Source organism: Aliirhizobium wenxiniae, assembly GCF_014201355.1.
GTDB classification, from domain to species: domain Bacteria; phylum Pseudomonadota; class Alphaproteobacteria; order Rhizobiales; family Rhizobiaceae; genus Neorhizobium; species Neorhizobium wenxiniae.
In genome coordinates, this window is sequence record NZ_JACHEG010000001.1 from 1242059 (window position 1) to 1299282 (window position 57224).

The 57224-nt window shown below is 59.1% G+C and carries 51 protein-coding genes, 1 tRNA gene and 1 pseudogene (2 of these 53 running past the window's edge); 20 read left to right on the top strand and 33 right to left on the bottom strand.

Annotation, left to right across the window (positions count from 1 at the left end; translation table 11 throughout):
* Positions 1–531 (bottom strand): annotated as a pseudogene (locus HNQ72_RS06100) (sigma-54-dependent transcriptional regulator); its annotated part reaches 655 nt to the left of the window's first position; the annotation flags it as partial.
* A 203-nt stretch (positions 532–734) separates the two neighbouring features.
* On the opposite strand from HNQ72_RS06100, the gene HNQ72_RS06105 reads away from it, so the two are divergent.
* A complete protein-coding gene (locus HNQ72_RS06105; protein WP_183990473.1) occupies positions 735–2618 on the top strand; it encodes a M3 family oligoendopeptidase in 1884 nt (627 codons plus the stop codon).
* A 50-nt stretch (positions 2619–2668) separates the two neighbouring features.
* Here the strand turns inward: HNQ72_RS06105 and HNQ72_RS06110 are convergent, their stop codons facing one another.
* Positions 2669–3133: an NfeD family protein gene (locus HNQ72_RS06110; protein ID WP_183990475.1), complete on the bottom strand. Its 465-nt coding sequence runs from the start codon at positions 3131–3133 to the stop codon at positions 2669–2671.
* A gap of 4 nt (positions 3134–3137) precedes the next feature.
* Positions 3138–4169 carry an SPFH domain-containing protein gene (locus tag HNQ72_RS06115; protein ID WP_183990477.1) on the bottom strand — a complete coding sequence of 344 codons (1032 nt, stop codon included), beginning with the start codon at positions 4167–4169 and terminating at the stop codon, positions 3138–3140.
* A 138-nt stretch (positions 4170–4307) separates the two neighbouring features.
* Between HNQ72_RS06115 and queC the strand changes: the two genes are divergently transcribed.
* From queC to queE, 3 genes are read left to right on the top strand one after another with little or no spacing between them, the layout of a single operon-like run.
* Positions 4308–5018, top strand: coding sequence for a 7-cyano-7-deazaguanine synthase QueC (gene queC, locus HNQ72_RS06120; RefSeq protein WP_183990486.1), 711 nt, complete (start codon positions 4308–4310; stop codon positions 5016–5018).
* Positions 5018–5374, top strand: a complete 357-nt coding sequence (gene queD / locus HNQ72_RS06125; protein ID WP_183990488.1) for a 6-carboxytetrahydropterin synthase QueD — start codon at positions 5018–5020, stop codon at positions 5372–5374. Before queC ends, queD begins: the two co-directional genes overlap by 1 nt.
* Positions 5371–6105, top strand: a complete 735-nt coding sequence (queE, locus tag HNQ72_RS06130) for a 7-carboxy-7-deazaguanine synthase QueE (RefSeq protein WP_183990490.1) — start codon at positions 5371–5373, stop codon at positions 6103–6105. The genes queD and queE overlap by 4 nt, the downstream gene beginning before the upstream one ends.
* 16 nt (positions 6106–6121) lie before the next feature.
* Here queE and HNQ72_RS06135 read toward each other — a convergent pair whose 3' ends face one another.
* The 9 genes from HNQ72_RS06135 to HNQ72_RS06175 form a co-directional block, all read right to left on the bottom strand.
* Entirely contained in the window at positions 6122–6811 is a 690-nt protein-coding gene (locus tag HNQ72_RS06135) for an SDR family oxidoreductase (protein ID WP_183990492.1), read from the bottom strand.
* 21 nt (positions 6812–6832) lie between these two features.
* On the bottom strand, positions 6833–7867 hold the full coding sequence (gene hemH / locus HNQ72_RS06140; protein WP_183990494.1) for a ferrochelatase: 1035 nt from the start codon (positions 7865–7867) through the stop codon (positions 6833–6835).
* 170 nt (positions 7868–8037) lie between these two features.
* Positions 8038–9987, bottom strand: coding sequence for a 5'-nucleotidase C-terminal domain-containing protein (locus HNQ72_RS06145; protein WP_183991368.1), 1950 nt, complete (start codon positions 9985–9987; stop codon positions 8038–8040).
* Between the two features lie 219 nt (positions 9988–10206).
* The gene (gene omp10 / locus HNQ72_RS06150) at positions 10207–10569 is read right to left on the bottom strand and encodes an outer membrane lipoprotein Omp10 (RefSeq protein WP_183990496.1); all 363 of its coding nucleotides are present in this window, start codon (positions 10567–10569) and stop codon (positions 10207–10209) included.
* Positions 10570–10742: 173 nt separating this feature from the next.
* Positions 10743–12191 (bottom strand): homospermidine synthase, encoded by a 1449-nt coding sequence (locus tag HNQ72_RS06155; RefSeq protein ID WP_183990498.1) that lies wholly within the window; start codon positions 12189–12191, stop codon positions 10743–10745.
* A gap of 154 nt (positions 12192–12345) precedes the next feature.
* On the bottom strand, positions 12346–13257 hold the full coding sequence (locus tag HNQ72_RS06160; RefSeq protein ID WP_183990500.1) for a heme-dependent oxidative N-demethylase family protein: 912 nt from the start codon (positions 13255–13257) through the stop codon (positions 12346–12348).
* A 72-nt stretch (positions 13258–13329) separates the two neighbouring features.
* On the bottom strand, positions 13330–13962 hold the full coding sequence (locus HNQ72_RS06165) for an aminotransferase class IV family protein (protein WP_183990502.1): 633 nt from the start codon (positions 13960–13962) through the stop codon (positions 13330–13332).
* A complete protein-coding gene (locus HNQ72_RS06170; protein ID WP_183990504.1) occupies positions 13947–15110 on the bottom strand; it encodes an aminodeoxychorismate synthase component I in 1164 nt (387 codons plus the stop codon). The genes HNQ72_RS06165 and HNQ72_RS06170 overlap by 16 nt, the downstream gene beginning before the upstream one ends.
* A 120-nt stretch (positions 15111–15230) precedes the next feature.
* Entirely contained in the window at positions 15231–16145 is a 915-nt protein-coding gene (locus HNQ72_RS06175; RefSeq protein WP_183990506.1) for a LysR family transcriptional regulator, read from the bottom strand.
* A gap of 111 nt (positions 16146–16256) precedes the next feature.
* Here HNQ72_RS06175 and HNQ72_RS06180 point away from each other — a divergent pair, with 111 nt between their 5' ends.
* From HNQ72_RS06180 to HNQ72_RS06190, 3 genes are all read left to right on the top strand, one after another.
* Positions 16257–16979 (top strand): SDR family oxidoreductase, encoded by a 723-nt coding sequence (locus tag HNQ72_RS06180; RefSeq protein WP_183990508.1) that lies wholly within the window; start codon positions 16257–16259, stop codon positions 16977–16979.
* 47 nt (positions 16980–17026) lie between these two features.
* On the top strand, positions 17027–17518 hold the full coding sequence (locus HNQ72_RS06185; protein ID WP_183990510.1) for a carboxymuconolactone decarboxylase family protein: 492 nt from the start codon (positions 17027–17029) through the stop codon (positions 17516–17518).
* 77 nt (positions 17519–17595) lie between these two features.
* Complete coding sequence (locus tag HNQ72_RS06190; RefSeq protein WP_373289412.1) at positions 17596–17877, top strand: Atu4866 domain-containing protein; 282 nt, start codon at positions 17596–17598, stop codon at positions 17875–17877.
* 6 nt (positions 17878–17883) lie between these two features.
* Here HNQ72_RS06190 and HNQ72_RS06195 read toward each other — a convergent pair whose 3' ends face one another.
* Together HNQ72_RS06195 and HNQ72_RS06200 are read right to left on the bottom strand one after the other, a co-directional pair.
* Positions 17884–18249 (bottom strand): nuclear transport factor 2 family protein, encoded by a 366-nt coding sequence (locus tag HNQ72_RS06195; protein WP_183990514.1) that lies wholly within the window; start codon positions 18247–18249, stop codon positions 17884–17886.
* An 11-nt stretch (positions 18250–18260) separates the two neighbouring features.
* Positions 18261–19256, bottom strand: a complete 996-nt coding sequence (locus HNQ72_RS06200; RefSeq protein ID WP_183990516.1) for a KpsF/GutQ family sugar-phosphate isomerase — start codon at positions 19254–19256, stop codon at positions 18261–18263.
* 146 nt (positions 19257–19402) lie between these two features.
* On the opposite strand from HNQ72_RS06200, the gene HNQ72_RS06205 reads away from it, so the two are divergent.
* Together HNQ72_RS06205 and HNQ72_RS06210 are read left to right on the top strand one after the other, a co-directional pair.
* Positions 19403–20962 carry an outer membrane beta-barrel protein gene (locus HNQ72_RS06205; protein ID WP_183990518.1) on the top strand — a complete coding sequence of 520 codons (1560 nt, stop codon included), beginning with the start codon at positions 19403–19405 and terminating at the stop codon, positions 20960–20962.
* Positions 20963–21336: 374 nt separating this feature from the next.
* A complete protein-coding gene (locus HNQ72_RS06210) occupies positions 21337–22620 on the top strand; it encodes a sugar MFS transporter (RefSeq protein WP_244654305.1) in 1284 nt (427 codons plus the stop codon).
* Between the two features lie 102 nt (positions 22621–22722).
* Here HNQ72_RS06210 and galU read toward each other — a convergent pair whose 3' ends face one another.
* The gene (gene galU / locus HNQ72_RS06215) at positions 22723–23613 is read right to left on the bottom strand and encodes a UTP--glucose-1-phosphate uridylyltransferase GalU (protein WP_183990520.1); all 891 of its coding nucleotides are present in this window, start codon (positions 23611–23613) and stop codon (positions 22723–22725) included.
* A gap of 200 nt (positions 23614–23813) precedes the next feature.
* Between galU and HNQ72_RS06220 the strand changes: the two genes are divergently transcribed.
* Positions 23814–25031, top strand: coding sequence for a lytic murein transglycosylase (locus tag HNQ72_RS06220; protein ID WP_183990522.1), 1218 nt, complete (start codon positions 23814–23816; stop codon positions 25029–25031).
* A gap of 58 nt (positions 25032–25089) precedes the next feature.
* Entirely contained in the window at positions 25090–26286 is a 1197-nt protein-coding gene (locus HNQ72_RS06225; protein WP_183990524.1) for an SGNH/GDSL hydrolase family protein, read from the top strand.
* A gap of 55 nt (positions 26287–26341) precedes the next feature.
* On the opposite strand, the gene HNQ72_RS06230 is transcribed toward HNQ72_RS06225, so the two are convergent.
* From HNQ72_RS06230 to gltB, 4 genes are all read right to left on the bottom strand, one after another.
* A complete protein-coding gene (locus tag HNQ72_RS06230; protein ID WP_183990539.1) occupies positions 26342–27847 on the bottom strand; it encodes a DASS family sodium-coupled anion symporter in 1506 nt (501 codons plus the stop codon).
* Positions 27848–28063: 216 nt separating this feature from the next.
* Positions 28064–29518 (bottom strand): glutamate synthase subunit beta, encoded by a 1455-nt coding sequence (locus HNQ72_RS06235; RefSeq protein ID WP_183990541.1) that lies wholly within the window; start codon positions 29516–29518, stop codon positions 28064–28066.
* Between the two features lie 12 nt (positions 29519–29530).
* Entirely contained in the window at positions 29531–29689 is a 159-nt protein-coding gene (locus HNQ72_RS06240) for a hypothetical protein (RefSeq protein ID WP_183990543.1), read from the bottom strand.
* A 5-nt stretch (positions 29690–29694) separates the two neighbouring features.
* Positions 29695–34425 (bottom strand): glutamate synthase large subunit, encoded by a 4731-nt coding sequence (gene gltB, locus HNQ72_RS06245; RefSeq protein ID WP_479683725.1) that lies wholly within the window; start codon positions 34423–34425, stop codon positions 29695–29697.
* A gap of 462 nt (positions 34426–34887) precedes the next feature.
* Here gltB and HNQ72_RS06250 point away from each other — a divergent pair, with 462 nt between their 5' ends.
* A complete protein-coding gene (locus HNQ72_RS06250; protein ID WP_183990547.1) occupies positions 34888–35940 on the top strand; it encodes a threonine aldolase family protein in 1053 nt (350 codons plus the stop codon).
* A 15-nt stretch (positions 35941–35955) separates the two neighbouring features.
* Here HNQ72_RS06250 and HNQ72_RS06255 read toward each other — a convergent pair whose 3' ends face one another.
* The gene (locus HNQ72_RS06255) at positions 35956–36810 is read right to left on the bottom strand and encodes a LysR family transcriptional regulator (RefSeq protein ID WP_183990549.1); all 855 of its coding nucleotides are present in this window, start codon (positions 36808–36810) and stop codon (positions 35956–35958) included.
* 103 nt (positions 36811–36913) lie between these two features.
* Between HNQ72_RS06255 and HNQ72_RS06260 the strand changes: the two genes are divergently transcribed.
* Positions 36914–37912, top strand: coding sequence for a bile acid:sodium symporter family protein (locus HNQ72_RS06260; RefSeq protein WP_183990551.1), 999 nt, complete (start codon positions 36914–36916; stop codon positions 37910–37912).
* Positions 37913–37999: 87 nt separating this feature from the next.
* Here the strand turns inward: HNQ72_RS06260 and HNQ72_RS06265 are convergent, their stop codons facing one another.
* Both HNQ72_RS06265 and aztD read right to left on the bottom strand, forming a co-directional pair.
* Positions 38000–38482: an Hsp20 family protein gene (locus HNQ72_RS06265; protein ID WP_183990553.1), complete on the bottom strand. Its 483-nt coding sequence runs from the start codon at positions 38480–38482 to the stop codon at positions 38000–38002.
* A 398-nt stretch (positions 38483–38880) separates the two neighbouring features.
* Positions 38881–40116, bottom strand: coding sequence for a zinc metallochaperone AztD (gene aztD, locus HNQ72_RS06270; protein ID WP_183990555.1), 1236 nt, complete (start codon positions 40114–40116; stop codon positions 38881–38883).
* 152 nt (positions 40117–40268) lie between these two features.
* Here aztD and HNQ72_RS06275 point away from each other — a divergent pair, with 152 nt between their 5' ends.
* Entirely contained in the window at positions 40269–41240 is a 972-nt protein-coding gene (locus HNQ72_RS06275) for an alpha/beta fold hydrolase (protein ID WP_183991372.1), read from the top strand.
* A 9-nt stretch (positions 41241–41249) separates the two neighbouring features.
* Here the strand turns inward: HNQ72_RS06275 and hisN are convergent, their stop codons facing one another.
* Both hisN and HNQ72_RS06285 read right to left on the bottom strand, forming a co-directional pair.
* Positions 41250–42026 carry a histidinol-phosphatase gene (hisN, locus tag HNQ72_RS06280; RefSeq protein WP_183990557.1) on the bottom strand — a complete coding sequence of 259 codons (777 nt, stop codon included), beginning with the start codon at positions 42024–42026 and terminating at the stop codon, positions 41250–41252.
* 339 nt (positions 42027–42365) lie between these two features.
* On the bottom strand, positions 42366–43253 hold the full coding sequence (locus HNQ72_RS06285) for an N-formylglutamate amidohydrolase (RefSeq protein ID WP_183990559.1): 888 nt from the start codon (positions 43251–43253) through the stop codon (positions 42366–42368).
* Positions 43254–43433: 180 nt separating this feature from the next.
* On the opposite strand from HNQ72_RS06285, the gene cpdR1 reads away from it, so the two are divergent.
* Together cpdR1 and HNQ72_RS06295 are read left to right on the top strand one after the other, a co-directional pair.
* Positions 43434–43799: a response regulator CpdR1 gene (gene cpdR1 / locus HNQ72_RS06290; protein WP_112457710.1), complete on the top strand. Its 366-nt coding sequence runs from the start codon at positions 43434–43436 to the stop codon at positions 43797–43799.
* A 215-nt stretch (positions 43800–44014) separates the two neighbouring features.
* Positions 44015–44089: transfer RNA gene (locus HNQ72_RS06295), tRNA-Val, on the top strand.
* 128 nt (positions 44090–44217) lie between these two features.
* Here the strand turns inward: HNQ72_RS06295 and HNQ72_RS06300 are convergent.
* The gene (locus tag HNQ72_RS06300) at positions 44218–44418 is read right to left on the bottom strand and encodes a hypothetical protein (protein WP_183990561.1); all 201 of its coding nucleotides are present in this window, start codon (positions 44416–44418) and stop codon (positions 44218–44220) included.
* Between the two features lie 384 nt (positions 44419–44802).
* Here HNQ72_RS06300 and HNQ72_RS06305 point away from each other — a divergent pair, with 384 nt between their 5' ends.
* Complete coding sequence (locus HNQ72_RS06305; protein ID WP_183990563.1) at positions 44803–45039, top strand: hypothetical protein; 237 nt, start codon at positions 44803–44805, stop codon at positions 45037–45039.
* Positions 45040–45113: 74 nt separating this feature from the next.
* Here the strand turns inward: HNQ72_RS06305 and HNQ72_RS06310 are convergent, their stop codons facing one another.
* The 4 genes from HNQ72_RS06310 to HNQ72_RS06325 form a co-directional block, all read right to left on the bottom strand.
* On the bottom strand, positions 45114–45287 hold the full coding sequence (locus tag HNQ72_RS06310; protein WP_112457707.1) for a DUF1328 domain-containing protein: 174 nt from the start codon (positions 45285–45287) through the stop codon (positions 45114–45116).
* A gap of 73 nt (positions 45288–45360) precedes the next feature.
* Entirely contained in the window at positions 45361–46401 is a 1041-nt protein-coding gene (locus HNQ72_RS06315; protein WP_183990566.1) for an ABC transporter ATP-binding protein, read from the bottom strand.
* Complete coding sequence (locus tag HNQ72_RS06320; RefSeq protein ID WP_244654352.1) at positions 46398–47933, bottom strand: ABC transporter permease; 1536 nt, start codon at positions 47931–47933, stop codon at positions 46398–46400. Before HNQ72_RS06320 ends, HNQ72_RS06315 begins: the two co-directional genes overlap by 4 nt.
* A gap of 121 nt (positions 47934–48054) precedes the next feature.
* Entirely contained in the window at positions 48055–49026 is a 972-nt protein-coding gene (locus tag HNQ72_RS06325; RefSeq protein WP_244654353.1) for an iron ABC transporter substrate-binding protein, read from the bottom strand.
* 438 nt (positions 49027–49464) lie between these two features.
* Here HNQ72_RS06325 and HNQ72_RS06330 point away from each other — a divergent pair, with 438 nt between their 5' ends.
* Complete coding sequence (locus HNQ72_RS06330) at positions 49465–51534, top strand: ATP-dependent helicase (protein ID WP_183990572.1); 2070 nt, start codon at positions 49465–49467, stop codon at positions 51532–51534.
* Here the strand turns inward: HNQ72_RS06330 and HNQ72_RS06335 are convergent.
* The gene (locus HNQ72_RS06335; RefSeq protein WP_183990573.1) at positions 51531–52088 is read right to left on the bottom strand and encodes a DUF308 domain-containing protein; all 558 of its coding nucleotides are present in this window, start codon (positions 52086–52088) and stop codon (positions 51531–51533) included. The genes HNQ72_RS06330 and HNQ72_RS06335 overlap by 4 nt on opposite strands.
* Positions 52089–52226: 138 nt before the next feature.
* Here HNQ72_RS06335 and HNQ72_RS06340 point away from each other — a divergent pair, with 138 nt between their 5' ends.
* Both HNQ72_RS06340 and HNQ72_RS06345 read left to right on the top strand, forming a co-directional pair.
* Positions 52227–52799, top strand: coding sequence for a TetR/AcrR family transcriptional regulator (locus HNQ72_RS06340; RefSeq protein WP_183990575.1), 573 nt, complete (start codon positions 52227–52229; stop codon positions 52797–52799).
* A 111-nt stretch (positions 52800–52910) separates the two neighbouring features.
* Complete coding sequence (locus tag HNQ72_RS06345) at positions 52911–53792, top strand: DMT family transporter (RefSeq protein WP_244654306.1); 882 nt, start codon at positions 52911–52913, stop codon at positions 53790–53792.
* 44 nt (positions 53793–53836) lie between these two features.
* On the opposite strand, the gene HNQ72_RS06350 is transcribed toward HNQ72_RS06345, so the two are convergent.
* From HNQ72_RS06350 to HNQ72_RS06360, 3 genes are all read right to left on the bottom strand, one after another.
* Positions 53837–54583 (bottom strand): F0F1 ATP synthase subunit A, encoded by a 747-nt coding sequence (locus HNQ72_RS06350; RefSeq protein ID WP_183990577.1) that lies wholly within the window; start codon positions 54581–54583, stop codon positions 53837–53839.
* Positions 54584–54844: 261 nt separating this feature from the next.
* Positions 54845–55579, bottom strand: coding sequence for a DUF1003 domain-containing protein (locus tag HNQ72_RS06355; protein WP_183990579.1), 735 nt, complete (start codon positions 55577–55579; stop codon positions 54845–54847).
* Positions 55572–57224, bottom strand: partial view of an ABC transporter ATP-binding protein/permease gene (locus HNQ72_RS06360; RefSeq protein WP_183990581.1) — the 3' portion only. 156 nt of this gene lie beyond the right edge of the window; the window shows 1653 of its 1809 coding nt (coding positions 157–1809); its start codon lies beyond the right edge, outside the window; its stop codon occupies positions 55572–55574. The genes HNQ72_RS06355 and HNQ72_RS06360 overlap by 8 nt, the downstream gene beginning before the upstream one ends.

Consider the following 57224-nt stretch of genomic DNA (forward strand, 5'->3'; position numbering starts at 1 on the left):
GCCAACGCCGGATTCACCCTCGAGCACGACGGGGATATTCGAATGAGCCGCGCGCTGCGCCAGATCGATGACGCGCAGCATGTCCGGGCTTGCCGATACGATGTCGTTGAAGCCGACGACACCGGCGCGACGGCGGCCGACCTTGGCCTTGCCTTCACGATAATCGAGCTTCAATGCGTTGGCGATGGATGTGGCGATCCTCTCCGGCGAGACCGGCTTGACGACGAAATCGAAAGCCCCTGCCCGCATCGCCTGAACGACATATTCGATACTGCCCTGTCCGGTCTGCACGATGACCGGGGTCTGGACGCCCATCTCGCGCAATGCGGCGAGGAAGGTCAGTCCGTCCATTTCCGGCATCATCAGGTCCAGTACGATGACATTGACGTCACCGCTGGTGCGACTGAGAAAATCCAGCGCGACCTTTCCGTTTTCGGCCAGATGCGCGACATAACCTTGCCGCTCGACTGCATTCTTCAGAAGGCGGCGCTGAATGGGATCGTCATCGACGACAAGGATATGAGCAGACATTTGTGAACTCCCGGCAACGTTCATCGTGCACCCTTTGCGGGCTCTTATGCTTCAGGTTGTGCCAGATAGGCTTGAACATCCCCTTTTGAGAAAAGCTCACATTTTAACAGTCTGAACAGAAAACGGACGGGTGGCGGCAAAGGGGTCGAAATGCTACCCCTCTGGCACGCAAGTGAGTGCCCAAAAAAGGGAAAGGAAAGTCCATGACGAAACCCATCGCGCAGCCTGAAATCGCATATGCCGCAACCGCCGCAGGTGGTGGCGCAGCAGATGCCGCGCTTGGTCTCCTGCCTGTCTGGAAACTCTCCGACCTCTACGCGGCAAAGGATGCACCGGCCTTCACAGCCGACCTGAAGCAATCCGAAGCGGATACCCTCGCCTTCGAAAAGAAGTGGAAAGGCAAGCTGGCCGAAGCCGCCACGAAAACCGGCGCCGGCGGCATTGGTGAAGCCTTGAAGGAATACGAGGCATTGGATGACCTGCTCGGCAAGATCGGCTCCTTTGCCGGCCTCACCTATTTTTCCGATACCTCCGATCCGGCCAACGGCAAATTCTTCGGCGATGCTCAGGCGAAACTCACCGATATTTCGTCGCACCTTCTGTTCTTCGCGCTGGAACTCAACCGCATCGACGATGCCGTGATGGATGCCTGCATGGATCGCGATCCGGCAGCCGGCCATTACCGGCCCTGGATCGTCGACCTGCGCAAAGACAAGCCATTTCAGCTGGACGACAAGCTGGAACAGCTGTTTCTCGAAAAATCGATGACTTCGGCCTCTGCCTTCAACCGCCTGTTCGACGAGACCATGGCGGAACTGCGCTTCGATATCGACGGAGAGAAGCAGCCGCTCGAGGTGACGCTCAACCTGCTGCAGGAAGCTGATCCGGCCATCCGCGCCAAGGCCGCCGCGGCACTGTCGAAAACCTTCGGCGAAAACCTGCGCGTCTTTACGCTGATCACCAACACGCTCGCCAAGGACAAGGACATTTCTGACCGCTGGCGCGGCTTCGAGGACATCGCCGACAGCCGGCATCTCGCCAACCGTGTCGAGCGCGAGGTCGTCGATGCGCTGGCCGCAGCCGTTCAGGAGGCCTATCCGCGACTGTCGCACCGCTATTATGCGATGAAGGCAAAGTGGCTCGGCATGGACCAGCTGAATTACTGGGACCGCAATGCACCGCTGCCGGAAACGCCGAAAGCCGTCATCCCGTGGGAAACGGCAAAGGAGACGGTGCTTTCCGCCTACGGCGCCTTTGCACCGGAAATGGCCGATATCGCCGGCCGTTTCTTTGCAGAAGAGTGGATCGACGCTCCGTCGCGTCCCGGCAAGGCTCCCGGCGCATTTGCCCATCCGACCGTGCCGTCTGCCCACCCTTACGTTCTGGTTAACTATCTCGGCAAACCGCGCGACGTGATGACGCTCGCACACGAACTCGGCCATGGCGTGCATCAAGTGCTAGCAGGCGGGCAAGGGGCACTGATGTGCCAGACGCCGCTGACGCTTGCTGAAACCGCCTCCGTCTTCGGCGAAATGCTGACTTTCCGCGCCTTGCTTGAGAAGACGAAAGACAAGCGCGAACGCAAGGCGATGCTCGCCCAGAAGGTCGAGGACATGATCAACACGGTCGTGCGCCAGATCGCCTTCTACCAGTTCGAGCGCAAGCTCCACACCGCCCGCAAGGAAGGCGAACTGACTTCTGAACAGATCGGCGAACTCTGGCTGTCGGTCCAGGGCGAAAGCCTCGGCCCGGCAATCCGGATTTCGGAAGGCTATGAAAGCTGGTGGACCTACATCCCCCACTTCATCCACTCGCCCTTCTATGTCTATGCCTATGCCTTCGGTGACTGCCTGGTGAATTCGCTTTACGCCGTCTACCAGAATGCCGCTCCCAATTCCGGCGTAGGGGGCTTCCAGGACAAGTATTTCGAACTTCTGAAGGCAGGCGGCACCAAGCACCATTCGGAACTTTTGAAGCCCTTCGGCCTCGATGCGACCGACCCGACCTTCTGGTCAAAGGGCCTGTCGATGATCGAAGGGCTGATCGACGAACTGGAAGCACTTGATAAAGAGCTGACTGAGGCCTGAAACGACAAACGGCCGGGGAGACCCGGCCGTTTTCTTTTTGAAGTGAATATCTAGCGCACCACAGGCTCGACAGTCAGATCCCTGCCGCTCGACGCCACGACGCGAACGCGTGAACCGACCGGCAGGTCCGGCCCCATCACCGACCACATCGTATCATCGAGCCTGATCCGTCCCCTGCCCTCCTGGATGGGTTCGGAAAGTGTTGCCGTGCGTCCGACAAGGCTTTCGCCGCGGCGATTGAGCCAGGGTTCATCGCTTTTCGTGCGTTTGCCGTTATAGATCCGCCGGCCGATCACTGCGAACAGCACCGACAGAACGGCAAACAGCAGAAGCTGAATGTGCCAGCCCCAGAATGCGGCATCCCAAAGCGCCAGCGACAGGGCGCCGAGCACCACGGCCGCGGCACCTATCCAGATCAGGAATACGCCGGGAACCAGCAGTTCCAGCACCAGCAGGATCATGCCGACAATCCACCAGCCCCAGGGGCCAAGATTGCTCCACAGTTCGACAACCATCACATCACCTCTCGGAGGTCGGCGGCGTGAACGGCGGCACGACGGCGGTTACCGTTGGCGTGCTGCGCGCCGGGCGCGGTGGCTGCGGGCGTGGGCCAGACGGTGCAGGGCCACTACCGTCGCCGAACACTTCCTTGGCAATGGCGCCGATCCCGCCGAGCGAGCCGATCAGCGACGAGGCCTCGAGCGGCATCAGCACGATCTTGGAATTGTTCGCCTTGCCGATTTCGACCAGCGCTTCGGTATATTTCTGCGCCACGAAGTAGTTGATCGCTTGAACGTCGCCGGCAGCGATGGCATCCGACACAAACTGCGTCGCTCTGGCTTCGGCTTCTGCCAGACGTTCACGCGCCTCAGCCTCGCGGAATGCCGCTTCACGTTCACCTTCGGCCTGCAGCACGGCTGCCTGCTTGGCGCCTTCGGCGCGCAGGATCTGCGCATTACGCGCACCTTCGGCCTCCAGAACCAGCGCACGCTTCTCGCGCTCCGCCTTCATCTGCCGCGCCATGGATTCGACGAGGTCCTTAGGCGGCTGGATGTCCTTGATCTCGATACGGGTGACCTTGATACCCCAGGGATGGACGGCTTCGTCGACAACTCGCAGCAGCTTGTCGTTGATGACGTCACGGTTCGACAGCAATTCGTCGAGGTCCATAGAGCCCATGACGGAACGAATATTGGTCATGGTGATGTTCTGGATGGCGTTTTCCAGATTGGCGATCTGATAGGCCGCCTGCGCCGGATTGAGCACCTGGAAGAAGGCCACGGCATCGGCCGCGACGCTGGCATTGTCCTTGGTGATGACTTCCTGCGTCGGAATATCGAGCACCTGCTCCATGACGTTCATTTTCGCGCCGATGCGCTCGATGAACGGTGTGAGGATGTTCAAACCCGGCTGCAGCGTGCGCGTATAGCGCCCGAAACGCTCGACCGTATAGGCGTAACCCTGCGGCACCGTTTTCACCAATGCGAAGAGAAGCAGGATCGCGAGTATCACCACCACGATTACGAAAATATCGAAACCACCCAAGCTCATAGGAGCCTCCCTTATGAATTGCTTAAAATCGGGGCAATCCTATTCAACCGGAGCACCATTCACAAGCACAGGAAGGTAGTCTAGAAGGCTCCACGAAGACCGGTCGCAGCCTACCCGGATAAAACAAGGACACCAATCATGAAGACAATCGTCGTCTGCTCCGGCGGACTGGATTCCGTTTCGCTTGCCCATAACATCGCCGCCAAGGGCGAGCTCATGGGCCTCATCTCCTTCGATTACGGCCAGCGCCACAGAAAAGAACTGGAATTTGCCGCCGCAGCGGCGGAACGCCTCGGCGTTTTCCACCAGATCATCGACATGCGCGCCATCGGCAGCCAACTCACCGGCTCGGCGCTCACCGATGATGTCGACGTTCCCGACGGCCATTACGCCGAAGAGACGATGCGCATCACCGTCGTGCCGAACCGCAACGCCATCATGCTGACCATCGCCTTCGGCGTCGCGGCAGCTCGCCAGGCCGATGCCGTGGCGATTGCCGTGCATGGCGGCGACCACTTTATCTATCCCGACTGCCGCCCCGGTTTCATCGACAGCTTTGATACGATGCAGCGCCACGCGCTGGACGGTTACGCCTCGGTCAAGCTGCTCGCCCCCTATGTTACCGGCTCCAAGGCCGATATCGTCACCGATGGCGCAAGACACGCCACGCCCTTCGCCGAGACATGGTCCTGCTACAAGGGCGGAGAGCGCCATTGCGGCCGCTGCGGCACCTGCGTCGAACGCCGCGAAGCCTTCCATCTCGCCGGTGTCGAAGACCCGACCGACTACGAAGACCCGGATTTCTGGAAAGCCGCGACAGAAGGGTTCAAAGCCGAGGAGGTCCGCTGATGTACCGGATCACCAAGGAATTCCACTTCTCCGCCTCGCACCAGCTGTCACACCTGCCGGCAGATCATCAATGCGCCCGCCTGCACGGCCATAACTACATCGTCGTGGTCGAATTGGCTTCGGCCGAGCTGAACAGCGATGGTTTCGTTCGAGATTATCACGAACTGGCGCCGCTGAAGCGCTATATCGATGACGAATTCGACCACCGCCACCTCAACGAGGTGTTGGGCCACGACAAGGTGACCTCGGAATATCTGGCGAAACATTTCTACGAATGGTGCAAGGAGCGTCTGCCGGAAACCTCTTCAGTAAAGGTCAGCGAAACGCCGAAGACCTGGGCCGAGTACAGACCATGACCGCATCTGCAGAAACGATCCGCATCAGCGAAATCTTTGGCCCGACCATTCAGGGCGAAGGCATGCTGATCGGCCAGCCGACCGTGTTCGTGCGCACCGGCGGCTGCGATTATCGCTGTTCTTGGTGCGATACGCTGCATGCGGTCGACAGCGCCTATCGCCACGACTGGACACCGATGGACGCAGAGGCGATCTGGCAGGAGGTCCGCGACCTTTCGGGCGGAATGCCGCTGATGGTCTCGCTTTCGGGCGGCAATCCGGCCATCCAGCCGCTCAAATCTCTGATCCGGCGCGGCAAGAACGACGGTTATCGCTTCGCCATCGAGACCCAGGGCAGCATCGCCCGTGACTGGTTCGCCGATCTCGACGTGTTGGTGCTTTCGCCCAAACCACCATCGAGCGGCATGGAAACGGATTGGGACGTTTTGGCGGACTGTCTTGAAGCGGCGGGAAAAGCGCCGCGCATCGCGCTCAAATTCGTCATTTTCGACGATGCCGATTATGCCTTTGCCCGGGAAGCCTCACTGCGCTTTCCGGAACTGCCAGTCTATCTCCAGCCCGGCAACCACACGCCTCCGCCACCGGAAGATGACGACGCCCGCATCGATCTCGACGGTATCATGGACCGGATGTTGTGGCTGGTCGACAAGGTGACGGCTGACTATTGGTTCTCGGCAACCGTGCTGCCGCAGCTTCACGTCTTGCTCTGGGGCAACAAGCGGGGCGTCTGAAAAGCGCCCCGGATAGTTACTCGACGTAGATCATCTTCTTCGTCATGCCGCCATCGACGGTCAGCACCTGCCCTGTGACGAAACCCGCACCGTCGAGATAGAGCACGGCATCGGCAATATCCTTGGGCCGACCGACGCGACCGACCGGATGTTGTGCCTCGTCCTCATGGCTCAAATTCGTCTCGTTGGTGATCCAGCCCGGAGCGATCGCATTGACGCGGATCGTCGGCCCGAGGCTGACGGCAAGCGCATGCGTCAGCGCTACCAGCCCACCCTTGGATGCCGCATAGGCTTCCGAATTCGGCTCGGACATGAAGGCCCGGGTGGAAGCCATGTTGACGACCGATCCGCCGGTTTTCATCAACGGCACGACGGCTCGCGTCATCAGGAAGGCACCGGTCAGGTGGCTGTCGATGACGCGCCGCCAGTCGAGATAGGACATGTCGAGAATGGAAGTGCCGAGCGCCCCGCCCGTTGCACCGGCATTGTTGACGAGCAGATCGAGACGATCCCACCCAAGCTCGGCAACCGCGATTTCGACTGACGCTTCGTCCGCGACATCACATTCGATGGCACGTACACCTTCGACTGCGTGGGTCTTGCCGGAGAGATCGAAAGAGGCAACCTCGAAACCACGAGCGACCAGCGCCTCGCAGATCCCGGCTCCGATCAGGCCTGCTCCACCGGTGACGATTGCCTTTTTCATGATCCGCTCCGTTATCGGGGGTTACACCCAGCCCTGCAGCTCCCGCCGCACTACCGTTTCCAGCACATCCATGCCGCCCTCGCTGTCGTTCAGACAGGGGATGTGTACAAACTTCTCGCCGCCGTGATGCATGAAGATCTCGCCCGCCTCGCCGGCAATTTCCTCAAGCGTTTCGAGACAATCCGAAACGAAGCCCGGGTTCATGATCGCGACGCGCTTGATGCCCTCGGCAGCCAGCCCTTCCATCGTCTTGTCGGTATAGGGCTGCAGCCACTCTTCCGGGCCAAAACGCGATTGGAAGGTAATGCGCAACTGATCCTCCCGATAACCGAGCGCCTCGCGCAGCAGCCGCGCCGTCTTCTGACAGAAACACTGGTACGGATCGCCGGCCTTGAAATAGGATTGCGGGATGCCGTGGAACGAGGTGATCAAGAGCTGCGGCTCCCAGTCGAGCGTCGCAAGCGTCTGGCGCACAGAATTGGCAAGAGCCTCGATATAGACCGGATCGTCGTGATAGGTCGGCACCGTGCGCACTGCCGGCTGCCAGCGCATCTTCATCAGATGCTCGAACGCCTTGTCGTTGACGGTCGCGGTCGTTGCCGCCGCATATTGCGGATAGAGCGGAAAAAGAACGATGCGATCACAACCCTGCGCCTTCAGTGCATCGATCTTCGAGGCGATCGACGGATTGCCGTAGCGCATGCCCCAGTCGACCACGACATTCGGCAGATCCTTCAGCCGCTCAGCCATCAGCTCACCCTGATTGCGGGTATAGGTGCGCAAGTAGCTTTCGTTGAGATCCTTGTTCCAGATCTCCTCATAGGCCTTGCCCACCTTCTGCGGCCGCTTGTTCAGGACGATCCCGTAAAGGATCGGATACCAGTAGAGCTTCGACCATTCGATCACGCGGCTGTCGGACAGGAATTCGGCGAGATAACGCCGCATCGACCAGTAATCGGTACCATCGGGCGTGCCGAGATTGACCAGCAGCACGCCGACCTTGCCAAAGGAAACGGACGGATGGGATGCGGGCATGGAGGCAGAAGACGTGCTCATGATAGCTTTCCAGATATGCGAACCGAAACCATTACGGCGGTCGATGACTTGCGGATCATTTAGAAACAAAAAACGGCTCGGGAAACCCCGAGCCGCAATCGTCGCTGAGACAATTTGTCCCGATCCATGATTTAGTTCGTCGATCCCGGCCTTGACCGGGATCAAGAACCTCACTTGGCCGGCAGTTCCAGCTCTGCGCCGACCTGGATGAGGTTCGGATGACGCAGGCTGTTGGCCTTGGCGATCTCCGTCCAGCGCTCGCCGTCGCCATAGGTGCTTTCGGCGATCTTCCAGAGCGAGTCACCCTTGACGACCGTGTACTTGCTCGGGCCGGCGGCCGGCGGCGTGGTCTGGCCCTGGGCTTCGACTGCGGCCGGAGCCGTTGCAGCAGGAGCCTGAGTAGCGGGCGCAGCAGGTGCGGGAGCGGCAGGAGCCTGCGCGGTAGCAGCCGGTGCCGGAGCAGCGGGGGCTGCAGGCGCGGCATCAGCCTTCGGAGCCGGCTTGTAGTCTGCCGGTGTCAGGTCCGTGATGCGGCCGTCGGTATAGGGCTTGTAAGGTGCGTTGGCGCCGACATAGGCAGCAGTCACATCGGCAAGGTCCGGACCGTAGTCATAGGCATTCTGGGCGCCGGTCTTGAACGGCGCATAACCGTCACCGCCTGCGCGCATGAAGTTGTTCGAAACGACACCGTACATCTTGGCCGGGTCGATCGCGACGAAGTTTTCGCCTTCCTTGACCTGTACGTCGCTGACGCGGGAACCGGCCGGCTTCGACTTGTCGAAGGAGAACTTCAGGCCCGCAACCTGCGGGAAGCGACCGGCGCCGTCGTCGATCTGGCTGACACCGTTTTCGAGCGACTTGACGATATCGGCACCCGACAGCTGGAAAGTGGCAACGGTGTTCTGGAACGGCAAGACGCTGATGACATCTCCCTGGGTCACTTCACCGGCAGCGATCGACGCGCGCAGGCCACCGCCATTGATGACCGCGATCGTCATGCCCTGACCCTTGGTGCTATCGAGAATAGCGTCAGCGACGAGGTTGCCCATCGAGCATTCCTTGGCACGGCAAACCGTGCGGTCACCTTCGATCTTGTCGGAAGACTGGCCGATCACCTTCTTGCGCAGCTCGTCGATCGGCTTGGCCAGTTCCGCCACCTGGGCAGCAACGGCCTGATCCGGTGCGAATGTCTTGTCGACGAGGATCGGATCACCCTTTGCGGACTTTACGACGCCATTGTCGTCGAAGGTGATGGTTACTTCGCCGAGATATTTGCTGTAGGCATTGGCGGTGACGACCGGAACCTTGTAGCCGCCGGCATTGTCGACAAACGTCGGATAGGGACCTTCAGCCTTGGGATCCGTGTTCGACAGCAGCGTGTGCGAATGGCCGCCGACGATCACGTCGATATCGGCGATCTTGGCGATCACGTCGAGGTCGCGCTTGTAGCCGACATGGGTCAGCGCGATGATCTTGTTGACGCCTTCTCCCTTCAGCTTGGCGACTTCGGCTTCGATCGCGGCAACATCGTCCTCGATCTTCACGTTCGGGCCGGGATTGGCGATTTCATTGGTGTCGGTCGTGACGACGCCGACGATGCCGATCTTCTGGCCACCGACTTCGACGACGGTCGAAGGCTTGATGCGGTCGCCAAGGGTCGACTGCGCGGTTACCGCCACATTGGCGCCCAGAACCGGGAATTTCGCACCTTCGAGGAAGGGCAGGATGGCGGTCTCGCCATCGTCGAATTCATGGTTGCCGACGGTCATCGCGTCAAAACCGATGACGTTCATCATTTCCAGCTCAGCCTTGCCCTTCAGCGTCGAGTAAAACAGCGAGCCCTGGAAATTGTCACCGGCATTGAGCGACAGCACGTTCTTGCCCGAGAGAGCGGCGCGGCGCGTTTCGAAAGCGGTCTTCAGGCGAGCAGCACCGCCGAAGCATTCCTGCGCTGCAGTTTCCTTCTCCGAGCAGGTGGAATCGTATTTGTTGATCTCTTCGATGCGCGAGTGGAAATCGTTGATGTGCAGGATGTTAAGTTCAAAATCGGCAAAAGCCACACCGCTCGAAAGCGCGACTACCGATGCCGTAAAAAGCCCTAGTCCAAATCTCTTAATCATCATCAACTCTCTCCTAGATTTCATCACCGTACAGAGCACGGCAGTTCCCGATTTTGGTTAGACGGCAAGTATGACAACCGTTCTGCAGCACATGTTTTCACCAAGCAAAATCGGTTTCAAGGCAAATATGACAAGAGCGCACCACATTATTTTGCCTCCATAACGCGAAAACCCCGCTTGCGCGGGGTTCTCCAGAAATATCGAATATTGTGTGCGAAATCAGCCGCGTCGCGTCAGCGAGAATTGCGCGCCGCTATCCTGGGTGCAATTGAGCTGGCTGGTGCTCACAAGTGCGCAGTTGACGCGCGACTGGGTCTTGCGCACCAGCGAGGTCATGTTGATCTCGACCAGCGTCGGCGAAAGCGTCGTATAGGTTCCCGAGGCGAGCAGCGCATTGCTGTCGCTGGCGCGGGTGTTGAACGTGCCCGCCTGGAAGGTCGAGACGATGCCGTTCGGATCGACCCAGCTTCCTTCGACGCCCTGGGGCTGCGGGGCCGCAGCCATCTGCCGCGGCGGCGGCGAGGACACGCAAGCACTCAGACTGGCAGCTGCGATCAGCGCAAAGCCCATTTTCAGTTTCATGATTTATCTCCCGCGATTCGCTCGGTCATACGTAACAAAGACCATGGCGTCCCACTTCATCTATGGCAAGCCGCCAGCTTGTACAGTGTCGGGACATTCTGTCTCTACAGAAAACGCCCGCTTTTGCGCGGGCGTTTCCAAAATACACAAAAAGATCGGCAACAAGCCAGTGCTTACCGCACCAGGATGTTCTTGAACTGCCAGGCATCCTTCTCGTCGATATCTTCCGGGAAGAGACCCGGGCGACCTTCGAGCGGGGTCCAGTCGGTGTAATGACCTTCGACCGGGCCAAGGTAAGGCGTCTGCACTTCGAGGCAACGCTTGTAATCGACCTCGTCGGCTTCGACGATGCCGGCCTTCGGATTTTCCAGCGCCCAGACCATTCCGGCAAGAACAGCGGAGGTCACCTGAAGACCGGTGGCATTCTGGTAAGGCGCGATGCGACGGGTTTCTTCCAGAGACAGGCGCGAACCATACCAGTAGGCGTTCTTTTCGTGGCCGTAGAGCAGCACGCCGAGTTCATCGACGCCGTCTTCCAGCTCGTCCTCGTTGAGAACATGCAGGACCGGCTGCTGGTTGCCGCCATTGCCGAACATTTCGTGCAGCGAAAGCACGGCGTCATTGGCCGGGTGATAGGCATAGTGGCAGGTCGGGCGATAGACGACTTCGCCATCCTTCTCGACCGTGAAGTAATCGGCGATCGAGATCGACTCGTTATGGGTGACGAGGAAACCGTATTGCGGGCCGGGCGTCGGGCACCAGGTGCGAACGCGGGTATTGGCACCCGGCTGCTCCAGATAGATGGCGGCCTTGCAGCCCTTCTTGTGCTTCTTGGCGTTCTTCGGCATCCAGTTTTCGTGGGTGCCCCAGCCGAGTTCGGCCGGCTGCAGACCTTCGGAAATGAAGCCTTCGACAGACCAGGTGTTCCAGAACACGTTGAGCGGCTTCGGGTGCTTGGTGCGCTGCGTATCGCGCTCGGCAATATGCACGCCCTTGACGCCGAGCTTCTTCATCAGCTTGGCCCAGCCTTCGCGATCGTTCTGATCCGGCTCGTCGAACTTCAGACCGGTGTCGTTGGCGAGGTTGACCAGCGCCTGCTTGACGAACCACGAGACCATGCCTGGGTTTGCGCCGCAGGTGGAAACGGCAGTCGTGCCGCCCGGGTTCTTCCTCTTCTCGTGGCGCACGGTTTCGCGCAGCGCATAATTGGTGCGCTCGGAATTCTTCATGCTCTTGTCGAAGTAGAAGCCGAGCCAAGGCTCGACGACGGTATCGATGTAAAGAACGTCGAGCTTGCGGCAGAGCTTCATCAGGTCGAGCGAGCCGGTATCAACCGACAGGTTGACACAGAAACCCTGACCTTCGCCTTCGGTCAGAAGCGGCTTGAGCAGCTCCTTGTAGTTTTCCTTGGTGACATGTTCCTTGATGTGGCGAACACCGTGCTTGGCAAGGATTTCCATGTCGGCGGGTTCTTCGCGCGGGTCGATGACCACCATCCGGCTCTTGTCGAACTTGAAGTGGCGCTCGATGAGCGGCAGCGTGCCGCGGCCGATCGAGCCAAAGCCGATCATCACGATCGGGCCGGTAATTTCGGCATAAACCGGGTAGTTGGTATCCGACATGTCATACTCCCTATAAATCGACTGCACGATTAAAACCGCAGCCTGGCTTCACGCATAATCAGCGAGTGTGACGCGTGTTCTTATGCGCGGCCCTAGATCATAAAAATCAGTCACAATAAAGGGCTTGTTCCACGAACGCGGCAAGGACAAGGCACTATTCCGCCAAAGTGTTAACCGGCTCTACCCGGCGCAGCAAATCGATAAGTTCGCCCCGCTTTTCCGTCAGCCCTTTGTAGTCGATTTCGGCATCCGACATCGACTCCAGTTGATCCGCCATCGAGACGGCAAGTTCCGCAGCATTCGGCTGCGTAAGAATGACGGACACCGGATCGAGATAGATGCGAATGGTGAAAAGGATATCGCCAGACACCGGCAGTTTGCGCAGCGTCTGGCGCTCAACCCTTATGAACGCCTTGTCCGCCGAAACCCCGCGTTTTTCTTCAGTGGATTTCGCGTACGGGTGATAAAGCGCATGGGACCAATTCACCGACCAGTTCCAGCGAACCACGATCCTGTCGGCGGAGAGATTGTCGAACATCCGGTTGATAAGCCCGGCATTGCGGCTGCCGCCTTCGAAACCCGGCACCGGAGCATGCACATCATCCATCGACAGGCCGAATTTCTCCGACAGTCGCCAGGACGACGGGAAGGCCAGAAACGCTGCGGCAATTCGCCAGCCGTTCTCGCCTTTGCGCATGATCACGAGATCGTCCTGCACCAGCAACCCGGCCCGATGCAGCGGCATCATCCCGTCATCGGCAATATTCGTCCCGCAGCCCGCCACATTCATGTCGTTCCCGGTAAGACGGTAATTCTCTGGATGATACTGCGGCAGGTAGTCGATCAGGAGATCGAGAACTTCCTGCTGCGCCTCCTGCGTACCCGGCTCGGCGCGCAGCACAAGCTCGCCATGCTCCGCCACCAGATGGCGTTTCAGCAATACCTGCTCCGCCAGATCGCCATCGGGCTCGATCCAGCGCTCCGGTTCCAGTTGCAGGAGACCGATCGTGAAGGGTTTAGATGAGCCGTCATAGGGCGTGTATGTTGGTACTGTATCGGCAGGCATCGGATCCGCGGCATCTCCTGTTTGCCGCAGTGTCGTTTCAAGACCTGGTCTTTTCAAGCGCTTTGGAACAGATCAGAGCAACTCGGCCCGAATAAGCCCGCGAAGCGAATTGCCGACGAAGATCTTTCGCCCGGCCGTCATCGCCTCCTGCAAATCGGCAGGTGTCAGAACCGCCCCCTTGGCGCGACGCTCACGGATCAGGTCGGCGCGCAGCACGCCGGGCAGGATGCCGCTGGTGATCGGCGGGGTCATGAGTATGCCCTCCTGATCCTCAACGAACAGGCTGGTGATCGTGCCCTCGCACATCTCGCCGCGCTCGTTGGTCAAAAGAACCTCATCGGCTTCATCTGTCGAAAACTCGGCACGCGCCGCTTCATAAGGCTCGCGCCGTGACGTCTTGTGGCGATAGAGCGGATCGTCCGACTTCAGCTTAGTCGTCCCGATCCTGACTTTCCAGACGGTCTCCGGAGACTGGATCATGAAGGGCACCGTCGTCACCTCGATCTTGCCGCGAAACGACATGACAAGGCGGACACGCAGCGGCTCATCGCCATCGACAGCGTCATCGAGCACTTTTCGTGCATCCTGCGGCTGGCGAAAGCCCAGTGCATCCGCGGAACGGCTGAGCCGGCGCAAATGCTGCTCCAGGCGAAGGAACCCGTCTTCGGGCGTCCAGCGCATCGTCTCGATCAACGAGAAATCCATTGGTCTCCCACCGCAAACCTGGCCTTCAACAGACACTCTTCATATTCCGCCTGCGGCATCGAATCGAAGACGATACCGCCGCCAACATTGAAAACCGCTCTTCCGCCGGAAAAAAGGCTGATCGTGCGGATAGCCACTGAAAATCGCATTGGCCCAGCCGGATCGCACCAGCCGATCGCACCGCAATAGGCATCCCGCGGCACCCTTTCCAGCTTCTGCAGGATCGTCATGGCGGAAAGCTTCGGCGCACCTGTGATCGACCCGCAGGGAAACAGGGCCTGCATGATCTCCGGCAACCCGACATCCGGCAAAAGCCGGGCGCGAACATGGCTCACCATCTGGTGCACAGTCGGATAGGTCTCGATCTCGAACAGTTTCGGCACCGAAAGCGTGCCCGCCTCGCTGACATGCGAGATATCGTTGCGCAGCAGATCGACGATCATCCGGTTTTCCGCGAGCGTCTTCTCATCCGCCAGCATCTGCGTCTTGATCGCCTCATCCTCCTCCGGTGACGCGCCCCGTGCGGCGGTTCCCTTCATCGGATGGGTCTCGATCCAGCCATCCTCATCGACCGAAAAGAACAGTTCCGGCGAACGGGAGACGATGGCAGGACCGCCAAGCTCGGCAAGCGCACCGTAGCGCACCGGTTGGCGCGCGATCAGCGACCAGAACAGTTCGCGTGCATCCCCCGGCCAATACGCCTCGATCGGCATGGTGAGATTGCCCTGAAAACAGTCTCCCTTACGCAGGTGATCATGCAGGACGGAAAAGCGGGCAGCATAGGCCTCTTCGTTCCAGGCAGCATGCGGGCCGCTCAAGGCTGCGCCGGGCGTAAGACCTGTCGGCGGCTCCAGCCTCGCATCACCATCCTCGACCGGGCGGTCGAACACACCCATGCAGACGAGCGGCGTCTCACGCCCCATCGGCACAAGCGCTCGAAGTTTTTCCTCGAAAACATAACCGGCCTCGTAGGCGAGATAACCGGCAAGCCACTTGCCGGAGGCTCTGCATTCTTCCAGCCGTCGCAATGCCGGAATGACCTCATCGACACTGCGCGCGACGACAAGCTCGGTCGGAGACGCAAACAGAAGCTGCCGTTCGGCCAGATCGTCACGGAAGAGAATATAGGGAGAAGATTTCCGATCCATGTCCCTTAGTCGTGACCGCTCCCTGCCCGTCTCTCATCCCGCCAGCATTGCGGATCCCACGCGCCATAACACCGCGGCCGTCCAGTTTGAAGCGCGGAGTGCGAAATCCACTGCCGCATGTCATCCGTCTGAATGCGTTTGCGTCTGGCGAAAGCTGCGCAGATGGTCCACCAGAGCGCGCAGTTTCGGCGCCATGTTGCGGCGGCTCGGATAATAGAGATAGAAACCCGGGAATTGCGGACAGAAACGTTCGAGGATCGGCACAAGCTCTCCGCGCCCCATCGCGGATCGAAAACTGTCTTCCATGCCGAAGCTGATGCCGGCACCTGCGACCGCAAGCTTGATCATCAAGGCCATGTCGGTCGTCGTGATCGCGTCGTTGACCGAGACGGAAAATTCCCGCCCCTCCTCTTCGAACTCCCAGCGATAGGCGGGAAGGTTCGGTGCTCTGCGCCAGCCGATGCAGCGACGCTCGGTCAGTTCGCGCGGATGAGCGGGGGCCCCGAAGCGCTCGATATAGCCCGGCGACGCAACGGCAAGCTGTCGTTGCTCACCCGAGACAGGAACCGCGATCATGTCCTGGGCAATCACCTCCCCCAGCCGCACCCCGGCATCATAACCTTCCTCGACGATATCGAATTCTTCGTCGGTGACGGTGACATGCAGCCTGACCTCCGGATTACTCTCCGCAAAGGAGGCAAGCATTGGCCCGAATAGAAAACTCTCGGCGATGGAGGAAACGGCAAGCCGCAATTGCCCGCGCGGCCTGTCCCTTTGGCTTGCGGCCATTTCGATGGCGGCCTGCATGCCGGACAATGCCGGCGCCACTCCCGCATAAAGCCGCTCGCCCGCTTCGGTCAGGGCAACACTGCGGGTGGTGCGGGAAACCACAGCGATACCAAGCGCTTCCTCCAGCTTTCGAATAGTCTGGCTGACCGCCGAACGGGTCACACCCAACCGATCCGCCGCAGCGCGAAAACTCTTCTCCTCGGCAACGATGACGAAAGCCGCAAGGGCATTGAAGTCAGGCAACATTGGTTAGTTTCACTTACCAAACTGGAAAACACTAAGCGGCTTATCGCAACAATGCACCGCGACTACCTTTCTGGCAACCGCAATCAGGCGGCAAACATGGAAGGAAATGTCATGGAAAAGGTTGTTCTCATTACCGGCGCTTCCAGCGGTATCGGAGCAGGAATTGCGCGTGAGCTGGCAAAGGCCGGCGCAACCGTCGTACTCGGCGCGCGACGCACAGAACGTCTCGAAGAACTGGCCGATGAAATCCGCCAGACCGGCGGAAAGGTCATGACCCGCAAGCTGGACGTGACGAACCGCGCCGATGTCGCGGCCTTCGCCGATGCTGCACGAAACGAGTTCGGCCGCGTCGACGTCATCGTCAACAATGCCGGGATCATGCCGCTGTCACCCATGGCCTCGATGAAGGTCGACGAATGGGACCGCATGGTCGATGTCAACATCAAGGGCGTTCTTCACGGTGTGGCTGCCGTCCTGCCCGAGATGACGGAACGAGGCTCGGGCCACATCATCAACATAGCCTCGATCGGTGCACTCCAGGTCGTGCCTACGGCAGCCGTCTATTGCGCCACGAAATTTGCAGTGCGGGCCATTTCGGATGGGCTCAGACAGGAAAACGACAGGCTGCGCGTCACGTGTATCCATCCCGGCGTGGTGGAAAGCGAACTGGCCAGCACGATTACCGATCCGGGTGCCGCCGAAGGCATGAAGACTTACCGGGCCATCGCGCTCAAGCCTGATGCGATCGCCCGCGCGGTACGCTTCGCCATCGAGCAGCCGGAGGATGTCGACGTCAACGAGATCGTCGTTCGCCCGACACGTTCTTCCTACTGATCCCAATCCGGATTGAGCCCGATAACGCAATCATTGAGGAGATAGTGATGCTTCGACAACTCAGATCCCAGGTCGCCATCGCCGGCGCGGTTACCCTTCTGGGGCTAGCCTCTCAACCGGTATTCGGACAGACGACCGAGGAGAGGCGCGAACGCGGCGCAGCCGTGGTACGCGAACTCAACAACGGGAAAACCCAGCCCAATCTGGAGGCCATGCGGCAGGAATTCCCGTTCCTGGCGGAGGCAACCGAGGCTTATGCGCTGGGTGATGTCTGGTCTCGCCCCGGCCTCGATAACCGGACGCGGCAGCTGGCGGCGGTGGCAGCTTTTGCCGCCATCGGGGAGACGGCCATGATGCGTGTCCACGCAGGCTACGCGCTCAATATCGGTGCGACGGAAGAAGAACTGAAGGAACTTATCTACATGGTGACGGTCCCTGCTGGCTTCCCCAGAGCGATCGCCGCATCACAGACGCTGTCACAGCTCTTCGAGGAAAGACGTGCCGTGAACGAAGTGGAAAACGGTGAGGCTCGTCCATGAGGATCTTGAACAACCCCCTTGCCGTCATTGTCGGCATCATCATCGCCACCGCCACCTCGCTTGGCGCGGTTGTCCATATGTCAAAAGCAGAGAACAGCATGAGCACTCAGGCGCAAGCCCAAAACCACCCCTATCTCGGCATGTGGGTAACCGGCGATGGACGGATACGCCAGGAGCTGTTGCCCACCGGTCGTTATGACGAGGCCCGCGGAAACAGGAAGAGCGCATATCAGGGCCGTTATGTCGTGACCGGCGCTCATATTGATTACTGGGACGATACCGGCTTCACCGCCGACGGGACATTCGTGGAAAAAGACGTCCTGCATCACGGCGGCATGATATTCTACCGGGAGAAATGATGACGCTCAGGCCGCTGGCGTGCCCTGGTGAAAAACCATGCGCCAGCGACCATCCTTTTCCAGGCGCCAGATCGAACTGCGATTGGTCCGCAGTTCGATCCCGTCATCATTGAGACGGATACCGCGATAGGTCGCGAGCACAATTTCCTCGCTCAGAAGCGATATGGAGAAATCCTCGATGGCCGTTTTTGCGACCGCCACTTCAGTCGTCAGACCTGCAAGGATTTCCGCAAGACCATAAGACCGGCCAGAGCGGCCGAATTCACGAAAATCCGGCGCGAGGACCTCAAGCAGACGCGCCCTTGAAGACCGCACCTCCTTCGTCTGAAGCGCCACCTCGAGAGCATGAAGATGGGCTTGCAGATCCGGCAACGGGTCTGGCCTCAGGCCACCCCGACCCGCAACAGGTCGTGGAAATGCACGATACCGATCGGTCGCTTTTCCTCATCGACCACCAGAAGCGCACCGATGCTGTGTTTATTGAGAAGCGCCATGGCAGCCGTCGCAAGTGTCGTCTTGCCGACCGTCTTCGGGTTGGCCGTCATGACTTCGTCAACGATCATCGTACCAAGATTGCCATCGAGATGACGGGCGATGTCGCCATCGGTCAGGACGCCGCAGATACGTCCCTCGTCATCAATCACGCCGACACAGCCGAACCGCTTGGCAGAAAGCTCGCGGATCGCATCGGGCATCGACGCGCCCTTGTTCACCAACGGCAGGCGATCTCCCGTATGCATCAGGTCGCTGACATGAGATAGCATAGCACCAAGCTTGCCGCCCGGATGATAGACGCGAAAATCAGCTGCAGAGAACCCACGCGCCTCAAGCAGAGCCACGGCAAGCGCATCGCCGAGTGCGAGCTGCATCAGCGTAGAGGTCGTAGGCGCCAACCCGTGCGGGCATGCCTCCTGCGCCTTCGGCAGCAACAACACAATGTCTGCTTCACGCGCAAGCGTGGATGTTTCGCCCGAGGTCAGCGCAATCAGGGGAACGGAGAAGCGACGGGTGAAGGAGACGACACCCTGCAACTCGGCAGTCTCGCCGCTCCACGACAAGGCCAGCACCACATCGCCGGGCGCAATCATGCCGAGATCGCCATGATTTGCCTCGACGGGATGAACGAAGAAAGACGGCGTACCGGTCGAGGCAAGGCTCGCTGAAATCTTACGACCGATATGCCCGCTCTTGCCGACACCGGTGATCACCACTCGACCATCGATTGCGCCAATTGTCTCCACAGCCTGTCGAAAGGCCGGCCCAAGGCTATCCTTCAGAGTCTCCTCAAGAGCGCTAAGCCCTTGTTGTCCGAAAGCAATTGTCCGCAAAGCGGAATCGACGACGTCATGTTCGACGAGTTGTAATGCGCGCTTGATCATGGCGGCAGGATTAGTCCCTTTTCCGCCTCAAGTCCATTGGCTTTCGGCGCGGTCCTTTGTCCATCCACTGCCGGCCGGCTATTTCAACCAATCCTTAACCACAGTGATTTACACTTGGGTAAGCATTTATGGTTGCCGGGCATTCGATGAAAAACGCGCTTCTGACAGGTACGGCTCGACGCGGGCGGCGGACGGCTTTAGGCTTTGTCGTCGCAGTGGCTGCTGTGTCCGGCGCCAATCCCGTTTATGCTCAGAGTGTTTTTTCAAGCAACACCACTCCCCTGTCCGGCCTTCCGGACAGCCAGTTCGGAACAGCCGGAACCACAAGTGTCACGGGCGGGGCGGCAACGGCGACATGGCCGACACCGACAACGCAGGGTGATATCGATCAGGGCGCGTCCCGCCTTTATGACCCCACCGCTATTCCAGCGACGCAACGACCTGCTCCGCCGGAAAATACGGTTGAGAATGATGACCTGAACCAACCTGTCGAACAGGACCTGAACCAGCAATACGACCAGCCCGCAGATGACGACCCGGGACCTCTGGACCGAACACAATGGGAAGAACGGTACCGCGAGGGCGCTGACGCGCCTGGCATGCGTCTGGGCACGTTCGTTCTCCGTCCGTCCGTCAATCAGAGCATCAATACGGAAGTCACCCGCGATCACGGCTCTAAGGAAACACGCAATTATCTTGCAACTGGCATACGCGGGACATTGACCTCCGACTGGTCTCGCCACGCTCTGACGATTACCGGTCAGGGCGTGTACGAACGCAACTTGAACGGCAACCAGAACAACGCCGATCCGAACGCACGCATCGGTGCCGATCTTCGATTGGATATTGCCGACGATACGGTTGCACATATTATCGGAAATTACAGTTTCGAACGCGAGGATGTCGCGGATCCCAACGCAGTCGGCAATGCCTCCGAACAGGCAGGCGTCCATCAGTTCGAGACCGAGGCCTCGATAGAACGTGAGGTGGGGCGCATCCACGGCCTGGCGGCCATCGGTGCCAGCCGCAATGTTTATACGGATGCGAAACTGTCCGATGGCTCCGTATTGAGCATGAAGGATCGAGACCGCACCGGCATCGACGGACGTCTACGCCTTGGATACGAGCTTTCGCCGGCAATCATTCCTTTCGCTGAAGTAGCACTGGGGCATACGTCCTACGACCGCCGACGCGACAGCGCCGGTTATGAACGCTCTTCCGACAATTATGCGGCACGTGCCGGCGTTGCATTCGATTTTGGCGAAAAACTGCGCGGGGAACTGGCCGGCGGATACCAGCGCGTATCCTATGAGGACGCCCGGCTGGATGCCGTGAATGCCTTTACCGCAGACGGCAACGTCAGTTGGTCTCCGCGCCGTGGCACGGACATCAATATCGGGCTTCGCAGCACTGTCCAGGATTCGACTGCGGCAGGCCAAGGCGGGTGGGCGGAATATCAGCTGAGTTCCGTTCTCGCTCACCAGATGCGTGATCATCTCGTCGCCCGCCTGACGGGAAGCGCGACGCTTCGCGATTTTCAGGAATCAGGCAACAACAACGTCACCTGGATCACCGGAGCAGGCCTGACATGGAGTATCAACCGATATCTGGATATGACTGGCGACATCGAATACGAAACAACGACCGGCGGCGGCTCCGATCAGGATATTCTTCGCGCCGGCATAGGTCTGACACTGAGGCGATAATCACATTTCCGTGAACGGGCGTAATGCGTGATGAGCATACGTCGCGCGCGCCATAGTCGGAATTTTGCCTCTAGAATGAGCAAAAACTCAGCAACCAACTCGTGACATGACGACAAGTTGTCGCATCTTGTCGCAATCCCGGAGCCTATGAACAAATGTTTCGCGTAGCCATTTAGACAGCATGCTTCCCATGCTCGAAACGCAATGGTTAAAAAGCGGCCCGGTAATATCAAGCCGGAAGTGAACTGTGAAATATCGCTATTTCCCGATCTCTACCTCTTTCATCTGTTAGCAGATGCAGCATATAGCGCCCCATTCGGCATATTTTTGCCGCAATGCAGCATTGCCGCATGGCGCAAGTTTGAGGTTTCAAATTGGCTAGTCTTACCAACAACGGCACAAAGGCCGGAAGCACCAAGTCTTCCACGGCCGGCGCCAACAATTATCAGTTCGCTCTTATTGCACTGACGTCGCTGTTCTTCATGTGGGGCTTTATCACCTGCCTGAACGACATTCTCATTCCGCATCTGAAGAACGTCTTCTCGCTGAACTACACGCAGTCGATGCTTATTCAGCTTTGCTTCTTCGGCGCCTATTTCATCGTGTCGCTGCCGGCCGGTGCGCTGGTCAAGCGCATCACCTATAAATGGGGTATCGTCGTCGGCCTGCTGATCGCCGCGGTCGGCTGCGCCCTCTTCATCCCGGCCGCTGCCTACCGCGTCTACGGTCTGTTCCTCGGAGCGCTCTTCATTCTCGCTTCCGGCGTGACCGTCCTTCAGGTCGCCGCCAACCCGTACGTGACCGAACTCGGCGCACCGGAAACGGCAGCCAGCCGCCTGACGCTCACCCAGGCATTCAACGCGCTCGGCACGACCGTTGCTCCGCTGTTCGGCGCCTTCCTGATCCTCTCGGCCGCAACCGGCGACATCGCCAACACGACCGGCGAGCAGTTGGAAGCCATGCGCCTTGCGGAAGCCGACGCAGTCCGCTTCCCATACATGCTTCTGGCGATTGCCTTCCTCGTTCTGTCGGCAATCTTCGCAGCCTTGAAGCTGCCGCAGATCGAAGAGGAAGCCGTTGAAACCGAAGGTGGTGAACGCGCCTCGGCATGGTCCTACCGCCACCTCGTTCTCGGCGCGATCGGCATTTTCGTTTATGTCGGCGGCGAAGTTTCGATCGGTAGCTTCCTGGTGAACTACCTTGCCGAGCCGACCATCGCCAACCTGCCGGAAGCAGAAGCAGCTCACTATGTGGCCTATTTCTGGGGCGGCGCAATGGTTGGACGCTTCATCGGCGCCTATGCCATGCGCTACATCGAAGACGGCAAGGCACTTGCCTTCAATGCCGTTCTGGCAGCTGTTCTTCTCCTGGTAACGGTCTTTGCCGGCGGCAAGCTGGCCATGTGGGCTGTTCTCGCGATCGGCCTGTTCAACTCGATCATGTTCCCGACAATCTTCAGCCTTGCGCTGAAAGGTCTTGGCCGTCACACCAGCCAGGGCTCGGGCATCCTTTGCCTGGCCATCGTCGGCGGTGCGATCGTTCCGGTTATCATGGGCGCTCTTGCCGATACGATCGGTATCCACCTCGCCTTCCTGATGCCGGTCCTTTGCTACATCTACATCTTCTATTACGGCATCAAGGGCCACAAGGCCGTCTGATAGCGAAGATGCTGGCGGGGCTTCTGCCCCGCCATTCGACAAACGAAAAAGCCCCCGCGACATCTCGCGGGGGCTTTTTCTTTGAAGTATTTTTCGCCGGGATTACTTCAGCTTGGCAGCAAGCGCCTTGAGCGGGCCTTCGATGGCCGGGCGGATATCCGGGCGCTGCAGGGCAAAAGCGAGATTTGCCAGAATGAAGCCGTCCTTGGCGCCGCAGTCATAGGTCTCGCCGGTGAACGGATAGGCGGCGAAGTCCTGATCCTTGGCCAAGGCCAGCATGCCATCGGTCAGCTGGATCTCGTTGCCGGCGCCGCGTTCCTGCGTTTCCAGGATCTTGAAGATCTCAGGCTGCAGGATGTAGCGACCGTTGATGAAGAAGTTGGACGGCGCGGTGCCCTTGGCCGGCTTTTCGACCATCTCGGTGATCTTGAAGCCACCATCGCCAACGGAAGCGCCCTTGCCGACGATGCCGTATTTATGCGCCTGTTCCGGATCGCATTCCTCGACGGCGAGAACGTTACCGCCGGTCTTTTCATAAAGTTCGACCATGCCCTTGAGGCAGCTCTTCTCCGACGACATGATCATGTCGGGCAGCAGCACTGCAAAAGGCTCGTCGCCAACGATATCGCGGGCGCACCAGACGGCGTGGCCGAGACCGAGCGGAACCTGCTGGCGGGTGAAGCTCGCCGTGCCGGCCTTAGGCAGGATATGCGAAAGAAGCGTCAGTTCGGCGTTCTTGTTACGCTCGCGCAGCATCTGTTCCAGTTCGAACTGGATATCGAAATAGTCTTCGATGACGCCCTTGCCGCGGCCGGTGACGAAAACGAAATGCTCGATACCGGCTTCAGCCGCCTCGTCCACCACATACTGGATGACCGGCTTGTCGACCACAGTCAGCATTTCCTTTGGAACGGCCTTGGTCGCCGGAAGGAAACGCGTGCCGAGTCCGGCCACCGGAAAAACTGCTTTGCGGATCTTACGCTGTTCAGACACTCATGCCTCCTGAATGCACTTCATTGTGCGGATATGAAACCTTCGGGGTTGTAGTGTGCAATTGCTACTGTTTCGCAAAAGGCTCCCACGAACCCGTGATCTATGGTAAAGAATTTGTTGACTCTATTACGTTAAGACATCGTTGAGCCGCATACCAGACACGCCATGAACGGCGCATGAAGGAATGGATACGACTGCCGATGACCAGATTCCGCACCCGCTCACGTAGCTTGGCCCTCCTGCTTGCAGCCGGTCTCGCGACGGCCATGATGCCATTAAATGCTCAGGCCGATGCAGGCTTCAAGAGATGGGTTGCAGATTTCTACGAGACCGCAGCCAAAAGTGGCATTACGCGTTCGACATACCAGAAGGCTTTTGCCGGCATCAATGAACCGGACCCCGAGGCTTTGCAGAAGGCGCAGTACCAGCCCGAATTCAAATCGCAGATCTGGGAATATCTGGATAGCCGCGTCAATCCCTACACCGTCCAGATCGGCCGCCAGATGGCCGCCCGTCATGGCAGCACGCTGAACGCCATCGAGCGCCATTTCGGCGTCGACAAGAACATCCTCCTCGCCATCTGGTCGATGGAATCCAATTATGGCGCAGTGCTGGAAAAGCCTGAGCGGCTGCATCACGTACCGCAGGCACTGGCCACACTCGCGTGGGCGGATCCCAAGCGAGCAAAATTCGCCCGTACCCAGCTGATCGCCGCTTTGAAGATCCTGCAGGCAGGTGACGTGACGCCAAAGCAGCTGACCGGCTCCTGGGCCGGCGCCATGGGCCACACGCAGTTCATTCCTACGAGCTACCTGCTTTACGCCATCGATGCTGATGGCAACGGCAAGCGCGATATCTGGCACTCTATCCCCGATGCGTTGGCAACCTCTGCCAACCTTCTCGCCCAGAACGGCTGGACCACCGGCAAGACATGGGGTTACGAGGCGGTCCTCCCAGCAGGCGCTGCCAAATACGACGGCCAGACCAAGACGCTTGCCCAATGGGCGGCGCTCGGCTTCGTTCGTCCGAACGGCAAAGGCTTTCCGCGCGGAACCGACCGGGCAAGCCTCAAGCTGATGGGCGGCTCCAACGGACCGGCCTTCCTGATGATGAAAAACTTCTACACCATCAAGAAATACAACGCGGCAGACAGCTACGCTCTGGCCGTCGGGCTTCTTGCCGACGAGATCGCGGGTTATGGCGGCATGCAGCAGTCATGGCCGCGCCCACAGGGCACGCTCGATATCAGGGAAAAATTTGAACTGCAGAGCCGCATGAAGGAACTTGGCTATTATGATGGCGAAGTCGATGGCAATTTCGGCTCCGGCTCCAAGGCTGCGATTTCTGCCATTCAGAAGAGACTGGGCATGAACCAAGACGGCGAGCCATCGCAATCGTTGCTACGCGCCCTGCGTTGACATGTGATCCGGCGGGCGCAAGATTTGTGATCATGATAGCCCGTCGGGATTCGTAACGATGTTTGTTGACCCCATGAAGAAAAGCCTTTTTCGGCGCGTTGGTTGCGGCGTTCTGACGGTTGTTCTCTTGGCGGGCAGCTTTCCCGTTTCGGCCGAAGCGCAGGAACCGGTAAGACGCCGGAACCTGTTTGATCTGCTTTTCGGCGGCCCCCGTTACGAACGGGAAGAGCCACCGGTCCGCTATAATCGCCGTGACGGCTCGATCATCGAGACGGCTCCGCGACGGGAGCGCAACCGAAGCGCTGCAAGGCCGCCCGCTCCACGTCCTCCGATTCCACTTGCACCGCCTAAACCCGATCCGGTCGCAAAACTGGAAAATGCCCGCAAGATCCTCGTTGTCGGTGATTTCTTCGCCGGCAATATCGGCGGTCAGCTTGAGACCACATTCGAAGCATCTCCCGGCGTCGCCGTATTCACCCGCAGCGACGGCTCTTCGGGCCTCGTTCGAGACGATCATTACGATTGGCTGAAGGAGCTTCCGGGCATCATCACCGAGGCCAAGCCAGCCATGGTCGTCGTCATGATCGGCGCCAACGATCGCCAGCAGATGACCTCGGGGGCAAAGGAAAGATTCCCGACAGACGCATGGTTTGCCGAATACCGGCGACGCGTATCTGAGGTCGCCCGCATCGTGACCAGCCGCCGGCTGCCGCTGCTCTGGGTCGGTCTGCCCTCTTTCCAGTCGCCGTCGATGATGGCGGATGCCGTCAAGCTCAACGCCATCTACCGTGCACGCACGGAAGAGGTGGGCGGCGAATTCGTCGATATCTGGGATGGCTTCGTTGATGAGGACGGCAAGTTCATCCTGACCGGCTCCGACGTGAGCGGCCAGCAGGTCCGCCTGCGTGGAGCAGACGGCATTACCTTTACCGAGGCCGGCAAGCAGAAGCTGGCCTTCTATGTCGAGAAGCTCGCCCGCCGCCACCTGGGCGACATGGCAAGCCCGGAACTGGTGAACCTGGGCTCAGGCACCCTGCCCGACCTCAATCTGCCGGTTGATCCCAACAAGACGCTCCCCGCGCTGCCGATCAGCCTCTCCGACCCGGACCTCGACGGCGGCAAGGAACTGTTGGGAGCGGTTCCGAAGACAAACAGCCTGGCGCAGTCCCCGCGCGAGCGACTGGTCAAGCGCGGCGAAATGGACCCGGCTCCCGCAGGGCGGATCGACAACTACAAGATCTCGAAGACACAATAGGAACAGGCGCCATTTGCGGCGCCTGTAATCTTCAGTCTTCCGTGGCCCTGACGGATCACCAGTAGCCCAGCGCTCTCCACCATACCGCGCCGACAACCGCGAAGATGACGAGATTGACCAGGCACATGATGAAGCCAACGCCCCACCACCTGCCCATGGTGATGTAACCGCTGCCGAAGATGATCGGCGATGTGCCGGTCGCGTAGTGGGTCAGCGTCATCATGATCGACGACGAAGCTGCCATCATCAGCAGGAAGACGGCATGGTATTCTGCCGGGATCAGCATCACGCCGACGGTAAGGAAGGCGAGCATCATGGCGCTGACATGCGCGGTGGTGCTGGCAAACATGTAATGCGCGAAGGTGAAGATCAGCACCAGGATCGCAGCCGTCATCTGCCAGCTCAGTTCCGCATGCGAGATCATGTCCTTCATGCCGTTCGAGAACCAGCCGATCACGCCGAGCTTGTTCAACTGGTCGGCCATCATGACGAGCGCGCCGAACCAGATCAGCGTATCCCAGGCGCTCTTTTCCGACAGGACGTCATCCCAGTTGATAGTGCCGGTGATCAAAAGAGCGAAGAGACCGAGCACTGCGACCACGGTCGGGTCAAGCGTGAAGGCAGGTCCGAAGATCATCGCCGGAACGTTGGCCCAAAGGATCAGCAACATGACGAAGGTGCCGATCATCACCATTTCCTTGCCCGACAGCGGCCCCATCGCAGCCAGTTCCTTCCTGGCATACGAAACGGCATCCGGTGTCCGCTTCAATTCGGGCGGCGAGATCATGTAGAGTACGAGCGGCATGACCACCAGCGCGACCAGACCCGGCACGAACATGGCCAGCGCCCAGGTAACCCAGGTCAGTTGCATCGCACCACCGGTCGATTTCGAGATATATTCGAGTACCAGCGGGTTGGGCGCGGTCGCGGTGACGAACATCGCCGACGAAATCGGGTTGGCATGATAGTTCACCAGCGCCAGATAGGTACCGACTTTGCCTTGCGTCCCTTTTGCCGGATCCGAATCGAAGGCATTGGCGATCGACTTCATGATCGGGTGAATGATGCCGCCGCCGCGTGCGGTATTGCTCGGCGTAAACGGTGCCAGGATCAACTCGCAAAAGACCAGACCGTAACCGATTCCGATCGTCCGCTTGCCGAGAAGCGCGATGAAGCCGAGGCCAAGACGGCGACCCAAACCGGTCTTGCGCAGGCCGAGCGAAATCAGCACGGCAATGACGATCAGCCAGATCAACGGGTTGGCGAAACTGCTGAGCGCATCGGCAACGGCGCCCTTCGAATTCGGCGATGTCACCTGCATCAGCGAGACGATGACGATCGCCATCAGCGCCATCACGCCGATCGGCATGACCTTGAGAATGATCGCCAGGATCGTGGTCAGGAAGATGGCCAGCATCTTCCAGCCGTTTTCATCCAGTCCGGTGGGGGCAGGAATTGCCAAGAGAGTGAACAGAAAGATCGTCGTGATGATTGCCGGAACGATCCGGAATGGAACCATGTCTCTGAAATAACTTAGAATAGCCGGAATACTGAAGCGCATTACCTTGTCCTTTGGGTGTCCAGATCCTTGATGATTATCAAGGCCTTTCAAGCAACGCGTTACATGATCCCACCGACATCCCCTTGACGTTGGTCAAACTTATAAAATTGTGACGGCCCGTGAACTTGCGACAAAACAAAACCGCCACCCCCGGGTTTTCGGGGAGTGGCGGCTCTGGTTCTATCCTGATGATTTGAAGACGCTCGGAGGCCGATCTCAACGCGGCAGAAGAGAGCTTCCCATCAGAGCTTCATCAATGGCGCGGGCCGCCTGGCGTCCTTCGCGGATCGCCCACACAACCAGCGACTGGCCACGGCGCACGTCGCCTGCCGTCCACAGCTTGTCGACCGAGGTCTTGTAGTCGCGCTCATTGGCGACGACATTGGTCGAACCGCGGCGGTCGACATTGATGTCGAGCTTACCTTCGAGTTCAGTCAAAACACCAGTCTTCATCGGACCGGAGAAGCCGATGGCGATGAAGGCGAGATCGGCCTTGATAATGAAGTCGGTTCCGGCGATCGGCTTGCGGCGTTCATCCACCTCACAGCAACGAACACCGGTCAACTGACCGTCTTCGCCGATGAATTCAAGCGTAGCCACCTGGAACTCACGGATAGCACCTTCAGCTTGGCTGGACGAGGTACGCATCTTGGTCGCCCAGAAAGGCCATACGGCAAGCTTGTCTTCCTTTTCCGGCGGCTGCGGACGGATGTCGAGCTGGGTCACCTTGACGGCACCCTGACGGAAAGCCGTGCCGACGCAGTCGGACGCCGTATCGCCGCCACCGACGACCACGACATGCTTGGCGCCGGCAAGGATCGGTTCTGCCGCCCAGGCGACGCTGTCGATGTTTTCGCGGCCGATGCGGCGGTTCTGCTGCACAAGATAAGGCATCGCGTCATAGACGCCATGCAGGTCGGTGCCGGGAATGCCGGCCGGACGCGGGGTTTCCGAACCACCGCAATAAACGACGGCATCGTGTTCCGCAGTCAGTTCCTCAACCTTCTTGTCGACGCCGATATTGACACCGTAATGGAAGGTCACGCCTTCGCCGGTCATCTGCTCGACGCGGCGGTCGATGAAGTTCTTCTCCATCTTGAAGTCCGGAATGCCGTAGCGCAGCAGGCCACCGGCCTTGCTTTCGCGCTCATAGACATGAACTTCATGACCCGCGCGGGCAAGCTGCTGGGCTGCCGCCATGCCGGCGGGACCGGAACCGATAACTGCGACCTTCTTGCCGGTCTTCACCGTTGCCGGATGCGGCACGATATAACCAAGCTCGTAAGCCTTGTCAGCGATCGCCTGTTCGACCGTCTTGATCGCGACCGGCGCATCCTCGAGGTTCAGCGTGCAAGCTTCCTCGCACGGCGCGGGACAGACGCGACCGGTGAATTCCGGGAAGTTGTTGGTGGAATGGAGGTTGCGGATCGCCTCTTCCCACTTGTTGTTATAGACCAGATCGTTCCAGTCGGGAATCTGGTTGTGCACGGGACAGCCGGTCGGGCCATGGCAATAGGGAATGCCACAGTCCATGCAGCGGGCGGCCTGTTTGGTCACTTCCGCATCCGACATCGGAATGGTGAATTCGCGGAAATGGCGGATACGATCCGAAGCAGGCTGGTACTTGCCAACCTGCCGGTCGATTTCCATGAAACCCGTAACCTTGCCCATGTCATTCCCTCTTCAAAGCAGGGTACCCGCAGGACCCCAGTACCAGTAGGCGAAACCTGTAACCGCCCCCGGCACGATGAATTCTATTGCGACATTGCCGCTTGCGAAGAATACGGCCGCCGGCGCGGCGACCGCGATGCCCACCGAAATCAATCGATGAACGAGAGCCATGTGGCTTACTCCGCTGCGACGCCCATCCGCATGCGTTCCATCTCGACCAGTGCGCGGCGATATTCGACCGGCATGACCTTGCGGAACTTCGGCCGGAACTCGCTCCAGCGATCAAGGATATCCTTGGCGCGGGTCGAACCGGTGTAATGCATGTGGTTGGAAATCAGCTGGTAAAGACGCTCCTCATCGTGGCGCGTCATGTCCTCGGAAACGTCGACACGTCCCTTGTGCATGATGTCACCGCCGTGATGGTGCAGCTTTTCCAGCATGTCGTCTTCTTCCGGAACCGGCTCGAGTTCGACCATCGCCATATTGCAGCGCTTGGCGAAATCGCCCTTCTCGTCCAGCACGTAAGCGACACCGCCGGACATGCCGGCCGCGAAGTTACGGCCCGTTTCACCGAGAACGACGACGATACCACCGGTCATGTATTCGCAGCCGTGGTCACCCACGCCTTCGACAACCGCGATCGCACCCGAGTTGCGCACCGAGAAACGCTCGCCGGCGACGCCGCGGAAATAGCACTCACCCGTCGTTGCACCGTAAAGCACGGTATTGCCGACGATGATCGAGTTTTCAGCGACAATCTTCGAGTTCTCTGGCGGGCGCACGATGATGCGGCCACCGGACAAGCCCTTGCCGACATAGTCATTGCCGTCGCCGACGAGATCAAACGTGATGCCGCGGGCAAGGAAGGCGCCGAAGGACTGACCGGCAGTGCCCGTCAGCGTCACATGGATCGTGTCGTCCTTGAGACCCTTCTGGCCCCAGCGCTTGGCAAGCGCACCGGAAAGCATCGCACCGACGGAACGGTCGACATTCTTGATCGGCACTTCGAAGACGACCGGCTCCTTGCTTTCAAGTGCAGCAGCGGACTTCTCGAGCAGCTTGCGGTCGAGAATGTCGTCGATCGGGTGCTTCTGGCGGGTGGTCCAGTAGGTCTCTTCCTTGGCAGCATCGACCTTGTGGAAGATCTTCGAGAAATCGAGGCCCTGTGACTTCCAGTGCGCCAGCATGTCGTCCTTTTCGAGCAGGTCAGAAAGGCCGATGATCTCGTCGAACTTGGTGAAGCCGAGCGACGCCAGGATTTCGCGGACCTCTTCTGCAACGAAGAAGAAGTAGTTGATGACGTGTTCCGGCGTGCCCTTGAAGCGCTTGCGCAGAACCGGATCCTGCGTCGCAACGCCGACCGGGCAGGTATTGAGATGGCACTTGCGCATCATGATGCAGCCGGCAGCGATGACAGGAGCCGTCGCGAAGCCGAATTCGTCCGCACCAAGCAGAGCGCCGATGATCACGTCACGGCCGGTCTTCAGGCCACCGTCGACCTGCAGGGCGATGCGCGAACGCAGACCGTTCAGCACCAGCGTCTGCTGGGTTTCGGCAAGGCCGATTTCCCAGGGCGAACCGGCATGCTTGAGCGAGGTCAGCGGCGACGCACCCGTGCCGCCGTCGAAACCGGCGACCGTGATATGGTCCGCACGCGCCTTGGCAACACCGGCGGCAACCGTGCCGACGCCGACTTCGGACACCAGCTTGACCGAGATATCCGAGGTCGGATTGACGTTCTTCAGGTCGTAGATCAGCTGCGCCAGATCTTCGATCGAATAGATGTCATGATGCGGCGGCGGCGAGATGAGGCCGACGCCCGGCGTCGAGTGACGGGTCTTGGCAACCGTCGCATCCACCTTGTGGCCGGGCAGCTGGCCGCCCTCGCCGGGCTTTGCACCCTGCGCCACCTTGATCTGCAGCATGTCGGCATTGACCAGATATTCGGTCGTGACGCCGAAACGGCCGGACGCGATCTGCTTGATCGCCGAACGCTCCGGGTTCATCGAACCATCCGGCAGCGGCAGGTAACGATCGCTCTCTTCGCCGCCTTCACCGGTATTCGACTTGCCGCCGATCTTGTTCATCGCGATCGCAAGCGTCGTATGCGCTTCGCGGGAAATCGAGCCGAAGGACATCGCACCGGTCGAGAAACGCTTGACGATATCGACAGCCGGCTCGACCTCATCGAGCGACACCGGCTTGCGGCCGAGCGCTTCAGCCGACTTGATCTTGAACAGACCGCGGATCGTGTTCATCCGAACCGAGGTCTCGTTCACCATCTGGGCGAACTCGCGGTAGCGATCCTGGCTGTTGCCGCGAACCGCGTGCTGCAGGGTCGCAACCACATCCGGCGTCCAGGCATGGCTTTCGCCACGCATGCGATAGGCATATTCGCCGCCGATATCGAGCGACGAGGCGAGAACCGGGTCCTTGCCGAAGGCCGAGGCATGGCGGCTGACGGTTTCGTCAGCGATTTCGGTGAGGCCGATGCCTTCGATCGAGGTCGCCGTACCGAAGAAATACTTGTCGACCAGCTCCGAGTTCAGGCCGACGGCGTCAAAAATCTGACCGCCGCAATAGGACTGGTAGGTCGAGATACCCATCTTGGACATGACCTTGAGGATGCCCTTACCGACCGCCTTGATATAGCGATAGACCATCTCGCCCGCATCGACTTCCTTCGGGAATTCACCGCGCATATGCATGTCGGTCAGCGTATCAAAGGCGAGATACGGGTTGATCGCTTCCGCGCCGTAACCGGCCAGAAGACAGAAGTGATGGATCTCGCGCGGCTCGCCGGATTCTACAACGAGGCCGACCGAGGTGCGAAGTCCCTTGCGGATCAGGTGGTGATGGACGGCAGCCGTCGCCAGAAGCGCGGGGATTGCGATACGATCAGGGCCGATCTGACGGTCCGACAACACGATGATATTGTAGCCGCCCTTGACCGCAGCTTCCGCACGCTCGCAAAGACGATCGAGCATTTCCGGCATGCCTTCGGCACCGCGCTCGATGTCATACGTGAAGTCGAGCGTCTTGGTGTCGAAACGATCTTCCGTGTGGCCGATCGAGCGGATCTTTTCGAGATCGCCATTGGTCAGGATCGGCTGGCGCACTTCCAGACGCTTGGCATTCGCCATGCCTTCATGGTCGAGAATGTTCGGACGCGGACCGATGAACGACACAAGGCTCATGACGAGCTCTTCGCGGATCGGATCGATCGGCGGGTTCGTCACCTGCGCGAAATTCTGCTTGAAATAGGTGTAGAGCAGCTTCGACTTGTCCGACATCGCAGAGATCGGCGTATCGGTACCCATCGAACCGACCGCTTCCTGACCGGTCGTCGCCATCGGCGACATCAGGATCTTGGTGTCTTCGGTCGTGTAACCGAAGGCCTGCTGGCGATCGAGCAGGGAAACGTCGCGACGCAGCGCACGCGGCTCCACCGGCTTCAGGTCTTCGAGGATGAGCTGCGTGCGGTCCAGCCACTTTTCGTAAGGGTGACGGGTGGCAAGCGTCGTCTTCAGCTCCTCGTCGGAGATGATCTGGCCCTTCTCCATGTCGATCAGAAGCATCTTGCCCGGCTGCAGGCGCCACTTCTTGATGATCTTTTCTTCCGGCACCGGCAGCGTGCCGGCTTCGGATGCGAGAATGACGCGATCGTCATCGGTGACGAGATAACGGGCCGGACGCAGACCGTTACGGTCGAGCGTCGCACCGATCTGCTTGCCATCGGTAAAGCAGACGGCAGCCGGACCATCCCACGGCTCCATCAGGGCAGCGTGATATTCGTAGAACGCCTTGCGCTCCTTCGACATCGACTGGTTGCCGGCCCATGCTTCCGGGATCAGCATCATCATCGCATGCGCCAGCGAATAACCGCCGCGAAGCAGGAATTCGAGCGCGTTGTCGAAACAGGCCGTATCCGACTGACCTTCATAGGAGATCGGCCAAAGCTTGGAGATGTCGTCGCCGAAAAGCGGCGAGGACACGGAAGCCTGACGCGCCGCCATCCAGTTGACGTTGGAGCGCAGCGTGTTGATTTCGCCGTTATGGGCGACCATGCGATACGGATGCGCCAGCTTCCAGGACGGGAAGGTGTTGGTCGAGAAACGCTGGTGAACGAGTGCCACCGCCGTCTCGAAGCGAGGATCGGCGAGATCCTTGTAATAGGCACCGACCTGATAAGCGAGGAACATGCCCTTGTAGACGATCGTCGAGGACGACAGCGAGACCGGATAGAAGCCGGTTTCCTGGCCGCCGAACTGGTCGTAGATGCGGTTGGAGATCACCTTGCGGACGAGGAAGAGCTGGCGCTCGAATTCGGCATTGGTCGCGGCATCGCGCCCTGCACCGATAAAGACCTGCAGGTGATAGGGTTCGGTGGCGGCGATATCCGGCGCCTTCGAAAGCGACGAATTATCGACCGGCACATCGCGGAAGCCGAGGAACTGCTGCCCCTCTTCGGCGATGACGTCGATGATGACCTTCTTGAAATGCTCGATCTGCTCAGCATCGCGCGGCAGGAAGAAATGACCGACGGCATATTCGCCGGCCTTCGGAAGTGTCACGCCTTGGCGTGCCATTTCCTCACGGAAGAAACGGTCAGGAATCTGCACCAGAATGCCCGCACCGTCACCCATAAGAGGGTCGGCGCCGACAGCACCGCGATGTGTCAGGTTTTCGAGTATGAACAGGCCGTCCTTGACGATCTGATGGGACTTCTGGCCCTTCATATTGGCAATGAAGCCGACGCCGCAGGCATCATGCTCGTTGCGCGGATCATAAAGACCCTGGCGCGCAGGAATGCCGGACGCGACGAAAGGCACAGCCTGCTGCTCAGCTTTCGCCGCAGCAATGTCGGTGGGACAGTGCATATCGAGAACCTTCTTCGTCATCGTCATTCCTCCTGTTGGCCGCTATCTTCAGCGAGCAAGGTGGCATCCCATCAAATCCTGGAGATGACAGCGCATCACCAGTCACACAACGGCGCCGCTCCAGCATCAGGCCGAGAGCCCACAATGACTCAAGCCCAAACCAGATCGGCGTCCAATTCGGCGGCTCGACACAAGTTCGAAGCTGATCGCCAGATAAATTAGGACAGAAAAGCTGACCTATTTCTCAATCTGATATCGCATGATTTTAACGTTCTCACAAGGGCGTGTCTGCAAAAATCTGCAAGCGAGACGACAGTCCATTACGCAAAACGAAGAGGTTTGAGTAATTTAATTGCGCAAAGCCGATCCGATAAACTCTTTCATTGCCATGCGAATAGGTCCGCCCATCGGAAGCAGGCTTTATCGTTGCACGAATGCGAAAAAGTCTTAATCTCCCGGCACCTCCCAACCACCCCAAGGTGTCATTTCATGTTCTTCGCCTCCGACAATTGGGCAGGAGCCCATCCTGCCATCAACGAACGTCTGTCGAAGGAATCGACTCGTTTTGCCGCAGCCTATGGAACAAGCGATCTCGACCGCTCCATCGAGCAGCGCTTCAACGAGATCTTTGAAAAAGAGGTCGCGGTCTTTTTTGTCGCTACCGGCACCGCCGCCAACTCGCTCTCGCTTGCCAGCATCGCCCGCCCCGGCGGCCTGACTTTCTGCCACACGGAAGCGCATGTGATAGAGGACGAGTGCGGCGCGCCGGACTTCTTCTCCGGCATGCGCATGGTTGGCGTCGAAGGCCCGGCCGGCAAGATGCTGCCGGAAAACCTTCTCGAACGTATTGCCCGTTACCCGCAGGACGCCGTCCACCATGGCCGCGCCGCTGCCGTCACCATGACCCAGGCAACTGAAGTCGGCACCATATATACGCTCGACGAGATCGACACGATCTCGAAAATCGCCAAGGACAACGGCCTCCCCCTGCACATGGACGGCGCGCGCTTTGCCAACGCCCTCGTTTCGCTCGGCTGCACGCCGGCGGAAATGACATGGAAACGCGGCGTCGACGTCCTGTCCTTCGGCGGCACGAAAAACGGCTGCTGGTGCGCCGAAGCGATCGTCTTCTTCGATCCGCAACTGGCCAAGGACTTCGCCTTCCTGCGCAAGCGCACCGCCCAGCTTTTCTCCAAGTCCCGCTTCATCGCCGCACAGTTCGAGGCCTATCTGAAGGACGACCTGTGGCTCGGTCTCGCCAGCCATGCCAATGCCATGGCGGAACGTCTGCGCGTCGGCTTCGGCTCGCTCAACAGCGCCCGCCTCGCCTGGGATACCGAATCCAACGAAGTCTTCGCTGTGCTGCCGAAAGCCTCAGCCAAGGCTGCGACCGAACAGGGCGCAAGATTCTACGACTGGCTGGAGCCACGCGACATGCCGGAAAAGGTCGGCAAGGATGAAGCCCTCATCCGCATGGTCACCTCCTTCGCGACGACCGAAGAGGATGTCGACCAGTTCCTGTCGATCTGCGCCTCAGCGTAAGACCGCACTCGACGCCTAAATCGATTGCGGCACGATCCGTGCCGCAATCAGGCTCGACAGAGCCTCGACCATAACCGCATCCGCGCCGCGCCGCGGGATCAGGACGAACTCGACGTCCTCCAACCGAGGCAGGCGGTCGCCGGCAATTTCCCGCAGGCCTTCCGGCACCATGCTGCGCGGCTGCACCATAACCCCCATGCCCGCACGCGCCGCAGCCGTCAGCCCACTCAGACTGCCGCAGGTACAGACGACGCGCCACGCGAGCTTTTCCCGGTCCAGCGCTTCCTGCACCACGCGCCGGGTGATTGAGGGCGGCGGAAATGCGATCAGCGGCAGCACAGCATCTTTGGCCGGAGCGAAATGAGGGTCACGCGCAAGCCAGACCAGCGGCTCGCGATAGAGAAGCTTGCCATGCGTATCTCCCACATGGCGCTTGGCAAGCACGAGATCGAGATCGCCGGCATCCTGCATCTGGTTGAGCACGGCCGACAGCGCCACCGTCAATTCGAGATCGACCAGCGGATGGAGGCGAATGAAGTCCTCCAATATCCCCGTCAGCCGGTTGGCGACCACATCTTCCGACACACCGAGCCTGAGCCGTCCGCGCAGCCGGCTTTCGCCGAACAGCGACAGGACCTGACCATTGAGATCCAGCATGCCGCGCGCATAACCGACAAGAGCCTCGCCATCGGCTGTCAGCCTCACCTGATGCGTGTCGCGAAACACCAACTGGCGTCCCAGCGATTTCTCCAGCCGCTGGATATGCTGTGTTACCGTCGACTGCCCGACACCGAGCCTCGCCGCAGCCTCCGTAAAGCTGCCCGTCTGCTGCAGCATGAGGAAACTATCGAGATGATGAAGGTTCAGCATTGCTATCGCACTTCATGATAACTGTTAGTGTTTGCATTCTACTTTACGATAATAGAAACCGCAATCTTTCTACCCTTGAAGGCCAATGCCCGCGGAGCATGTGATGAAGCGTTTTCTGCCCGATCAATATACGATGATGCTGCTGGGAACCGTGATCCTCGCATCCTTCTTTCCCATTTACGGCAGTTGGGCAGACTGGTTCGCCATTGCGACGGATATCGCCATCGGCTTGCTCTTCTTCCTCCATGGCGCACGTCTGGCGCGCGACACGGTGGTCGCCGGCGTTCTGCACTGGCGCCTGCACCTGACGATCGTGCTCACCACCTTCGCCATCTTCCCGCTTCTGGGTCTTGCTCTCGGCTTCATTCCCGAGAGTATCCTGCCGGCCCCGCTTTATCTTGGCATGTTGTTCCTCTGCGTCCTGCCATCGACCGTGCAGTCATCGATCGCCTTCACCTCGATGGCCGGCGGTAATGTGCCGGCCGCCATCGTCGCCGCCTCCGGCTCCAATATCCTTGGCATGTTCCTGACCCCTGCCCTCATCGCACTGCTTCTGTCTACAACGGGCGGTGGCGGCGTTTCGCTTGATGCTCTGGAAAAGATCGCGCTGCAACTGCTTGCCCCCTTCGTTCTCGGCCAGCTGCTGCAGCCCTGGATCGGCAACTGGATCCGTTCGAAAAAGAAGCTGCTGATGCCGTTTGATCGCGGCTCGATCCTGATGGTGGTCTATCTAGCCTTTTCGACAGCCGTCATGGAAGGCATCTGGAAAACCTTCTCGCTCACGGACATCGCCGTCGTCATCGGCCTCGACATTATCCTGCTTGCAGCCGTGCTCTGCATCACCATGTTCGGCAGCAGGCTGCTCGGCTTCAGCAAGGAAGACGAGATCACCATCACCTTCTGCGGCTCGAAGAAGTCGCTGGCGTCAGGCGTGCCGATGGCAAATGCAATCTTTTCCGGCAATTCCGCATCAATCGGCGCGATCGTTCTGCCGATCATGCTCTTCCACCAGATCCAGCTGATGACCTGTGCGGTGCTGGCGCAGAAATATGCCGAGCGCCTGAAAGCAAAGGAATTGAAGGCGGAACCGGCAGCAGCTTAACCGGGCCCGAATACAAAAACGCCCCCTCCTCGCGAAAGGAAGGGGCGTCGGCTTGCGGTCTTTGATGGGAGGATCAGAGACTAAGCGTTAGTTCACCTGTTGCGGAGCGATCTGGGCTTCGATCGTTTTGGTCGTGTCGCCAGCTTCGGCTGCAATCGAGATACGGCGGGGCTTCATCGCTTCCGGAATATTCCGGACGAGATCGATATGAAGCAATCCGTTCTTCAGCGAAGCGGTCTCGACTTCGACGTGATCGGCAAGCTGGAAGCGTCGCTCGAAGGCGCGCTTGGCAATGCCGCGATAGAGAAACTCGTTCTGATCGGCACCATCTTCCTCGGCCTTTTCGCCCTTCACGGTGAGCGCATGAGCCTGGAATTCGATCGAAAGTTCCTTTTCGTCGAAACCGGCGACAGCCATGGTGATGCGATAGGTATTTTCACCGGTCCGCTCGATATTATAGGGCGGATAGCTCTGCCCCTGATCGCCAAAGTTGCGATTGTCGAGAAGATTGAAAAGCCGGTCGAAACCGACGGTGGAACGGTAAAGCGGGGAGAAATCGACGTGACGCATAATGTCCTCCATTGAAGCGACGTTGCGGTTTTCACTTGGGCGTCAACACCCCGTAATGGCGATGAGGACCCCGTTGAGCAGACCCTTTCGGCGCCTGCAGAGTGAAGATGGGAATTGCCTGCACGCCCTTCAAGACCCTGATACGTCACAGCTGTTTTGCCAATGAACCCCGCATGAACAGCCGGTTTTGCTGAGGTTCAGCCCCATATTGCTAGAGGTGAGGTTCTGGAAGGCGGCATGCCTCCTTGGACCGAAGCATATTCGTCCCTTCGCTTCGGTCAGCCTTGCCGGAACCGCGCTGTCATCCCCGTGTCGCCGGTTCCGGCCTTCTTTTCACACATGATAGACAGATGAGCGCCAGCCAGACCGGCGCCCATCCCGACTGAAAATGGCGTGGCTCAGTGCACCGCGCCAGATCCGCCGGCCGCCACGATGGCGAAGGGCTGACCTTCCACGGCGATGGTCCGCACCTCCTTCAGGTTGTCCCCATCGACAACGCGAACGAGACTTTTGCGCGGATCGGTGACGGCGATCTGACCATCAGCAACAGCCAGCCGCGGACGCGGATCGCGCCAATGCCCATCCTTGCTGTAAGGCTCGGTTACCGTCTCGCTCTTGACGATCTCTCCCTTCACCACATCGACCAGATGCAGCTTGCCATCTTCGGTCAACACATAGGCACTACGCGGATCGGCAGGGTCGAGCGCGAAGTCGACGCGGCGCGTCGGCAATTCGATCAGCCGATAGGCCTCCTCTGCACTGTCCGGATCAACGAGCACGATCCTGTCCTCACCGTAATTGCCGAGGAAGAACTGCATCGATTTCCCGCCAAGCAAAGTCGAGACTTTTCCCTTGGGCAAATCCTTGCCGTAGGCGAGCATCTCAAGCTTCGGTCCATCAATGCCGCCCGGACGCGCAACAAGAACGCCCTCTTCGCAACCGAAGGCAACAAGCCGCGCAGAGCTTGCCTCGCCATGCAGACCGGTGCAGGTCGCGACCTCGCCCACCTGTTTACCATCGGCATCCACGACACGAAGGCCGAGACGTGGTGGCAAATCGCCCTCTTTCACGGCCACCTCTGTATTCGGTACCGAAACGAGGAAATGCTTGCCGACGGGAACGGCGACGCCGTGGTGGGCCGCGATAGTGTCAAACGGCTTCAGCACCGCATCTCCTTCTGCAAGCGCCTCCTCGCTGACCAGATCGAACCTGGTTTCCCGATCGTAGAACACGGCAACCTGATCACCATGGCTGACGACATGGCCGGGCTTCTGCCCCTTGATCACCGTCGAGATCAGTTTCGGTTCGTTGATTTCGATATCGCGATGCTCGCCATGATCCGACAGCACAATTCCAGTCGAGATGGCATGAACGATATTCTCGTCACCCTGAACGGCGAAAACCGTACGCCCGCTGTCGCTCAACGAAAGCGCTGCATACCCCTCAAGATCAAACTTGCCTGTCTCCTTGCCGGTCGAAAGATCGATGGCGCGCACCACCGGCAGAGTGTGATCGGCAACGAACAACCGCCACGTCTCCGCATCCTTTTCTTCTGCAAATGCAACGGATCCAAACACCGCGCTCGAGGCGAGAAGGGTTGCCGTAAATCCGGCCACACGCAACAAATGGGACATAACCTCTCCTATATGTAATAACATTACACATGACGAGTTATACAGTTACATCATCCATGTCCACCCACGCTCTACGCATAATCGTGGAAGACGCGATTTTGCTTGACCTGCAGCCGCACTCGCCTAACGCTGGATTCATGAGCGAGAACCAGATCAGCCAAGACATCCTTCGCCCCACACCGGAAAACCCCGCGCCGAACAATTACTCCGCGGGCTATTTTACCGGCCATCGCGGCGTAAAAATCCGCTACGGCCTGTTCCGCTCGGATATCGTGCCGGCGCGCGGCACCATTGTGCTGCTGCAGGGCCGCAACGAGTTCATCGAGAAATATTTCGAGACCATCCGCCAAATGAACGCGATGGGGCTCTGGGTCGCGACCTATGACCTGCGCGGACAAGGCGGATCCGACCGGCTGAAGAAAGACGCCAGGAAAGGACATGTCCGGCGCTTTTCCGATTACGAGAAGGATCTCGAAATCTTTCTGGAACAGGTCGTTCTGCCGGATGCCCGCCTGCCCTTCTTCCTTGTCGCCCATTCCACAGGCGCGCTGATTGCCCTTTCAGCCGCACCGCGCCTGTCGAACCGCATCAGCAGGATGGCGCTCGCGTCCCCCTATGTCGGCTTCCATGGCCAGCCCGCATCGGAAAAATTCGCACGCCCAGTGGCGCGACTGATGTCCTGGACCGGTTTCGGCGGCGTCCAGCTCGGCGGCGACCGACGACTGATCCCGTTCGAGGGCAATGGCCTGACGGGGGACCGTAAGCGTTTCGAACGCAATCTCGAACTTTATCGCAGTTTCGAAGACCTGACGGTCGGTGCACCCACAGCGCGCTGGGTGCACGAGACGCTGAAAGCAGCATCCCGCGTTTCGCTGCAGTCGCATCTGATGGAAATCACCATCCCGACATTGATCATCGCCCCCGTGCTCGACGGCGTCGTGCCCTACCGCCTACAGGAAAACCTGTCGCGGAATTTTCGTGCCGGGCAACTCATACCCGTCACCGGCGGCCGGCACGAACTGTTTCAGGAGAAGGATATCTATCGCGCCCAGGCTATGGATGCGATCGAGACCTTCATGCCCGGCCTCGATGGCGGGCTGGAAATGGCAGAAACCGCCGCCTGACGCCTTTCATCACCGCCCAGCGAGCAGCGCCATCGCCTGCTCGTAAACGGCTCTGGAACCGGCCGCGATAATATTGCCGCCATTCTCAGGTCGGCCGCCGTCCCAGGTCGTGATGATACCGCCGGCCTGCTCGATAATCGGGATCAGCGCCCCGACATCATAGGGCTGCAGGCTGTTTTCGACGACGAGATCGACATGCCCCGCAGCAAGCAGCGCATAGGCATAACAATCGCAGCCATAACGGAACAGCCGCACCTTCTCCTCGACGGAGCGATAGCGCTTAAGGTCCTCACCCTGAAAAATATGCGGCGAGGTCGTGAACAGGATGGCATCGGAAAGCGATCCGCAATCGCGCACCGAAATCTGCCGCTCGCCGTCAGGGCCCGAATACCAGGATTGGCTGCCATCGGCGAAATAGCGCTCGCCGGTAAAAGGCTGGTCCATCATCCCCATCGTCGCACGTCCATTGGAACGAAAGCCGATCAGCGTGCCCCAGACCGGCAGGCCGGAAATGAACGCCCGCGTTCCGTCGATCGGATCGATCACCCAGACATGCTCTCGATCAAGCCCGATGCTCTCATGCTCCTCGCCAAGTATGCCATGCTCGGGAAAGCGCTCCTCGATTAACGCACGGATAGCCGTTTCCGCAGCGCGGTCGCCTTCTGTCACCGGATCGAAACCTCCGGCCAATTTGTTGACGACGGAAATTCCGGTGCGAAACCGCGGCAGCGTCTCACCCTTTGCGGCATCGGCAAGCGCATCGAAAAAAACGCGGTCAGGCAACATCGGCAGATCCTTGAATTATCACGTGAGAACATGCTGCGGAGGCAGGACGCTTTCTTCATAGGGCCTCTTGCTGCCAAAGAAAACCGCTTTCAATGCCGCCACCTTAATCAGAAAGCCCAAAAATGACGCAAATTTAATCACGAAAAGAATATGCTTGACAATTGTGCATAACTGGCCGTATTTTCCTAATCACAGTCTTTGACTGTAAATACCCTCCTTGGGTGTTTCCTCCCTAGACTTAGCCGCGCGATGAGCGCGGTTTTTTTTGCCCACATGACAGCCAAAGCCAGCGCAAGCGCGCCATGTCAGGATTGTTCTCTGGAGTTACTGGAAAAGCGGCTATTCCGCCGCGAGCGCGCCTGCATCGTCGGCAAAGCTACCAACCAGCCCTGCCATCTGCCGCATGAAGGTAGACAGCGCTGCAGCAACGAGCGGGAATTCCGCCTTCTTCTCCAGCGTCACCTCATCGACATAAAGGCCACGATTGATCTCGATCTGCAGCGCGTGCAGCCCGCGAACCGGCCGACCGTAATGCTCGGTAATGAAACCGCCCGCGTAGGGTTTGTTACGCACGGCGGAAAATCCCATGTCATCGAAGAACTGCAGCGCGGCGCGCGAAAGCTCAGCCGACGCACTCGTTCCGTAACGATCACCAATGATGAAATCCGGCCGCACATCCGAACCGGAGAGACGGACATTACCCGGCATCGAATGGCAGTCGATCAGGATGCCGATGCCGAACCGCGCATGGGTGCGCGCGATCAGTTTTCGCAGGCAGGCGTGGTAAGGTTTATAAATCGTCTCGATACGGGACAATCCCTCATCGACGGAAAGCCGCTTGCGGTAGATTTCCATGTTCTCCGCAACGATCCGCGGGATCGTCCCGAGACCACCGGCGACCCTCATCGACCCTATATTCACATAGGGCGGCAGCGGCCCGTCGAACATCCGCGGGTCCAATTCGTACGGTTCGCGATTGACATCGAGATATGCACGCGGAAAGTGTGCCACGAGAAGCGGAGCTCCCAGTTCCGGGGCGTCGGCAAAAAGCTCATCGACGTAATGATCGGCAGAACGCCGGATCGAAAGCGAGTCCAGATGACTGCTCGCGAGGAAATCCACAGGAAAATGGTTGCCGCTATGCGGTGAATTGAAGACGAATGGAATGGTCTGCGACGCGGGCTCCCTGACTTCGAACTCCTGAAAATCTCCCGCCGACTGATCCATCCTGCCTTTACCATGTCACGAACAAGTCTGATGTGGCATGTTGCCAGTTGCCCGACGCCAAGTCCATACTATGTATATCCCACCAAACGCCGCTCCGCGTCGGTTAAACGGAAATTTACCGTATGCCGGCATTATGGAAGGCTCATACAACCTCAGGCATGCACGGATACGGTCCCGACGATGATACAGAAAATCCTTCTCGCCGAAGACGACAACGATATGCGCCGTTTTCTGGTGAAGGCACTGGAAAAGGCGGGATATAAGGTCGCCTCTTTCGACAATGGCGCAAGCGCCTATGACCGGCTTCGCGAAGAGCCCTTCTCGCTTCTCCTGACCGACATCGTCATGCCGGAAATGGACGGCATCGAGCTTGCCCGCCGCGCCACCGAACTCGACCCAGACCTCAAGGTGATGTTCATCACCGGCTTTGCCGCCGTCGCACTGAATTCAGATTCGAAGGCCCCCAAGGACGCAAAGGTCCTGTCGAAGCCCTTCCACCTTCGCGACCTCGTCGACGAAGTGAACAAGATGCTCGCCGCAGCCTGAACGATTTTTTCTCGGAATCAGACGAATAATCGAGGCGCCCGATCGGGCGCCTTTTGCGTTTTAGGATCAGCACATTACCTCTCTCGGATCCCACTTCCACTCATCCACAGGCACAAAAACCCCGGAAATCCGGGCCTGTCAAAAAAACTTCGCATTTCTTCCAAAAAGCCAGTTGACGCCCCGATCACTGTATGGTCTATGCGCCGACATCGGATGGGCGTGTAGCTCAGCGGGAGAGCACTACGTTGACATCGTAGGGGTCACAGGTTCAATCCCTGTCACGCCCACCATCCGAACCTTCAGCAAGGCCTTGTAATGACAAGGCCTTTTGCATTTCCGGAAGACGGTTAAATAGCGCCGTTTGGTTTAGTTGAACCAAGTGGCAAGTCGGCTCCAGCCAGTTTTGCCTACCCTCCGACTAGCCCTCCAGCTTCGCCAGAATCCATCGTAGCAACTGGGTAAAATCTCCCGCCATCTGCGCCAGGTCATCGATGATCAACGATATTCGATGATGGGTGTAAATTATCGCGAGCGTGAGAACCAGGATAACCAGCCATGGCCATATCGGCTTTCGCTTCGGCGGCGGCTTATCGCTTTCGACGGGATTACTGACGTTCATCGATCATCTCCTGCAGACGTCAGTACACGTTCCACGCCTGTCGACAAACCGCCTTCTTCATGTCCAGACAGGTGAGAGCCTCGGCGCAGAGCGCAACCGTGTTGCTTCAGGACGGATCGGGTTGTCATAACCTGCGCCTTGTCCCTGTTCTCCCTGGCGGAGCCAGAATGCCCGGCCCATTCCGCTGAACGATACCAAATCAGGCCGCGCATATTCACCCTGGATTACAATGACGAATGCTCATGCAATCTTTCGGCGAAGAAATCTTCGCCGAAACCTGCCAAAAGGCAAAAAATCTGCAATGCCTCAGACCTAAATTACTGTTTGGTCACTTGTTTTGGGCAGTCTTGCGCCGACCAAAGGCATCGATCTGAGAGAAGCAGGATGGCACAGTACAAATATTCTGACCGCCTCGTTCAGGCCAATTCTTGGGCCTTCGACCAAGACTACAAGCCAGGACAGCCCGTCACCAATGCCGGCATCTATCGCTGTCGGGCCTGTGGTGATGAGATTGTCGTCGACAAGGGGACCGCAATCCCGAAAAGCCATCACGAGCATTCGCTTCTGGGGCCGGTCGTCTGGCAGTTACTTGTCTTCGCCCAGAAACATCCGGGGCGATGAAGTCCATTAGCTTCGCCATAACACGTCAAAGCCGCCCATAAGGGCGGCTTCATCGTTTTAAGACATCAAAACGATCACATGATCGCACTGCCCGCCATCAGCGCGAGCACGAGGAAGATCAGGAAGATAACCAGGAACAGGAAGAACAGGATCTTGGCGATGCCTGCCGTCGCGGCGGAAACTCCCGAGAAGCCGAGGAAACCCGAAATCAGGGAAATGACGAGGAAAATGAGAGCCCATTTCAGCATGGATTTGTGTCCTTGATTGCGATGGCCGGATAACGTTTGGTCAATGTTCCCGGTTCCAGGCTTTGGAACAAAATCAGCTGAATACGTGTGCCATGCCGGAGACGCTCAGATTGACCTCCTGCCCGGCGAACACATCAGTCGAACTGGAGATCTCGAGATTGAGGAAGACAGTCTCGTCATCATGCAGGACGATGCGCACGTCGCAGGTGGAACCGCGGAAACTGGTTTCCACCACACGCCCGCGAATTCCTTCTTCACTGTCCGGTCCAGCGACGATTATCTGCTCCGGCCGCACCATGATCGTCCCGCGCGACGCGGACGTCCCGAAAGCAGAAAGCGGCAATCGTCCCAGCACGCACTCGGCATGCCCGTCATGCAATGCCGCCGGCAGGATGATCGCCTCACCGAGAAACGCAGCGGTAGCCGGATCTGCGGGGCGCGAATAGACGTCACGCGGTCGGCCGGATTGCACAAGGCGCCCTCCCCGCATCACCGCCAGCTGATCGGCGAATGTCAGCGCTTCGGCCTGATCGTGGGTAACGAGCAGGGTCGCGATCCCTTCCTCCTTCAGCACGTCGCCGATCGCCTTGCGCGTCGCGGCTCTGAGGCCTGTATCGAGCGCCGAAAAGGGTTCATCTAGCAGCATCAGCCGCGGCTTGCGGGCAAGCGCGCGCGCCAGCGCCACGCGCTGCTGCTGCCCGCCGGAAAGCTCGTCCGGACGGCGCGCAAGCATCGAGCTTTCAAGCCCGACCATCTCCATAAGTTCCGAGGCCCTTCGCTGTTTCACCGGCTGGTCTTCCGTCATGCCAAACACGATATTGCCGGCAACGGTCAGATGCGGAAACAGGCATCCGTCCTGTGCGACGATGCCGATATTGCGCTTATGCGCCGGCATTGCATTCGCACCATCGGCCAGAGTGTCGCCACCGATAACGATACGCCCTGCATCCGCCACCTCGAAACCGGCAATCAGGCGCAACAGCGTGGTCTTGCCGCAACCGGAAGGCCCGACGACGACAGTGCGGCTACCGCGCTCGACGGCAAGATCGATCCCGTCGAGAGCCACCACTGGCCCGAAATTCTTGCGGAGTCCCTGGATGTCTACAAAACTCATCGGCCGGCGATCTTTTTCGATTGATGGTGGAGAAGTGCCGTCATCGGCAGCGAGAACAGGATCATCAGCAGCGCATAAGGTGCGGCACCGGCATAATCGATCTCGCTGGTCAGTGCCCAGAAGGCCATGGCAAGCGTGCGCGTACCGTTTGGCGCCAGCATCTGCGTGGCAGTCAATTCGTTCATGATGCCGAGTGACGAGAGCGCCACCGCTGCTGCTGCCCCCGGCGCCGCCAGCCTGACGGTGGTCGACCAGAGCGCGTTGACCGGCGAGCGCCCGAGGCTCGCAGCCGCCTGTTCAAGCTCCGCCGGCACCTGTGCGATGCTGGCGCGAAGGCTGACAAGCGCCCGCGGCAGGAACATGATGACATAGGCGAGCACGATGGTTGCAACAGTCTGATAGAGTGGCAGGGCGACCCTGACCGTGATCGTCACCAGCGCCAGCGCCACGACCACGCCTGGCATCGAGCTGGCGAGATAATAGCACCCCTCGATGATCCGGCTTCCACGGCTTGGACGGCGAACGGAAAGCCAGGCGACGGGTAGGGCCGCAAGCGTCGTTGCAATCCCACCGACCACGCAGATCACGAGCGTCTGGGCAAGTGCCAGGCCGATTTCGTTCATCCGCCAGATTTCCGCACCGCCGGCGATCAGCCAATGCGAGAGGGTAACGGCCGGGATCCCCAGCGCAAAAGCGACCGCTGCAATTGGCAACAGCACGCAGACATAACGCCAGCGGCCGAGAGCAACTTTCCTCGCCTTCCTCGCCACGCCGGAGCCGATGCGGGCATAACGCCGACGGCCTCTCAAGCCCGCATCGAAACCGAGCAGGACGAGGCAACACAAAACCAGCACCAGCGCCAACATGTTTGCCGCGACGCCGTTATAGGTCGACTGGAACTGGTCGACGATCGCGGTTGTAAACGTGTCGAAGCGGATCATCGCATAGAGGCCGTATTCGGCAAGAAGATGCAGCCCGACCAGCAATCCGCCGCCGAGAATGGACAGCCTCAATTGCGGCAGCACCACACGCCGGAAGACGGCCGCATCGGAAAGGCCGAGCGAAGCGGCCTGGTCTTCAAGCGCCGGATCGAGCAGCCTGAGCGCCGCCGAAATCGGCAGATAGAGAAACGGAAAATAGGCCGTGACGGAAATCGCGATACCGGCCGGCAAGCCATGGAAACCCGGCCACATGCCGATCCAGGCATAGGAATGCACAAAGGCCGGAATGGCGAGCGGCGCGACGCAGAGCGCCGACCATGTGCGCGCAAAAGGCAGGTCGCTGCGCTCGGTCAGCCAGGCAAGCGAAGTGGCGAGCAGGGTTGCAAGCGGCACGGTAAACAGCACCAGCAGCAGCGTATTGGTCATCAGCTCGCCGACACGCGGTCGAAAGATCATCTGCGACGCGGCTTCCCAGCCGGTGACGGCGGTTGCCCAGAAAACGAAGCCTAGCGGCAGAAGCGCCAGAAACGCGATGATGACGGCAAGAACGAACGTCCCGCGCATTCCCGGCCGGGGATGGGGAAGCGGCATAGAAAGCGGCTTGCTGTCAGCGAAAGACGTCATGGATTACCTGAATATGACGAGAGGTCGCAGATGCATCTGCGACCTCTCCCTTTAACTGGAATTATATGCTCAGGAAAGGCACCCGCTCTCAGAGAATACCGGCGGCCGTCAGCATGTCGGTGACCTTGGCATTGTTCAGCTCGGTCGGTTCGACCTTCGGCGCCTGCAGGTCTGCAAGCGGCACCAGCGCCTTGTTGGAGGCTTCGTCCTTGCCGACAGCATATTCAAACGAGGTGCCGTCACGCAGAATCTTCTGGCCGCCCTTTCCGGCAACCCACTTGAGGAAAGCCTGCGCCTGCTGCTTATGCTTGGAGGAGGCAAGAATACCGCCACCGGAAATCGAGACGAAAGCGCCCGGATCCTGGTTCTTGAAATAGTGCAGCGAGACGTTCTTGCTGTTTTCGCCGGTCTTCGCCTGATCACCGAAATAATAATAGTGATAGATCACCGCGCCATCGATCTGGCCGGCATTGACTGCCTTCATCGCAGTCGAGTTGCCGCGGATCGCAGTGAAGTTTTCCTTCATACCCTTCAGCCATGCCGCGGTCGCTTCTTCGCCCTTTAACTGCAGCAGGGCGCCGACGATCGCCTGGAAATCGGCACCTGACGGCGATGCGGCCCAACGACCCTTCCATTCCGGCTTGGCCAGATCCAGCAGGGATTTCGGCAGCTTGTCTTCCGTCAGCTTCGTCTTGTCATAGGCAAAGACAGTGGAACGAGCGGCAATGCCCGTCCAATGGCCGTTCGCCGGGCGGAACTGTTCCGGCACCTGATCGAGCGTGGCCTTGTCGATCGGCTCGAACAGGCCCTTGCCATCCACCAGTGCCATCGCCGGCGAGTTCTCGGTGAGGAACACGTCTGCCGGGGAATTTGCCCCCTCCTGCACGATCTGGTTGGCGAATTCCATGTCGCCACCGTTACGCACGGTCACGACGATACCGGTCTCCTCGGTAAAGGCGTCCACCCACTCCTTGGTCAGCCCTTCGTGCTGGGCGTTATAAATGGTGAGGCTGTCAGCCACCTGGGCCGAGGCCGGCGACGAAAAAGACAGGACGGAAATAGCAAAAACGGAAAAAGCGGGCGCGACGCCTGCCAGGAAAGAAAAAGTTTTCAAGATCGCCTCCGTGGAAAACTCACGGCGTCCTCATAGCCAAACAGGACAAGGGTGGTCAAGTTTAATCCGGAGAAAAAGACACAAGAAATTCAAAATAACAATTCAAAAACAATAAGTTAAGTATCCGGTTGAAATATTTCAATCGGCTAAAAATGTCTATTTGGAATGTCGCTCGATTGGTGAAAAAACAAACTGGCTTGTGGCTGTGCGTCCTTGGTCTGGTCGATACCGGACCCGACTGAACCTTGATCCTGACAGACACCTGAACGCCGCCCTCCCCAATCTCGCCTTCACACCCTCTCTTCCTTCCACAGCACCATATGCCTGTTCCCGAGCGAATCAGTTACAGCTAACGAACACATCGGGAACAACTTGCGGAATTTGATGTCGGTCGCCTATCTGGAAAAACTCAATGACGCCCAGCGCCGTGCTGTCGAGCATGGTTCGGACGTCCCGAATGGCGGCCCCGCCGGGCCGCTTCTGGTGATCGCCGGCGCTGGCTCGGGCAAGACCAACACGCTCGCCCATCGCGTTGCCCACCTGATCGTCTCGGGCGCCGATCCGCGCCGCATCCTGCTGATGACCTTTTCCCGTCGCGCGGCCTCCGAAATGGGTCGCCGGGTCGAGCGCATTTGCAAGCAGGTGATGGGCGCGAATGCCGGCATCATGACCGACGCGCTGGCCTGGGCGGGCACGTTCCACGGCATCGGCTCGCGGCTCTTGCGTATTTACGCTTACCAGATCGGCCTCGACCCCGACTTCACTATTCACGACCGGGAAGATTCCGCCGACCTGATGAACCTCATGCGGCACGAACTTGGCTTTTCGAAAATGGAAAGCCGGTTCCCGACCAAGGGCACCTGCCTTGCCATCTATTCCCGTGCGGTCAATTCCGAAACGCCGCTGGATGAGGTTCTGAAAACCTGGTTCCCATGGTGCCAGGCCTGGGAAAAACAGCTGCGCGAACTCTTCGCATCCTATGTGGAAGCCAAGCAGACCCAGAACGTTCTCGATTACGACGACCTGCTGCTCTACTGGGCGCAGATGATGAGCGAGCCTTCCATCGCCGAGGATGTCGGCGCCCGCTTCGATCACGTCATGGTCGACGAATATCAGGATACCAACCGGCTGCAATCCTCGATCCTGCTGGGCCTGAAACCCAGCGGTCGCGGGCTTACCGTCGTCGGTGATGATGCGCAGTCCATCTATTCCTTCCGCGCCGCGACGATCCGCAACATTCTCGACTTCCCCAATACATTCGATCCGCCGGCCAGTATCGTCACACTGGATCGCAATTATCGGTCGACGAACACGATCCTTGCTGCGGCAAACGGCGTGATCGAGCTTGCCCGCGAGCGCTTCACCAAGAACCTTTGGACCGACCGCCAATCGGAAGAGCGCCCTCGACTCGTTGCCGTCAAGGACGAGACGGAGCAGGCCAATTACATCGTCGAAAAGGTGCTGGAAAATCGCGAGACCGGCATGACGCTGAAACAGCAGGCCGTACTGTTTCGCGCCTCGCACCATTCCGGTCCACTGGAAGTGGAACTCACCCGCCGCAACATCCCCTTCGTCAAGTTCGGCGGTTTGAAATTCCTGGACAGCGCCCATGTCAAGGACATGCTGGCGGCGCTGCGTTTCGCCCAAAACCCCCGCGACCGCGTTGCCGGCTTCCGGCTGATGCAGCTTATCCCCGGCATAGGCCCGCAGACCGCCGGCAAAATCCTCGATGCGATCGCGACCGATCCGGAGCCGCTCGCAGCCCTTCAGGAAATCCCAGCCCCGCCCCGTTCCGGAGCAGATTGGCCTGCCTTCATCGAAATGCTGACCGCTATCCGCAAGAACGAGGGCTGGCCGGCAGAAATCGGCACGGCACGGGAATGGTACCAGCCGCATCTCGAACGCGTCCACGAGGACGCAGAAACCCGCAAGGCAGACCTTCTGCAACTCGAACAGATCGCCTCGGGTTATGCCTCGCGCGAACGCTTCCTCACCGAACTGACGCTCGACCCGCCGGATGCGACCAGCGATCAGGCCGGTGTACCGCTGCTTGATGAGGATTACATGATCCTCTCGACCATTCACTCGGCCAAAGGACAGGAATGGCGCTCGGTCTTCCTGCTGAATTGCGTCGACGGCTGCATCCCATCCGATCTCGGCGTCGGATCGACAGCCGAGATCGAGGAGGAACGCCGCCTGCTCTACGTGGCGATGACCCGCGCCAAGGATCATCTGCACGTCATCACGCCGCAGCGTTTCTTCGTTCATGGCCAGCATTCGCAGGGTGACCGGCATGTATACGCCGCCCGTACCCGCTTCATTCCGGCAACGCTTCTGCAGTTCTTCGAAACCTCCGCCTGGCCGGTGGTCGCTCCCATGTCCGATGCCGAAAGGCAGCATCGTCAGCAGGTGCGAATAGACGTCACAGCCCGCATGCGCGGCATGTGGCGTTAGGCCTTTGCCTGTCTCCAGGCTGCCGCGGTAAGCCACAGGCCGGACAGCAGGAAATAGAAGGCGCCGAAGCCGACATAAGGCACGATATCGAGAATGGTCGGCACGACATCGGCCACTGAACGGCTGATCATGAAACCGCCTGCGAGCGTGGATTGTGCGCCGCTGAGGATCATCACCCATTGGGCCCCGGCAATCCGCCAGCGCCGCACACCGGTATAAAGCTGCAGCAGCCCGGACAGGATTGCCCAGAGGCCGAAGACTGCAAGTACGGCATAACTGCTCGTCATCACCGCGAAGATCACCACCATCGTCATGATGCTGCTGGCAACGACATTCAGCATTTGCGAGCGGTTGGCCGCAAGCCCGCCATTGGCGCGAGCATCGGCAAGATTGGCGATCGCATCCCAGGCCGGGTAAATCACCAATAGCAGCGACGCCACCGCGGTCTGGCCGTGAGCAAGAAACGCAGCGCCAATCCAGGCGATCGAGAAGAGCGCACGCACGAAATAATAGGACCGCAGCCAGCTCGACTGCACGGGGGATTGAACAGACATGATAAGTTCCTCATTTATAGTCTACCTACTAATAGGTAGAACATTGGATATGAGTCAATCCGAACCCGGCCTCACAACTTTGCGAGCATGGCAGATCGCAAATATTGACTGCCTTCCGACTGGGAGGTAGGCAGCGATATGGAACAGACGACCTCGGAAAAAATTCTCGACGCAGCCCAGGTGCTGATCGTGGCAGGCGGCTATAACGGCTTCAGCTATGCCGATATCTCAACCGCCGTCGGCATCCGCAAGGCGAGCATTCATCACCATTTTCCGACCAAGGCGCATCTCGCGTCCGTCCTGCTGCAACGATATGCAAAACAGGCGGAAGATGGCCTGGCCGCGGTCTCCGCCAATCTCCCAAACCCGGCCGACCAGTTACAGGCCTATTTCCAACACTGGCAATCCTGCATCGTCGAAGCTTCGGAGCCTTTCTGCGTCTGCGCGATGCTGGCAAGCGAAATGGAGCTTTTGCCGGAAGAGGTCGCCTTACATGTCAGACGGCATTTCGAAAATCTGGGCCATTGGCTGACCTCCGTCCTGAAGGCCGGCACTGAACAGGGCCGGTTCAGATTGACCGGAACGCCGGAGGAAGAAGCGCAGATACTCATGGCCTGCGTCCATGGCGCGATGCTTTCAGCACGCGCGCTCGGCAGACCTGAGATATTTGCGGCCATCATCGCTTCGCAGCTGCGAGGGCTTTCGGCGTAGAGGGCCTACCCTCAAACGATGACGTCCTCTGTGGCGAAAAGGCCATTTCCATTAGCCACTGAAACCCTATAGGGCATTGCCGGAACTAGCATGCCGCAGGAGGAAATACGGGTGGAGAATACACAATCAATCGCAAAGGCAGCCGGATGGATGATGGCATCAATTGCCCTCTTCCTGCTCATGGCGGTTTCCGGGCGAGAGGTCACACGCGAGATCGACGTTTTCCAGGCTATGGAGATGCGTTCGGTTATCGCCTTCGTCATGCTTCTCCCGTTCGTGTATCGTGAGGGTGGCTTCAAGGCCATGCGCACGGGCATCCTGCCGGCTCATATCGCCCGGAACATCGCCCATTATGTCGGCCAGTTCACCTGGCTGATGGGCATCACCATGATACCGTTGGCCCAGGTCATCGCCATCGAGTTCACCGCGCCGATCTGGGCCGCTCTCATGGCGGCAACCTTCCTTGGCGAACGTCTGACCTGGCGCAAATGCGTGGCGATCGGCTTTGGCCTTGTCGGTGTGCTGTTGATCATCAAGCCGGGTGCCGTACCTCTTGATCCCGGTCACATGGTCGTGCTTGGCGCAGCCTTCTTCTTCGCCGTGTCCTTCATTGCGACGAAATTCCTGACCCGCACGGACAGCGCCACGAAGATCATCTTCTGGATGCTGATCATCCAGTCGATCATCGGCCTCATTCCGGCGCTGCGCGTCTGGACCTGGCCGTCAGCCGGCGTCTGGCCGTGGATTTTCGTCATCGCATTCACAGGCACGTTCGCGCATTTCTGCATCGCCAAGGCGCTGTCTTATGCCGATGCGACGGTGGCAATGCCGATGGATTATCTGCGCGTGCCGCTTTCTGCCGTGATCGGCTATTTCATGTATTCCGAAGGTGTGGATACGCTGATGGCGGTCGGCGCGGCACTGATCGTGGCCGGCAACCTCTTCAACCTGCGCAGACCGAATGCAAGCCGCATCCCGCAGACACCAAATTGATCGCATGAATGGGCGCAGTCTCGTCGACGGCGCCCGATTTACGGTCAATGCCCCGGATGCAGGGCGTCATTGAGATACATGCAGGTCAGCATGGTGAAGACATAGGCCTGGATACCTGCCATCATGAATTCCAGCGCCGTAATCGCGACAGTCATGAACAGCGGGAGTACGGCGCCGACCATCCCGAGCACGCCAAACCCGCCAAGCGAGACGACGAAGCCGGCAAAGACCTTGAGCGTGATATGCCCCGCCAACATCACCGCGAAAAGGCGCACTGAATGGCTGACCGGACGCGATATGTAGGAAATCACCTCGATCGGCACGATGATCGGTGCCAGCACCATCGGCACGTCCGCCGGCATGAACAGTCGGAAGAAACCGAAGCCGTTGCGCACGATCCCGTATAGCGTAACGAGAGCGAAGACGAGCGCGGCCAGGGCAAATGTCACCACGATCTGCGCGGTAACAGTGAAGGCGTAGGGGAACATGCCGATCATGTTTGCCACGAGAATGAACATGAACAGCGAGAAGACGAAGGGGAAGAAGCGCATGCCGCTTTCTCCCGCATTGTCCTTCAGCACCTTCATGACGAATTCATAGAGCAGCTCCGCACTCGATTGCCACCGGCCGGGCACGAGCGCCCGGCCACTGGAAGCAAAGAGCAGGAAGGCGCTGGCGATCGCGACCGTCAGCACCATATGGGCTGATGCATTGGTAAAACTCAGGTCCACGCCCGCAATGCCGATATCGACAAGCGTCTTGATTTCGAACTGTTCAATGGGTCCGGCCATAATGTCCTCTGTGATGAAACGGACACGCCAAAACACGCTGCACCGGCAAAGCAAAAGCATTGCCGGACAAGCGAGTTTCGCGAACCGTCGAGACTACAGGATTGGGAAAAGTGTTCGCTGGCGGCATACCGATCTCGTTTAAGAGAAGGGGCCGTCCCCGGAACGTTTCAAGGCGCAGGTCGTCCAGCGCAACGGCTTATTAGCGATGTCTACGCTCCGATGCAACGACCCAAGGAGATGGCTTCACTAACTTGTTAGCCATTACCCCTTCCGCGGATCATCTCGCTTCTCCAGAAGCTCGATCTGGATTTGCTGAAGTTCGGCAAGCCGTTCCCATTGCTTGGCCATCTGGTGATCGATCTTCTCGTGCAATTGCCGGATTTCGAGTTCGGCGCGCAGGTTGATCATGTAGTCGTTCTCGGCCCGCAGACGGTCCTTCTCCTCCTGCCGCTTCTGGCTCATCATGATCACCGGTGCCTGCAGGGCAGCCAGGCAGGAGAGAACGAGATTGAGAAGGATGAACGGATAGGGATCGAAAGGATGGGCAAAAACGCCGACGAGATTGATCGCCATCCAGATCACCAGAACGGCGATAAAGGACAGGATGAAAGTCCACGAACCGCCGAAGGACGCCACCTTGTCGGCAACACGCTCGCCGAAACTGGGTTTCTTATCGACCGCTGTTGCAGAATTCGTCTGCACCGTCAGCGTTCCCTTTTCAAAGCTGTCCAGAACATGTCGGTCGAGATCGGAAAGCTCCCCACGCTCTTCTTCCAGAAGCCTCTCGACATAGCGGCGCCGAAAGCGCGCAAGATCCTCGTCGCAGATCAGGCTCGTGGGAGCGCAGTCTGTGACCTCTTCGGCAATCATCTCGTAGAGATGCGGCCTGAGACTGCCGGCCTTGTGCAGCTTCGACAACGGAAAGGTCCTGCCGCAGACGATACATTGGCCAGTCCTGGCCTGTCCGTTTTTGGCGAGCGAGGAGTGATTATTCATGCAGTTTCACCGACGTTTGGGGCGCTGTCTCGCCCATTTCCATTCCCCCGTTCGGATGAAGCGGCGCAACATGGTAGATCTTCGGCTTGAACCGATTGGCGAAGTCTTCTGAGCGACCGACATAGATGAGGGTCGTGCCTTCAAGGCCTTCGAGAACACCGATCAGTTGCACGCGCACCTCCGGCTCCAACCCTTCCAGGACGTCGTCCATGACGAGCCAGTCCGGTTTGCGCAGGACCGCATTGGCCACCTGCAATGCCGCTTCCTCCTCCTTGTCGAGAACCCGATCCCAGCGCTCTACCTTGTCCAGTTGCCCGACATAACGATCGAGGCCCACTTGCAGCAGAGCAGCCTTCAACGCCTCGTCGGTGACATCGGGAATACCTGATGGGTAGGTAATGGCCTCGCGCAGCTTCGCAGTCGGCAGATAGCCCTCCTGGGGCATCAGGATCATCCTTTCTGCCTGCGGCAGCCGGATTTCGCCCCTGCCCCAGGGCCATATTCCGGCAAGCGCCTGGAAGAACAGGTGGCGATCCGTACCGGGATCTCCATTGACCATCACCCGCTCTCCGGGTTCGACCGTGAACCCATCTTCTTTCAGTTTGATGCCGTGCCCGTCGGCTCCCATGTCCGGCTCGCCATAAACCTCGACACCCCTCACAGAGACCCCATCGCCTTCTACGCCGTGCTGGTAGTTGATGACTTGGCCCTCCTTTGCAGGTGTATCGGCCATCAGCAATGCATTGCGGAAGAAGGAAACGCGGGCGAGTGTGGCCCGCCAGTCGGCGATGACGCTGAAATTCTGCACATACCAGCGCAACGCCGTATTCACCTGGTTGAACGCCCCAACCGCCATCATCAAACCGCCAAATGTCAGTTCGCCGGAAAAATACATCGGCGAGGCAATGATGATCGGCGCCACAAGCGCCAGCCAGCCGAAACCGGATGAGACCCAGGTGAGATTGGTCAGCGCCCAGGCAAGCTTGCGCAGCATGCCGAGCACGCCGCCGATCGCATCCTGCACCCGGGCAAGCTCGCTCGGCTCGCCGCGCGCAAGGGTGATCGGCTTCAGGTTCTCGTTGGCGCGAACCAGCGCGGAGCGAAGATCCGCCTCGCGCGCATAACGATCGGCATTGAGCCTTGCCAGCATGCTGCCGACGACATTGCTGAGCACCGACCCCGTCAGCGCATAAAGGATGGTTGCCCAGAGCATGTAGCCCGGAATGACGACGTGATGACCGGCGATGTTGAAGCCGAAATCCGTCGAAATCGCCCAGAGCACGCCGATGAAGCTGCCGAGCAGGATGGTCGAATTGACAAGACCGATAGCCAGCGCCGTAGTGTTCTCCGCAAGGATGCGGGTATCCTCATGCAGACGCTGGTCGGGATTATTGGCGATCGATCCCGCGCCCGCGAGCTTCAGCGCCCGCCCCGGCGTCAGCCATACATTGGCGAGATCGCGTGCCAGCCCTTCGCGCATCTTCAGTGCGGTAATCTGGTTCAGCCATGTCTGGATCACGTTGAGCAGCGTCAGGCAGAAGGCGATGATACCGAACACACCGAGCTGCTTGAGGAAGCCTGCCATGTCGCGCCGCTCGAGCGCATCGTAAAACGGTCCGTTCCACTCGTTCAATCGATAGGTCGC

Excerpts from the sequence above, each read along its gene's own strand:
- HNQ72_RS06105 (WP_183990473.1), top strand. The coding sequence starts at position 735 with ATGACGAAACCCATCGCGCAGCCTGAAATCGCATATGCCGCAACCGCC.
- HNQ72_RS06110 (WP_183990475.1), bottom strand. The coding sequence starts at position 3,133 with ATGGTTGTCGAACTGTGGAGCAATCTTGGCCCCTGGGGCTGGTGGATT.
- HNQ72_RS06115 (WP_183990477.1), bottom strand. The coding sequence starts at position 4,169 with ATGAGCTTGGGTGGTTTCGATATTTTCGTAATCGTGGTGGTGATACTC.
- queC (WP_183990486.1), top strand. The coding sequence starts at position 4,308 with ATGAAGACAATCGTCGTCTGCTCCGGCGGACTGGATTCCGTTTCGCTT.
- queD (WP_183990488.1), top strand. The coding sequence starts at position 5,018 with ATGTACCGGATCACCAAGGAATTCCACTTCTCCGCCTCGCACCAGCTG.
- queE (WP_183990490.1), top strand. The coding sequence starts at position 5,371 with ATGACCGCATCTGCAGAAACGATCCGCATCAGCGAAATCTTTGGCCCG.
- HNQ72_RS06135 (WP_183990492.1), bottom strand. The coding sequence starts at position 6,811 with ATGAAAAAGGCAATCGTCACCGGTGGAGCAGGCCTGATCGGAGCCGGG.
- hemH (WP_183990494.1), bottom strand. The coding sequence starts at position 7,867 with ATGAGCACGTCTTCTGCCTCCATGCCCGCATCCCATCCGTCCGTTTCC.
- HNQ72_RS06145 (WP_183991368.1), bottom strand. The coding sequence starts at position 9,987 with ATGATTAAGAGATTTGGACTAGGGCTTTTTACGGCATCGGTAGTCGCG.
- omp10 (WP_183990496.1), bottom strand. The coding sequence starts at position 10,569 with ATGAAACTGAAAATGGGCTTTGCGCTGATCGCAGCTGCCAGTCTGAGT.
- HNQ72_RS06155 (WP_183990498.1), bottom strand. The coding sequence starts at position 12,191 with ATGTCGGATACCAACTACCCGGTTTATGCCGAAATTACCGGCCCGATC.
- HNQ72_RS06160 (WP_183990500.1), bottom strand. The coding sequence starts at position 13,257 with ATGCCTGCCGATACAGTACCAACATACACGCCCTATGACGGCTCATCT.
- HNQ72_RS06165 (WP_183990502.1), bottom strand. The coding sequence starts at position 13,962 with ATGGATTTCTCGTTGATCGAGACGATGCGCTGGACGCCCGAAGACGGG.
- HNQ72_RS06170 (WP_183990504.1), bottom strand. The coding sequence starts at position 15,110 with ATGGATCGGAAATCTTCTCCCTATATTCTCTTCCGTGACGATCTGGCC.
- HNQ72_RS06175 (WP_183990506.1), bottom strand. The coding sequence starts at position 16,145 with ATGTTGCCTGACTTCAATGCCCTTGCGGCTTTCGTCATCGTTGCCGAG.
- HNQ72_RS06180 (WP_183990508.1), top strand. The coding sequence starts at position 16,257 with ATGGAAAAGGTTGTTCTCATTACCGGCGCTTCCAGCGGTATCGGAGCA.
- HNQ72_RS06185 (WP_183990510.1), top strand. The coding sequence starts at position 17,027 with ATGCTTCGACAACTCAGATCCCAGGTCGCCATCGCCGGCGCGGTTACC.
- HNQ72_RS06190 (WP_373289412.1), top strand. The coding sequence starts at position 17,596 with ATGTCAAAAGCAGAGAACAGCATGAGCACTCAGGCGCAAGCCCAAAAC.
- HNQ72_RS06200 (WP_183990516.1), bottom strand. The coding sequence starts at position 19,256 with ATGATCAAGCGCGCATTACAACTCGTCGAACATGACGTCGTCGATTCC.
- HNQ72_RS06205 (WP_183990518.1), top strand. The coding sequence starts at position 19,403 with ATGAAAAACGCGCTTCTGACAGGTACGGCTCGACGCGGGCGGCGGACG.
- HNQ72_RS06220 (WP_183990522.1), top strand. The coding sequence starts at position 23,814 with ATGACCAGATTCCGCACCCGCTCACGTAGCTTGGCCCTCCTGCTTGCA.
- HNQ72_RS06225 (WP_183990524.1), top strand. The coding sequence starts at position 25,090 with ATGTTTGTTGACCCCATGAAGAAAAGCCTTTTTCGGCGCGTTGGTTGC.
- HNQ72_RS06230 (WP_183990539.1), bottom strand. The coding sequence starts at position 27,847 with ATGCGCTTCAGTATTCCGGCTATTCTAAGTTATTTCAGAGACATGGTT.
- HNQ72_RS06235 (WP_183990541.1), bottom strand. The coding sequence starts at position 29,518 with ATGGGCAAGGTTACGGGTTTCATGGAAATCGACCGGCAGGTTGGCAAG.
- HNQ72_RS06240 (WP_183990543.1), bottom strand. The coding sequence starts at position 29,689 with ATGGCTCTCGTTCATCGATTGATTTCGGTGGGCATCGCGGTCGCCGCG.
- gltB (WP_479683725.1), bottom strand. The coding sequence starts at position 34,425 with ATGACGATGACGAAGAAGGTTCTCGATATGCACTGTCCCACCGACATT.
- HNQ72_RS06250 (WP_183990547.1), top strand. The coding sequence starts at position 34,888 with ATGTTCTTCGCCTCCGACAATTGGGCAGGAGCCCATCCTGCCATCAAC.
- HNQ72_RS06255 (WP_183990549.1), bottom strand. The coding sequence starts at position 36,810 with ATGCTGAACCTTCATCATCTCGATAGTTTCCTCATGCTGCAGCAGACG.
- HNQ72_RS06260 (WP_183990551.1), top strand. The coding sequence starts at position 36,914 with ATGAAGCGTTTTCTGCCCGATCAATATACGATGATGCTGCTGGGAACC.
- HNQ72_RS06265 (WP_183990553.1), bottom strand. The coding sequence starts at position 38,482 with ATGCGTCACGTCGATTTCTCCCCGCTTTACCGTTCCACCGTCGGTTTC.
- aztD (WP_183990555.1), bottom strand. The coding sequence starts at position 40,116 with ATGTCCCATTTGTTGCGTGTGGCCGGATTTACGGCAACCCTTCTCGCC.
- hisN (WP_183990557.1), bottom strand. The coding sequence starts at position 42,026 with ATGTTGCCTGACCGCGTTTTTTTCGATGCGCTTGCCGATGCCGCAAAG.
- HNQ72_RS06285 (WP_183990559.1), bottom strand. The coding sequence starts at position 43,253 with ATGGATCAGTCGGCGGGAGATTTTCAGGAGTTCGAAGTCAGGGAGCCC.
- cpdR1 (WP_112457710.1), top strand. The coding sequence starts at position 43,434 with ATGATACAGAAAATCCTTCTCGCCGAAGACGACAACGATATGCGCCGT.
- HNQ72_RS06300 (WP_183990561.1), bottom strand. The coding sequence starts at position 44,418 with ATGAACGTCAGTAATCCCGTCGAAAGCGATAAGCCGCCGCCGAAGCGA.
- HNQ72_RS06305 (WP_183990563.1), top strand. The coding sequence starts at position 44,803 with ATGGCACAGTACAAATATTCTGACCGCCTCGTTCAGGCCAATTCTTGG.
- HNQ72_RS06310 (WP_112457707.1), bottom strand. The coding sequence starts at position 45,287 with ATGCTGAAATGGGCTCTCATTTTCCTCGTCATTTCCCTGATTTCGGGT.
- HNQ72_RS06315 (WP_183990566.1), bottom strand. The coding sequence starts at position 46,401 with ATGAGTTTTGTAGACATCCAGGGACTCCGCAAGAATTTCGGGCCAGTG.
- HNQ72_RS06320 (WP_244654352.1), bottom strand. The coding sequence starts at position 47,933 with ATGCCGCTTCCCCATCCCCGGCCGGGAATGCGCGGGACGTTCGTTCTT.
- HNQ72_RS06330 (WP_183990572.1), top strand. The coding sequence starts at position 49,465 with ATGTCGGTCGCCTATCTGGAAAAACTCAATGACGCCCAGCGCCGTGCT.
- HNQ72_RS06335 (WP_183990573.1), bottom strand. The coding sequence starts at position 52,088 with ATGTCTGTTCAATCCCCCGTGCAGTCGAGCTGGCTGCGGTCCTATTAT.
- HNQ72_RS06340 (WP_183990575.1), top strand. The coding sequence starts at position 52,227 with ATGGAACAGACGACCTCGGAAAAAATTCTCGACGCAGCCCAGGTGCTG.
- HNQ72_RS06350 (WP_183990577.1), bottom strand. The coding sequence starts at position 54,583 with ATGGCCGGACCCATTGAACAGTTCGAAATCAAGACGCTTGTCGATATC.
- HNQ72_RS06355 (WP_183990579.1), bottom strand. The coding sequence starts at position 55,579 with ATGAATAATCACTCCTCGCTCGCCAAAAACGGACAGGCCAGGACTGGC.